This window comes from Enhydrobacter sp. (assembly GCA_025808875.1).
Taxonomy (GTDB): domain Bacteria; phylum Pseudomonadota; class Alphaproteobacteria; order Reyranellales; family Reyranellaceae; genus Reyranella.
This window is the reverse complement of record CP075528.1, coordinates 3,214,364-3,271,181: the sequence shown is the minus strand read 5'-3', so window position 1 is coordinate 3,271,181 and position 56,818 is coordinate 3,214,364. Positions and strand designations below refer to the sequence as shown.

Sequence of the window (56,818 nt, the reverse complement as noted above, 5' to 3'; positions counted from 1 at the left end):
TTCGAGGCGCCGAGCATCGACTTCCTGCCGATCCTGGAGAAGGCGCGCGGCGTCAAGCTGATGAAGACCGGCGACCTCGACAGCACGCATGGCATGATCCGGCTGAACCATCTCCATCCGCCCTTCAACAATCCGAAGGCGCGCCAGGCGATGTACCACCTGATCAACCAGGAGGATTTCCTGCGCGCCGTCGTCGGCAACCCGGCCTACTACCGCGTCTGTCACGGCTTGATCACCTGCGGCTCGCCGCTCGCCAACGACGGCGGCAGTGCGCTGATGAAGGAATACAATCCGAAGAAGGCGCTGCAGCTCATGAAGGAAGCCGGCTACAACGGCGAGCCGATCACCGTGCTGCAGGCGACCGATCACGTTACCATCACGCCGGCCACGCAGGTGCTGATCCAGGCAATGCGCGAGGCCGGCCTCAACGTCGATGCGCAGGCGATGGACTGGGGCACGGTCGTGACGCGCCGCGCCAAGAAGGATCCGCCGGCTCAGGGCGGCTGGAACATCTTCGTCACCACGACCGGCGGCGTCGGTTCGTCGAATCCGGTGCTGCACACCTGGATCGGCGCGGCCTGCGACAAGGGCCTGTTCGGCTGGCCGTGCGACGCCAAGATCGAGGAACTGCGCAACGCCTTCGCTTTCGCCCAGACGGACGAGGAGCGCAAGAAGATAGCGCGCGATCTGCAGACGCTCGCCATGGAGCAGGTCGTCTATATCCCGTTCGGGCAATGGACGGTGCCGCTCGCCTACCGCGCCGACCGCCTCGACGGCATCGTGCCCAATACCGGACTGGCCGTGCTGTGGGGAATCACCAAGAAGTGATGTTTCGCCGCCTCCCCCGCCGCACGGGGGAGGCAAGCGAACCGGCATGACCGCGTATATCGTCCGTCGTCTCTTCGCCACCCTGCCCGTGATGGCAGTGGTCGCGCTGTTCGTGTTCTTCCTGTTGCGCCTCGCGCCCGGCGATCCGGCGGCGATCATCGCGGGTGAAGATGCCACGGCGGAGGCGATCGAGGCGGTGCGCCACAAGCTCGGCCTCGACCGTCCGGTCGTCGAGCAGTTCGTCGTCTGGCTGTGGGGCCTGATGCAGGGCGACCTCGGCGTCTCGATCTTCTCCAATCTCGCGGTCACTCGGCTGATCGCCCAGCGCGTCGAGCCGACGGTGGCGCTGACCCTGTCGACACTGCTGGTCGCCGTTTCGCTCGCCATTCCGATCGGTGTGCTGGCGGCGTGGAAGGCGCGCAAGCTGGTCGATCGTCTGGTCATGGGTTTCGCCGTACTCGGCTTCGCCATGCCGGTCTTCGTGCTGGCCTACGTGCTGATCTACTTCTTCGCCCTGCAGTGGCAACTCCTGCCGGTGCAGGGATACCGGCCGATCGGCGAGGGGTTCTGGCCGTTCGTCGAGAGCCTCGTCCTGCCGTCCTTCGCGCTCGGCGTCACCTACATGGCGCTGATCGCGCGCATCACCCGGGCGTCGATGCTCGAGGTGCTGCAGCAGGACTATATCCGCACCGCCAACGCCAAGGGCCTCGCGACCGACCGCGTGCTGCTGCTGCACGCGCTGAAGAACGCCTCGGTGCCGATCGTCACCGTGATCGGCATCGGCATCGCCCTGCTGATCTCCGGCGTAGTCATCACCGAGACGGTGTTCAACATCCCGGGCCTCGGCCGGCTCACCGTCGATGCGGTGCTCAAGCGGGACTATCCGATCGTGCAGGGGCTGATTCTGGTGTTCGCCGCGGCCAAGGTGCTGGTGAACCTGGCGATCGATATCTCCTACGCCTTTCTCGATCCGCGCATCCGGTACTGATCGATGGCCATTGCCGCAGACGACCTTGCCCTGCCGTCCCGACGCTTTTCGCTCGGCGTCGCGATCCGCCGCAATCCGACCATCGCTTTCGGCGGCGCGCTGCTCCTCGCGCTGATCCTCGTCGCCATCGTCGGGCCGAGCTTCGTCGGTGACCCCTTCAAGATCGCCCCGGTCAACCGCCTGCGCCCGCCGTCGGAGCGCTGGTGGTTCGGCACCGACCAGTTCGGCCGCGATGTCTTCACCCGCACGGTCTACGGCGCGCGCGTGTCGCTGATCGTCGGCCTGTCGGTGGCGGCGGTCTCGAGTGTTCTGGGCCTCGCGCTCGGCCTCGCCTGCGGCTACTTCCGCGCCGTCGACGCCATCGTCATGCGCATCATGGACGGGTTGATGGCGATCCCCTCGATCCTGCTCGCCATCGCGCTGATCACGCTGACGCGGCCCGGCCTCGCCATCGTCATCGTCGCCATCGTCATCCCCGAGGTGCCGCGCATCGTGCGGGTCGTGCGGGCGGTGGTGCTGGCGATCCGTGCCCAACCCTATGTCGAAAGCGCCATCGCCGGCGGCACGAGGAACCTGAAGCTGCTGGTGCGCCACGTCCTGCCCAACACGCTGGCGCCGCTGATCGTGCAATCGACCTATGTCTGCGCCGCGGCCATGCTGGTCGAGGCGAGCCTTTCCTTCCTGGGAGCCGGGGTGCCGCCCGAGGTGCCGAGCTGGGGCAACATCATCGCGCAGGGTCGTACCTTCTTCCAGATCGCGCCCTGGACGATCCTGATTCCCGGCGCCTTTCTCGCGGTCACAGTGCTGGCGGTGAACCTGCTGGGCGACGGACTGCGCGACCGGCTCGATCCGCGGCTGGCGAGACGACTGTGAGTGCCATCCTCGAGGTCAGGGACCTGCGCACGCAATTCCACACGCTCGACGGCGTGGTGCGCGCGGTCGACGGCGTGTCGTTTGACGTCGAACGCGGCGAGACGCTGGGCATTGTCGGCGAATCGGGCTGCGGCAAGTCGGTGACGGCGCTTTCCATCCTGCGTCTCATCCCACCGGAGACCGGCCGCATCGCCTCGGGCTCGATCCGCTTCGAGGGGCGCGAGCTGACGGGCCTGGGTGAGGAGGAGATGAAGGGCCTGCGCGGCCACCGCATCTCGATGATCTTCCAGGAGCCGATGACCAGCCTCAATCCGGTGCTGACGGTTGGCACGCAGATCGCCGAGAACGTTGTGCGGCACCTCAACGTCTCGTGGAAACGGGCGCGCGAGCGCGCCTTCCAGATGCTCGACCTGGTGCGCATCGCCGACGCGCGGCGGCGGCTCGGCGAATATCCGCACCAGCTCTCGGGTGGCATGCGACAGCGCGTGATGATCGCCATGGCGTTGAGCTGCGATCCGCAGGTGCTGATCGCCGACGAGCCGACCACCGCGCTCGACGTCACCATCCAGGCGCAGATTCTCGATCTCATGCTGGAACTCAAGGAGAAGACCGGCACGGCGATCGTGCTGATCACACACGATCTCGGCGTCGTCGCCGAGACGACCCAGCGAGTGGTCGTGATGTATGCCGGGCGCAAGGTCGAGGAGGCGCCGGTCGAGGCGCTGTTCGACAATCCGCTGCACCCCTATACGCGCGGGCTCATGCAGGCGATCCCGCGACTCGACGTCGAGGCCGACGCCGCAGGCAGCCGGCCGCGCCTGCAGGAGATTCCGGGTCTGGTGCCGATTCTCACCAAGCCGATCGTCGGCTGTGCCTTTGCCGCGCGCTGCAGCCTCGCGACGGATCGCTGCCGCCGCGACGCACCGCCCTTCGTCGATGCCGGCGACGGTCACACCGTGGCGTGCTGGGAGGCACGGCCATGAGCGCTGTCCTCGAGGTCAGGGACCTAGTGAAGCATTTCCCGATCCACGGCGGGCTCCTGCAGCGGCGTGTCGGCGCGGTGAAGGCGGTTGACGGCGTGAGCTTTGCCATAGCCAAGGGCGAGACGCTGGGCCTGGTGGGCGAATCCGGGTGCGGAAAGTCGACCATCGGCAAGACGGTGCTGAAGCTCGTCGAGCCGACATCAGGCCGTATCCTGCTGGGCGGCGAGGACGTGACGCAGCTCAAGCCCGGCGCGATGTGGCCGCACCGGCGGCGCATCCAGACCATCTTCCAGGACCCGTACTCGTCGATGAACCCACGCCTGGCGGCCGGCACCATCGTCGGCGAGCCATTGGAGAATTTCGACATCGCGCGCGGCAAGGAGCGCGATGAACGGGTCGCCGCGCTGTTCCGGCGCGTCGGACTGCGACCCGATTCGATGCGCAAGTTCGCCCACGAATTCTCGGGCGGCCAGCGCCAGCGACTGGGCATTGCCAAGGCATTGTCGGTCAATCCCGACCTGATCGTGGCCGACGAGCCGGTGTCGGCGCTCGACGTGTCGGTGCAGGCACAGGTGCTGAACCTGCTGATCGACCTGCAGGAGGAGTACGGCCTCGCCTATCTCTTCATCAGCCACGACCTCGCGGTGATGCGGCACATCAGCCATCGCATCGCCGTGATGTATCTCGGCCGCATCGTCGAACTGACGACCAAGCGCACGCTGTTCACCAATCCGCTGCACCCCTACACCGAGGCTCTGCTGTCGGCCGCCACCGCACCCGACCCCAGGCGGCGGCGCAAGAAGAAGGCGATCGTCCAGGGCGACGTGCCGAGCCCGGCCAAGCCACCGCCCGGCTGCCATTTCCATACCCGTTGTCCACATGTCAGGCCGGAGTGCAGGATCACCGTCCCGGCGTTGCGCGAGGTCGCACCGGGTCATCACGTGGCCTGCCTGCTGCGTTAGCTCTGCGGTGTTTCCGACGGTTGCGTCGCCTGCATCGACGGCCGCCGCGCGATCCCGTCGTACCAGGCGGCCAGCCGTGGGGCGGTCGCCCGCCAGTCCGGCCCGTAGCGCCAATCGTCGTAGCCGCAGGCGATGGCGGCAGTGATCTGGGCCAGGTCGAATGAAGCGGCGAAGCGGGGCAACTCCCCTTCCAGCGCGGCGAAGCAGCGATGCTGCCGGTCGCGCATCTTGGCGATGAAGTCGTGCGAGCGCTCGTTGTCGGGGCGCAAGGTCTCGGCGCGGCGCATGATCTGCGCCTCCAGGATCGCGTTCGCGATCGCGACGACCGGCAGCACCTGCCATCGCGCCTCGCCGTCGCGCGGCAGCAGTCGGAATCCGCCGAACCTGTCGTTCAGGTAGTCGCAGATCGCATGGGAGTCGGTGAGAGTCACGTCATCGGCGACGAGCGTGGGAATGCGCAGGACGGGCGTGGCGGCCGTGAAGTCGGCCGGCATGGCGACCGTCTGCGTCCCCCAGCTGTGCGGCCACCGTGTTTGTACGAACTCGAAGCGGTCCTCGATGCCCAGCTCGAGGATGCACACCCTGACGCGCCGGACCCAGGGCGAGGCCGGCGTGACGTAGAGGCGCATCACGATTGCCGGGCGCCCGGCGCGGTGTCGCGCAGGTAGGTGAGGGCGGCCTGCGCCCCGCCCGTCTCGTGCGGCACCCCGGCGAGCCCGAGCGCCATCTCGACGCCCGAGAGCGTGCCCATCAGCATCAGGTCGTTGAAGTCGCCGAGATGGCCGATGCGGAACACCTTGCCGGCGACCTTGCTGAGGCCCTGGCCGAGCGACAGGTTGAAGTTCTCGAGCGCCACCTTGCGGAAGGCGTCGGCATCGTGGCCCTCGGGCATCAGGATCGCGGTGAGCGAACCCGAATAGGCGCCGGGGTCGCTGCACAGGATCTCCAGTCCCCAGGCCTTGACGGCCGTGCGCGTCGCCTCGGCGTGGCGCGCATGGCGCGCGAACACCGCGTCGAGCCCTTCCTCCAGCAGCATGTCGCAGGCCTCGTTGAGGCCATAGAGGAGGTTGGTGGCGGGCGTGTAGGGGAACCAGCCGTTGGCGTTGGCCGAGATCATCTCTTCCCAGTTCCAGAACGACTTCGGCATCTTCGAGCCCTTCGACGCCGCGACCGCCTTCTCGCTCACGGCATTGAAGGAGAGGCCGGGCGGCAACATCAGGCCCTTCTGCGAGCCGGCCACCGTGACGTCGACGCCCCAGGCGTCGTGGCGGTAGTCGATCGATCCCAAGGACGAGATCGTGTCGACGAGGAGGAGCGCCGGATGCCTGGCGCCGTCGATGGCCTGGCGGATCGCGCTGACGTCGCTGACGACGCCGGTCGAGGTCTCGTTGTGCACGATGCAGACGGCCTTGATGGCGTGATCGGTGTCGTCCTTCAGTCGTTTCTCGATCGCCGCGGGGTCGGCCGGCTTGCGCCAGTCGCCGCCCATGAACTCCGACTTGATGCCCAGCCGGTCGGCCATCTTCTTCCACAGCGAGGCAAAATGGCCGGTCTCCCACATCAGCACCAGGTCGCCGGGCGAGAGGGTGTTGACCAGCGCGGCCTCCCACGCGCCCGTGCCGGAAGCGGGAAAGACGACGACCGGTTGGCGGGTCTGGAAGACTTGGCGCACGCTGCGCAGGATCTTCTTAGCGAGCGTGTTGAACTCGGGGCCGCGGTGATCGATGGTCGGATGATCCATCGCCCGCAGGATGCGGTCGGGCACGTTGGTCGGGCCGGGAATCTGCAGGAAATGCCGTCCGCTGGGATGCGAGTTCAAGCGCATGGGGCTCCCTTCCATCGAGGCTGTTTCCATTTGGTATACAATATGCCAACTTGAGTCCAGATGGACGGCTCGACCCTCGCCATTTCGCGGACCACCTTGCCGGAAGCCGCCGCCGAACGGTTGCGCACGCTGATCATCGAAGGCGTGTTGGCCCCGGGGGCGCGGCTCAACGAGCGTGAGCTCAGCGAACGGCTCGGCGTCTCGCGCACGCCGCTGCGCGAGGCTTTCCGCATGCTGGCGGCCGAAGGCCTGCTGGCGCAGCTGCCCAATCGAGGCGTCCAGGTCGTGGCGCTGTCGCGCGAGGACGTGCGGCATGCGTTCGAGGTCATGGCGTCGCTCGAGGGGCTGGCCGGCGAGCTGGCGGCGGGCCGCGTCACCGACCGCGATATCGTCGACCTGCGTACCCTGCAGGCGGACATGGAAGTCGCTCACGAGCGGCGCGACCTGCCGACATACTACGGCATCAACCGGGCCATCCATGACCGCATCAACGCCATCGCCGGCAATCCGGTGCTGACGCAGAGCTATCGCACGCTCAATGCGCGGCTGCATGCGCTGCGCTTTCGGTCGAATCTCAATTGCCGCAAGTGGGACAAGGCGGTCGCGGAACACCGTTCCATGGTCGCCGCCCTTGCCGCCCGCGATAGCGACAGGCTACGTGACCTGCTGGTGAAGCACCTGCGGGCCAAGCTGGCGGCCGTGATGGAGACGATGGGGCAGCCGTGAGCGCGCTCGAACAAGACCTGCGCCGGACCATCAAGGGCGACGTCCTGTTCGACAGAGCGTCGCGCGGGCGCTATTCGACCGACGCTTCGATCTACCAGGTCGAGCCAGTCGGCATCGTCGTGCCGCGCGACGAGACGGACCTCGCGCTGGCGCTCGACGTGGCGCGCGATGCCGGGGCGGCGATCCTGCCGCGCGGCGCTGGCACCTCGCAGTGCGGCCAGACGGTGGGCGAGGCGCTGGTCGTCGATTTCTCGAAGTACATGCGCGCGGTCGTCGGCTTCGACAAGGATCGCGCCGAGGTCACGGTGCAGCCCGGCGTCGTGCTCGACCAGCTCAACGCCTGGCTGCGGCCGCACGGCCTGTGGTATCCGGTCGACGTCTCGACGTCGGCGCAGTGCACGCTGGGCGGCATGGCCGGCAACAATTCCTGCGGCAGCCGCTCGATCCGCTACGGCAACATGGTGCACAACGTCGCTGCCATCGACGCCGTCCTGGCCGACGGCACGCGCGCGCGCTTCGATTCGCGGCGGCCGGAGGACATGGCGCCCACCGTTCGCGCCATCGCCGACAAGGCGGCGGCGCTTGCCTTCGCCGAGCGCGAGGAGATCGCGCGCATGTACCCCAAAGTGCTGCGCCGCGTCGGCGGCTACAACCTCGACATATTCTTCCCCCAGTCGGAGCGGCCCTACACGACCGACAATTCGCTGAACCTAGCGCACCTGCTGGTGGGCAGCGAGGGCACGCTCGCCGTCACCGAGCGGCTGACCCTGAAGCTCGCACTGCTGCCGAAGCACAAAGCGCTGGGCGTGGTGAACTTCCCCACCTTCTACAAGGCGATGGAGTCGGCCCAGCACATCGTCAAGCTGAAGCCCACCGCCGTCGAGCTGGTCGATCGCACCATGATCGAGCTGGCGCGCGCAAACCCGGCCTTCCGGCCGGTGATCGAACGGGCCTTGATTGGTGCCCCCGAAGCGATCCTGCTGGTCGAGTTCGCCGGCGAGGAGCACGACGACCAGCTGCGCGATCTCGCGCGGCTGGTCGAATTGATGGCCGATCTCGGCCTGCCCGGCAGCGTGGTCGAGATGCCTGAGCCGCGGCCGCAGGCCGAGCTGTGGGAGGTACGCAAGGCGGGCCTCAACATCATGATGTCGATGAGAGGCGACGGCAAACCGGTGTCCTTCATTGAGGACTGCGCCGTGCCGCTGGAGCATCTGGCGGACTACACGGCACGTCTCACGCAGGTCTTCGAGAAGCACGGCACGCGCGGCACCTGGTACGCGCACGCCAGCGTCGGCACCCTGCACGTGCGGCCGATCCTCGACATGCGCCGCGACGGCGCCGACAGGATGCGGGCGATCGCCGAGGAAGCCTCGGCCCTGGTGCGCGAGTACAAGGGCGCCTACTCGGGCGAGCACGGCGACGGGCTGGTGCGCTCGGAGTGGGTGAGCTGGCAGTTCGGCCCGCGTCTCACCAGGGCCTTCGAGGCGATCAAGGACGCGTTCGATCCCGAGGGCCGGCTCAATCCCGGCAAGATCGTGCGACCCAGCCGCATGGATGACCGCACGCTGTTCCGCTTCAAGCCCGGCTATCGCGCCGTCGATTACAAGCCCGCGCTCGACTGGTCGGCGTGGGACGTGCAGAACGATCCCCGAACCGAACACCTCTCCGAGCCCGGCAGCGGCGGCGACCCGACCGGCGGTTTCGCCAAGGCCGCCGAGATGTGCAACAACAACGGTCACTGCCGGAAGTTCGACGCGGGCACGATGTGCCCCTCCTTCCGCGTCACCCGGGACGAGATCCACCTGACGCGCGGCCGCGCCAACACGTTGCGCCTCGCGCTGTCAGGCCAGCTCGGTCCAGATGCGCTGCTGTCCAACGACGTCGCGAGGGCTCTCGATCTTTGCGTGAGCTGCAAGGGATGCAAGCGCGATTGCCCGACCGGTGTCGACATGGCGCGCATGAAGATCGAGGTCAAGTCGGCACGGCGCATGAGCAAGGGGCTCAGCTGGCGCGACAGGATGATCGGCAGCCTGCCCGAGATCGCGCCTTGGGCACGCCGCATGCCGTGGCTGTTCAACCTCGCGTGGGTCGTCCAGTCCTATCTCGGCTTTGCCAGGCAGCGCAAGTTGCCGAACTGGCGCCGCGACACCTTCCTCGCGACGACCGATGTCGATGCCGGGGACGCCACCGTCGCGATCTTCGCCGACACCTTCTCCAACAATTTCGAGCCGGAGATCCTGCACGCCGCGCGGCGCGTGCTGGAGGCGGCCGGCCATCGCGTCGCCGTGGCCTGGCCAACCATCGGTGCGCCGGCGCTGTGCTGCGGGCGCACTTTCCTCGCGACCGGTCAGGTCGACCGCGCGCGCGGCGAGGCGATGCGGGTGCTGGAGGCGCTCTACCCCTTCATCCTGCGCGACGTACCGGTGGTCGGGCTGGAGCCCTCCTGCCTGTTCACCATGCGCGACGAATTCCTGGCGCTCGGCCTCGGCGAGCCGGCGCGGCGCACCGCCGAAGGCGTGATGCTGTTCGAGGAATTCCTGGTGCGCGAAAAGAGAGCGGAGCGGCTCGCGCTCGACCTCGTGCCTCTGCCGCAGAAGAAGGCGTTGCTGCACGGCCATTGCCATCAGAAGGCGTTTGGCGCGATGGGCGCGGTGCAGGAGGCGCTGTCGCTGGTGCCCGGCCTCGAGGTCGCGCCGATCGAGTCGAGCTGCTGCGGCATGGCCGGCAGCTTCGGCTACGAGGCCGAGCACTACGAGGCGTCGATGGCGATGGCCGAGTTGTCGTTGCTGCCGGCCGTTCGCAAGGCGCCGCCGGACGCGATTATCGTCGCCGACGGCACGTCCTGTCGTCATCAGATCGCCGATGGCGCGGACCGTCAGGCGGTACACGTCGCACAAGTACTGGAACGCGCGCTCGCTTAGGGTCAGATTGCCGCCATGTCACAGAGACCGGGAAACCCCTATTCCAGCGCCGAGATCGACCGGGCGAGCCACGAGCGCGAGAACGAAGAACGCATGATCGAGTTGGCGTCGTCCGGCGCCGCGCGTTTCGTGCCGATCGACACCGAGCGAAACCTGGTCAAGAAGGGCGGCACGCCCGAGCCGGTGTTCCTGCAGGGGATGATGGCGCGGGCCGTCGTGTCGTCGGCCGATCATCAGATCTTCCTGGGCTACGTCGACGGCACGCCCTATTTCGCCGTCGACGTCACCGGCAAGGACACGCCGCTCGCCGAGCTCGGCGAGTTCGTCGATCTGCGCCAGGTGGGCGCGCTCTTGTTCGCACGCGAGGGCTCGATCCTCGCCTATGCGCGCGGCATGACCTACTGGCACAAGCGGCACCGCTACTGCGGCGTGTGTGGGGCTACCACGAAAGTAACGCGCGGCGGCCACGTTCGCATCTGCACCAACGAGAACTGCAAGACCGAGCATTTCCCGCGCACCGACCCCGCGGTGATCATGCTGGTGCACCATGGCGACAAGTGCCTGCTCGGCCGCAGCAAGCATTTCCCGCGCGGCATGCATTCGACGCTCGCCGGCTTCGTCGAGCCGGGCGAGAGCTTCGAGGACGCCGTCGCGCGCGAGGTCTACGAGGAGGTGCGCGTGCGCCTGAAGAATGTGACCTATCGCTCCTCGCAGCCTTGGCCGTTCCCGGCATCGGTCATGATCGGCTTTCACGCCGAGGCCGAATCGCTCGACTTCGACGTCAACAAGGACGAACTCGAATCGGCCCGCTGGATGAGCCGCGAGGAGCTTCGGCCGGAAAACCTGCCCAAAGACGGCTCGTTCTTCATGCCGCGCCGCGATTCGATTGCTCGCCGCCTCATCGAGGAGTGGCTCGGCCACGAGGCCGGACCCTCGATCACTGGATAGACCATGACCGCGAAGCTCTTCACGCCAGTCGACCTGGGCGGCGTCACGCTGCCCAACCGGATCGTCGTCTCGCCGATGTGCCAGTATTCGGCGGTGGATGGCAGCGCGCAGCCCTGGCATCAGGTCCACTACGGCTCGCTCGCCATGTCGGGTGCGGGTCTGCTCTGCTTCGAGGCGACGCATGTCGAGCGCGACGGCCGCATCACGCAAGGCTGCCTCGGCCTCTACAGCGACGACAACGAGGCGGCGCTGAAGCCCGTCGTCGAATGGGCGCGCGGCTGGACTCCGCACGTCAAGCTGGGCATCCAGCTCGGCCATGCCGGACGCAAGGCGTCGGCGCAGCGACCGTGGAAGGGCGGGGGCCCGCTTACCCAGGCGGATGCGCCGGATCTCCCGTGGACGACGATGTCGGCTTCGGCGATCCCCTACGACGCGAAGTGGCACACACCGCTCGCGCTCGATGGAACGGGTCTGAAGCGCATCAAGCAGGCCTTCGTCGATGCGACGTCGCGCAGCCTGCGTCTCGGCTTCGACCTCGTCGAGCTGCACGGCGCACACGGCTACCTGCTCAGCCAGTTCCTGTCGCCAATCAGCAACCGGCGCAGCGACGAGTATGGCGGCACGGTCGAGAAGCGCCGGCGCTTCCCTCTCGAGGTGTTCGAGGCCTGCCGTAAGGTGTGGCCGCGCGACAAGGCGTTGGGTGTGCGACTGTCCTGCGTCGAATGGGTCGAAGGTGGCGTGACCATAGACGACACGATCGAGACGGCGCGGCAACTCAAGGCCCTCGGCTGCGACTTCATCGACTGCAGCTCCGGCGGAAACGCCGCGGCCCAGAAGATCCCGGTGGGGCCCGGCTACCACGTGCCCTTCGCGGCGCGCGTGCGCAAGGAGGCCGACATCAAGACCTGGGCGGTCGGCATCATCACCGAGCCCGAGCAGGCCGAGGCGATCGTCGCCAACGGCGAGGCCGACTGCACCGCCCATGCGCGCGCCTTCATGCTCGATCCGCGCTGGGCATGGCACGCCGCGCGCGCGCTCGGCGTCGAGCCGCCGCCGTTGCCGTTGCCCGAGGCGCGGGCCTCGACCATCCTTCCCTTCAAGCCGCAGGCAACACTGCCGAAGGCGGCCGAATAGGGGGAATCATGAACAGCCGCGTGCGCCGCGCCGCCATCGTCGGCGGCACCATCGCCGGCTTGTTCCTGCTCTATGAAGTGACCGACTTCGTCGCCTATACCGACGGCGCCTATGTGCGCTCCGACCTCGTCGCGGTCGCGCCGGAAGTGACGGGTACGGTCGCCAAGGTCCACGTCGTCGACAATCAGAGGGTCAAGGTCGGCGATTTGCTGGTGACGATCGATCCCGAGCCCCATCGGCTTGCGGTCGCGCAGCGCGCCGCGCTGAGTGCGCAGGAATCGGCATTGCTGAGGAATGCCCAGGAAGAGCTCGACGGCGCGACGGCGCCCCGGGACACGGGCAAGGAACGATGAGTAGCGTACCGCCGCCCGGCACCGGCTCGACCGACCGAATCCTGCGCGCCATCGTCGCCATCCTCCTGGCCATGTCGTGCTTCTCGATCTTGAACGCCTTGTCCAAGACCTTGTCGGCGACGTTCCCGGTGATCGAAGTCATCTGGGCGCGTTACGTCTTCGCCTTCGTCTTCATGCTGGCCATTTTCCTGCCGACGGCGGGCCGCGAACTGTTCCGCATCCGCCGCCTCGACACGCAGCTCGTGCGTGGCCTGCTGCTGTTCGTTTCGTCGTACCTCTACTTCCATGGCATCGCCGTGCTGCCGCTGGCGGACGCGGCGTCGATTTCGCTGACCAGCCCGATCATCGTGACGGCGCTGTCGACACGGCTGCTTGGCGAGCATGTCGGGCCGCGCCGTTGGGCGGCCGTGGTCGTCGGCTTCATCGGCGCCCTGATCGTCGTGCGGCCGGGCGCCGACGCCTTCGATTGGCATGCGCTTCTGATCGTCGGCAGCACGATCTGCAGCGCGCTCTATCAGCTTTTCTCGCGCCGTTATGGCCAGAGCGAACGGCCCGACGCATCGGCGACGCTCGCCACCATCGTCGGCACCGTGGCGGCCAGTCCGTTGCTGCCCTTCGAATGGATTGCGCCGTCGTGGGACTGGCAGCTCGCAATGTTCGTCGGCATGGGAATCATGGCCGGTGCCGGCCACTACTTCTTGACCATCGCCTACAGCCAGGCGCCGGCGGCGGTGATCTCGCCCTTCAACTATGCCCAGCTCCTCGGCGCGGCGATCCTCGGCTACCTCATGTTCAACGAGCTTCCCGACTTCTGGACCTGGGTCGGCGCAGCCGTGATCGTCGCGTCGGGCCTCTACATCGGCTATCGCGAGCGCGTGCGATATCGCGAGGCGCTGAAGAAACAGGCCGGCTGACCAAGATTTGAGCGGGCGCGGCGCAGCAACTGCGCTGACGACCACCGATTCTCGCATACATCTCGCATGGCACATCCCTTGCAGCGATCCAGAACAGCGCAGGCCGCTTAGGCGGTTCTCTTCGGTTGGCGTGCCGACGTGAGGTCGTGCGTACCGAACAAACATCGCCAGGAACCCGTCCCAATCCGCTGATCCAGGAGGTCACGTCATGTGTGATCGCATTGGCTGTACACATTTTCCGAAGCTGTCGAAGATGGATTTCTCCGCCGCCTCCCGCCTTGGCGCCTCGCGCCGCAGGTTTCTGCAAGGCGCGGCCGCGGCTACGACCATTGCGATGGGCGTGGGGCCAGCCTTCGGCGCCGCGGGCATCAAATCGACACACGGCTCGGGCTTCTGCAACCTCAACATCTTTCTCGCCCATTCGCGGCAGTATGCGAAAGCTGCCGGCACCGAGCTGATCTTCATCAACACGCCGACCTCGGCCGAGATGGTGACGTTCCTGGGCATGGGCCAAGTGGATATCGGCCTGATGCCGTATACCTCGTTCATGGCACTCTACGACAAGGGTGCCCCGGTCAAGATCGTCGCTGGCGGCGGCGTCGAGGGTTGCGCCATCGTCGCTCGACCGGGCCTCGATTCGCCGCAGAAACTGAAGGGCAAGACCCTCGGCACCTTCCAGATGGATACGCTGGAGGTCATGCCGTACGACTACCTCAAGAAGAACGGCATCTCGTTCAAGGATGTTCGGGTGCGCTACATGGGCAACACGCCCGAGGCCGTCGAGGCCTTCAAGGCCGGCGCCATCGACTGGATTTGCACCATCGAACCCTATGCGTCCGCGCTGGTGAACGACGTCAAGGGCGCGGTCATGCTGACCGACGGCGTCGATCTCTACGGCAAGGGCTACACCGACTGCGTCCTCGCCGCCCGTGCGAGCCTGATCAAGGACAATCCGGCCGGACTGAAGGCGATCATCAAGAGCATGATGCAGGCCCAGCTCGACGCCGAGACACAGACCGACGCGGTGCTCAAGGAGTTGGTCGGCAAGTACTACAAGACCTCGATGGAGAACGCGAAAATCGCGCAGGGCAAGCAGCCGGCGGTGGTCGATGCGCGCAGTCAGACCGACTTCATCCTGCAGCGAACCGACAGCGTCGTGGAGATGGGCTACATCAAGAAGAAGCCCGGCCGCGATGCCATCGACTGGGCCATGCTCGAGGCGGTGATCAAGGAGAACCCCGAGCTCTACGGCAAGCTCAAGTACAAGTCCGCCTGAGATGGCGGTCGTCGAACGCGACCGCAAAGCGGGCACCGCCGCCGGGGTCTCATCCCGCCCGGCGGCGGTAACGCGCCTCTTCGCCTCGATGGCCGGCGCCGACTGGTTGGCGAAGGTCTGGTGGACTTGCCTGTCGGTCGGCCTTTTCGCGGGCATCTGGGAGGTGTGCTGGGCGATGGGCTGGGCCGATCCGAAGCTGCTACCGCCACCGCACATCTTCCTGAGCAACTTCGCCGAACAGGGCAGGTATTTCAACACCGCCACGCGCTGGCAGGTCGGAAATTCGATGGGCGAGGGGCCGTCGGCCTTCGAATCGGTGATGATCACGGTTGCCGCCACGACTATGCGCGTCTTCGTCGGCCTGGTCGTCGCTTCCGTGCTGGCGATCGCGGTGGGGGTGCTGATCCGCTACTACCAGTTCTTCGACAAGCTCGTACTGCCGACCGTCACCCTTCTCTCACCGGTATCGCCCATCGCCTGGCTGCCGGTGGCGATCTTCCTGTTCGGCATCGGCAACGCGCCGGCAATCTTCATGGTGGTGGTGGCACTGTTCTTCCACATGGTGCTGGCGACCATCGCCCAGATCGACGGCGTCAACGCCAACCTGATCAACGTGGCGCGCACCATGGGCGCCTCCAAGCCGCAGATCTACGGCAGGGTCATCGTGCCGGCGATCCTGCCTGGCATGCTGCAGGTGTTGCGCCTCAACCTGTTCGGCGCCTGGATGGTGGTTCTGGTGGCCGAGTCGACCGGCGTGGGCTACGGCATGGGCCAGGTCATCATGCTGGCGCGCAACACCTTCAATCCGTCTCTGGTGTTCTTCACCATCGCCGTCATTGGCGTGCTGGGCTTCTGCTTCGACTGGCTGCTGCGTCTGGCCCAGCGGCGCATCCTGTACTGGCTGCCCGACACCAGGGAGAAGTTGCGTGGCCTTTGACGCCGCCCCGACCTATTCGTCCAAGGATGCCGTCGTTTGCCGTGGCGTCGGCAAGACCTGGGCGGCTGGAACCAGGCGTGCCCACGAGGCGCTGACCGGGGTCGACCTCGACGTGAAACCCGGCGAGTTCGTGGTGTTCCTCGGCCCGTCGGGCTGCGGCAAGAGCACGTTGCTCTATCTCATCGCCGGCCTCGAGGATGCCACGACCGGCAACGTCTGGTCGTTCGGCGAACCCGTCGGCGCACCGTCGCCCGAGCGCAGCCTGATCTTCCAGGAAACCTCGCTCTTCCCCTGGCTGACGGTGTGGGAGAACGTGAGCTTCGGCCTGTCCATCCGCGGTGCCTCACGGCAGGAACGCCGCGCGGTCGCCGCCGAGGCCTTGCAGCGGGTTGGCCTGACGGCGGCCATGGAGAAGCGGCCTGACGAGCTGTCGGGCGGCATGCGCCAGCGCGTCGCCGTCGCCCGCGCGCTGGCGATGCGGCCCAAGGTTCTGCTGATGGATGAGCCCTTCGCCGCGCTCGACGTGCAGACGCGCGCGCGCATGCAGGACTTCCTGCTCGACGTCTGGAAGCAGAGCGGCGCCTCGGTGCTGTTCGTCACCCATCACATCGACGAGGCGGTGGCGTTGGCTGACCGCGTGGTCGTGTTCACCGCCCGACCCGGGCGCATCAAGACGATCGTGCCCATCGCCTTGCCGCGGCCGCGCAACCTGTTCTCGCGCGAGGCCGAGGCACTGCGCATCCAGCTCACCGACCTGCTGCGCGACGAGGTCGACCGCGCCTTTGCCGAGCAGGAAGCCCTGTCCGCCGTCGCCTGACTCGAAGGAGAAGCCCGCAATGGCCACCAGCCTGATCCGCAGCCGCGCCACCATCGCCGGCGTAAAGGACCGATTCACCTGGAACGAGATCAAAAACGGCGCCGTCCTGCAGGAGGACGGCGTCATCGTGGCCGTCGGGACCTACGACGACCTGAGCGCCAAGCATCCGACGGTTCCGGTCATTGGGACGGGCAAGGAAGTACTGTTGCCCGGCTTCGTCAACGGCCACCACCATGTCGGCCTGACACCGGTCCAGCTCGGTTCCCCCGACATGCCGCTCGAACTGTGGTTCATCACGCGCATGGTGATCCGCAATCTCGATCTCTACCTCGACACGCTCTACTCGGCGTTCGAGATGATCGGCTCGGGCATCACGACCGTCCAGCATATCCACGGCTGGATGCCGGGCACCTTGGCCGAGGTCGAAAAGCGGGCGGGCGACGTCATCCGCGCCTACGAGGATGTCGGCATGCGCGTCAGCTACTGCTACGCAGTGCGTGACCAGAACCGGCTCGTCTATCAGGCCGACGAGGAGTTCGTGAGGGGTCTGCCTGCGGAGCTCCGGGGGCCGATGCAGCGCTGGTTCGACCGCTTCAAGATGGGCCTCGACGACGCGATGGACATGTTCAAGTCGTTCCATGCCCAGCATCACAACAAACGGCGCGTGAAGATCCAGCTCGCCCCGGCGAACCTGCACTGGTGCTCCGACAAGGCGCTGACCACCTTGTCGGAGGCATCGGCGAAGTACGATGCGCCGATGCACATGCACCTGGTCGAGACCGCCTACCAGAAGGAATATGCCTGGAGGCGCGGCAACTGCACGGCGCTGGAGTACATCGACCGCTTCGGCATGGTGAACCATCGCCTGACCCTCGGGCATGGCGTGTGGCTCTCGGAGAAGGACATCGACCGGCTGGCCGATGCCAAGGGCTGCGTTTGCCACAACTGCTCCTCGAACTTCCGACTGCGCTCGGGCGTGGCGGCGTTGAATGTCTTCGAGAAGAAGGGCGTCAACACCGCGATCGGACTCGACGAGGCCGGCATCAACGACGACCGCGACATGCTGCAGGAGCTGAAGCTCGTGCTGCGCGCCCATCGCGTGCCCGGCATGGCCGAGGCCGACGTGCCCACCATGGCCCAGGTGCTGCGTATGGCCACCGTCGGGGGCGCGCACACGACACCCTATGGCGAGAGCCTCGGCACGCTCGAGGTCGGCAAGGCCGCAGACATGGTGCTGCTCGACTGGGACAGCATCGCCTATCCCTACCTCGACGAAATGACGCCGACGCTCGACGCCGTCGTGCAGCGCGCCAAGCAGCAGTCGGTGACCATGACGATGTGCGACGGCGAGGTCATCTACCAGAACGGCAGGTTCACCAAGATCGACCGCACCGCGGCGCTGAAGGCGCTGCACGACGACCTCAGCAAGGCGCTGGCCGACGACGAAGTCGAGCGGCGCAAGCTGTCGGTTGCGCTGCTGCCACATGTGCGCAAGTTCTACGAGAACTACATCGACACCTCGAAGCACCAGCCTTTCTACCGGCCGAGCTCGATGGTGTGAGGTGCGAGTCAGGCGTGAGCGTGGCGCAGGCGGGCGATGAAGAACCCGTCGAGGCCGCCGCGTTCGGCCCACATCGAGGGTAGAGTCCGCACGTCGCCTGCGGGCGTGATCGCATCGGCGAGGCCCGGCAACTCCACGGGCTGCACGGGCGTGCGCACGAGGCGGGGGTGGCGCGCCAGCAGTGCCTGCAGCCGCGCCGGCCCTTCATCCTCCTGCAGCGAGCACACGGCATAGATCAGCGTACCGCCGGGCTTCAGCAGGTCGATGGCGCGCAGCAGCAATCGGTCCTGCGTCAGCGTCAGCCGGCCGACGTCCTCCTCGTCCTTCAGCCAGGCAATGTCGGGATGGCGGCGCAAGGTGCCGGTGCCGGTGCAGGGTGCGTCGAGCAGCACCGCGTCGAACTTCCCCGGGGGGGACCACTTGCCGGCATCGGCCGTCACCAGCCGGGCTTCGAGTCCGGCGCGCGCCAGGTTTTCGCCGAGCCGCGCCATGCGGCGGGCCGAGATATCGACGGCGGTCACTTCGGCGCCTGCCGCGCAGAGTTGCATCGTCTTGCCCCCGGGCGCGGCACAGAGATCGGCGACGGTCTTGCCGGCTATGTCGCCCAACAGACGGGCGGGCAAAGCGGCCGCGGCGTCCTGCACCCACCAGGCGCCCTCGGCATAACCCGGCAACTCGGCGATCGGCCCGCCCGAAGCACGGCGGATCGTGCCCGTCGGCAGCAGTTCGCCGTCGAGGCGGCCGGCCCAGAACGCCGCGTTCGATCGCGGCGTCAAGTCGAGCGGCGCCTCGACCAGGTGCGCGGCGGCGATGGCGCGCGTCGTTGCCTCTCCGTAGGTCTCGATCCAGCCCCGCCACAGCCACGCCGGCGTGTTGAGCCGCGCCGGATCGCGGTCGCCCAGCAGCGCCACGCCCTCGCGGCCGACCCGGCGCAGGACGGCATTGGCCAGGCCCTTGAGATGCGGCAGCCCGACCTGTTCGACCAGCCGCACCGAGGTGTCGACGGCGGCGTGCGCGGGCGTGCCGAGGAAGAGGAGCTGCGCGGCGCCGAGCCGCAGCACCTCGAGGCCCGTTTCATTGGCGCCTTCCAGGGGACGCTCGATCATCGCACCGAGTACCTCGTCGATCTCGCCCAGCCGCTGCAGGATGGTCGCGAGCAACAGGCGCACGAAGGCACGGTCGCGGGGATCGAGCTCGACGAAGCCGGCGTGGCGGCCCAGGGCATCGTCGAGGGGTTGGCCCTTGGCGAGACAGGCGACCAGCACGTCGAGGGCGACGCGCCGGGCCGCTAGGGGTGAAACATCCATCGGCCGGCGGCTATAGACCCCGCGGCCGCTCTTGTCATGGGTCGATATCGGCTAGGGTGCGCGCCGAAAGGACATTCGCATGAAGAGAGTCGGTTCGTTCATCGGTGATTGGTGGCGGCTGGTCAGCCCCTATTTCCGCTCGGAGGAGTGGCCGGTCGCCGCCACCCTGCTGATCGGCGCCGTCGCGCTGACCTTCGGCGCGGTCGGACTGGAGGTGCTCTTCAACAACTGGAACCGGCGCTTCTACGACGCCCTGCAGAACAAGCAAGAAGAGGTCTTCTGGCGCGAGATCATCACCTTTTCCTGGCTGGCCTGCCTGTTCATCGTCGTCGGCATCTCGCGCGCGATCGTCAGTCCCTACCTGCGCCTGCGCTGGCGGCGCTGGCTGACGCGCCGCTATCTCGCGCACTGGCTCGACGGGCGGGGCTACTACCGCATCGAGCTGCAACGCTCGGTCGACAACGCCGACCAGCGCATCGCCGAGGATCTGCGGCTGCTCGGCGAGTACACGATGGTGCTTTTCCTCGGCCTGCTGAGCGCGGTGGCGACGCTCGTTTCATTCATCGTCATCCTGTGGAACCTCTCCGGTCCGCTGTCGCTGGCGCCGATCGGCATCGACATCGTGATACCGGGCTACATGGCCTGGGCGTGCCTGCTGTACGCCGTCGTCGGCACGTTCCTCGCCAACCTGGTCGGGCGGCGGCTGATCCCGCTCAATTTCCAGAGGCAGCGCTTCGAGGCCAACTTCCGGTTTTCGCTCGTTCGCGTGCGCGAGAATGCCGAGGGGATCGCGCTCTATCGTGGCGAGGAGCGCGAGGCGGAAATGCTGAATGCACGCTTCGCCGACATCTTCACCAACGGCTGGCGCGTGCTGTTTACCCAGGCGCAGCTTGCCTTCTACCAGGTGAGCTACGCCCAGCTCGCCATCATCTTCCCGTTCCTGGTGACGGCGCCGCGCTATTTCGCGGGTGCCATCACGCTCGGCGTGATGATGCAAACGGCATCGGCGTTCGGCCAGGTCCAGAACGCGCTGTCGTTCTTCGTCGACAACTACACCTCGCTCGCCGAGCTGCGTGCCGTCATGGATCGCCTGCTCGGCCTGCAGCGGGCGGCCGACAACAAGCCGGCGACGGCGATCGAGGTCGCGCCCGAGACGGACCGCACCGATGTCGGCACCGACGGGCTGACGCTTGCCCTGCCCAACGGCCAGAAGCTTCTGGAGGCGGCGACGATCGCGCTGCCGTGCGGCCGCTCGACGCTCGTCACGGGTGCCAGCGGCTCGGGCAAGAGCACGCTGTTCCGCGCCCTCTCCGGCATCTGGCCATTCGGCCAGGGGCAGGTGAGGGTGCCGGCGGGGGCGCGCGTCCTCTTCCTGCCGCAAAAGCCCTACATCCCGATCGGCACGCTGCGCGACGCGGTGAAGTATCCCGACGAGGAATCGACCGCGAGCGACCAGGAGATCGTCGAGGCGTTGCGCGCCGCCCGGCTGGGTCAGCTGGTCGAGCGGCTGGACGAGGAGGCGCACTGGAGCAATGTGCTGTCGGGCGGCGAACAGCAGCGTCTGGCGATTGCCCGCGCCCTGGTCTTCAAGCCCGACTGGCTCTTCATGGACGAGGCGACGGCGTCGCTCGACGAGGCCAACGAGGCGGCGGTCTATGGCGAGCTGAAGAAGCGCCTGCCGGGGACGACGTTGGTCTCGATCGGCCATCGTCCGTCGCTTCGTCAGTGGCACGACCGTCAGCTCGAGCTCCAGCGCGCACCGGGCGAAACGGGACGGCTGGTCGAGGTCGCGGCGTGATGCTCTACTGCCGCGTCGACACGCACCGAGGACCCCGCCGATGAGCGCGACCGCCAGCCACCATGCCCCCGAGTTCAGGCATCCCGACGAGATGGAGTGGGAGATGGGGCGCTTCAGGAACGTCACCAAGTTCCTGTTCCATCCGACGCCAGAGCGGCCCAACACACCCAATGTCGGCTTCCTGCGCTACGAGCCCGGCGCCGGTTTCCCCCTGCACAAGCATGACTTCGCGCAGGTCTGGTACATCATCGACGGCGAATTCCGGATGGGCGAGCGGCGCTACGGGCCGGGGACCCTCGTCTACATGGAGGACCCGCACTTCGAGAACGAGATGCGGACCGAAACAGGTGGCACGGTTCTGTTCGTGCAGTATCCGGGGCCGACGACCGGGGCCCGCCCGATCTACGACGGCCGCATGAACCTGAAGGTCGCACCGCCGCCCGGGGAACTCGATCTCGAGCGCTGACCGGGTCACGCATCGTGGCCGGTCACGCGCTCGATCCGAAGACCGGGCACGCGGCGGATCGCCGCCGCGGCGTCGGCGATCGTGCGCGAGCCATGAACGTCGCGTACCGTCCATGAGCCCGCTTCGATGCCGGCGAAGCCCGAGCCTCGCGCGGGTTTGATGTCGAGCACCTGAACCGTCGCACTGCGCCGGGTGCCGAGCCGGATGGTGTCGCGACCGTGCGACAGGTACCAGCCTCCCCCGGGGTCGCTCCACAGCGCAAAGGCGCGCGTGCCCAGCCGCTTGGCGGCGTCGGCCGGCGTTTCGAACAGCTCCGGCGTGTTGAGCACGCGCGCCTGCCGACTGGGTGTCGGGTAGTCGGGATCGAAGATCGGATAGCGGACGGTGAAGATCGACGGCGTCGCCGTTGCGGAGGCCTGCGCGATCGCCTCGTTCTCGATCGACCAAGGCGCGAGGAATGGCGCGGCGGCGGCATCCAGATCGCTCCACGAGAGGTAGAGCTTGCCGATGCCGTCGCCGAACTCGGACGGGCGCGGCGCGCCGTAGAGCGACACCGAAACGTCGTGTCCGGGGCGCTTCCACACGGCATGGAGCGCGACGACGTTGGAGGCGTGCGGCCCCGGCCCGACCTCCTCGCGCGAGATCTTGTCGGGCTGGCCCAGGCCGATCACCAATCGCGCGAAGGCTTCCTTGGGGGCGAGCACGTCGGCGATCTCGTAGGCGGCGACGGTCACCGGCCGGTTCGGCCGTGGCGCGGTGAGCTCGACGTAGGTCGTTCGAAATCCGAAGGCCTCGCCACACGCCAGCTCGCGGCTGGCATAGCCGTCGCCGGCATGATCGGGTACGAGAGCGTCGAACCGCGTGCCCCAGGGATGGAGTGTCCCGCCGAAGCGGAAGCCCTGCGCGCCGTCGTCCATGGCGCCGCGCGTCGGCCGCCTAGCGCAGGCCGGCGTTGATCCGGTCGAGCGTCGCCGAGCCGGGGCAGAGATCCGCCGTCTTCAACCGGTTGAGCGGGACGTCGACCGTGTTCAGGTTCGAGTGCAGATCCTTGGGCGCGGCATCGAGATAGAGCAGGCCGGTCACGACCTCGCCGGCCGCCAGACCCTCCTGCACGCGCTGCATGGCGGCGATCTTGTCGGACGGATCGTACTCCTCGCCGAGCTTGCGCAGGCGCAGCAGCGAACCGTCGTGCTGCTGCACCGTCGTCACCGTGCCCGGCTCGTAGGAGGCCGTGATTTCCTCGCGGCCCTCGATGAAGTCGATGCGGTTCAGCGCCTCGTTGTGCTCTCGCACGTAGTCGTAGCTCTTGGTCGAGCCGGCATGGTTGTTGAAGGCGACGCAGGGGCTGATGACGTCGAGGAAAGCGGCGCCCTTGTGCGCCATCGCCGCCTTGATGAGCGGCACGAGCTGGTGCTTGTCGCCCGAGAACGACCGGCCGACGAAGGTCGCGCCCATCAGGATGGCGAGAGACACCATGTCGATCGACTCGTCGGAGTTGGCGACGCCCTTCTTGCTGATCGAGCCCTTGTCGGCGGTGGCCGAGAACTGACCCTTGGTGAGGCCGTAGACGCCGTTGTTCATGACGATGTAGGTCATGTTCACGCCGCGGCGCATGACGTGGGCGAACTGGCCGAGCCCGATCGACGCCGAGTCGCCGTCGCCCGACACGCCCATGTAGATCAGGTCCTTGTTGGCGAGATTGGCGCCGGTCATCACCGACGGCATGCGGCCGTGCACGGTGTTGAAGCCGTGGCTGGCGCCGACGAAGTAGGTCGGTGCCTTCGATGAGCAGCCGATGCCCGACAGCTTGGCCACCTGGTGCGGCAGGATATCGAGCTCGTAGCAGGCCTGGATGATGGCGGCGCTGATCGAATCGTGGCCGCAGCCGGCGCACAGGGTCGACACGGCGCCTTCGTAGTCGCGGCGAGTGTAGCCGGCCTTGTTCTTGACCAGAGACGGATGGTGGAGCTTGGGCTTGGCGATGTAGGTCATGACGCGGCCTTCTCGAACGGAACGACCTTGAGCTGGGCGAGTTTCTTGGCGATATCGGCGGCGATGAAGCGCGCGGTGATAGGCGTGCCGTCGTAGTGCAGCACGGGGATCAGCTTGCGGGCGTCGAGCGTGAACTCGCTCAGGATCATGGTGCGCAGCTGGGCATCGCGATTCTGCTCGACGATGAACACCTTGTCGTGCTCGTGGATGAAATCCTCGACCGACTGGGCGAAGGGAAAGGCACGCACCCGCAGGGCGTTGACGTGGTTGCCGCCTTCCTCGAGGTGGTCGAGTGCCTCCGCCATCGCCGGGCTGGTCGAGCCGAAGTAGATCACGCCGTGGCGCGTCGCCTTGGGCGACGAATAGCGCACGGGCTGCGGCGCGATCCTGGCGGCGGTCATGAATTTCTTCTGCAGCCGCTCCATGTTGCGCACATAGACGGCGCCTTCCTCCGAGTAGCGCGCGTATTCGTCCTTGGTCGTGCCGCGGGTGAAATACGAGCCCTTTGTCGGATGGGTGCCGGGGTAGGTGCGATAGGGAATGCCGTCGCCGTCGACATCGAGGTAGCGGCCGAAGTTCTTGCCGGCCTGCAACTCCTCGGCGGTCATCACCTTGCCGCGATCGAGGTCTCGCTTGTCGTCCCATTCGAACGGATGGCAAAGCCGGTGGTTCATGCCGATGTCGAGGTCGGTCATCACGAACACCGGGGTTTGCAGCCGGTCGGCGAGGTCGAGCGCCTCGGCGGTGAAGTCGAAGCACTCCTTGGGATCCTCGGGGAACAGCAGGACGTGCTTGGTGTCGCCGTTGGAGGCGTAGGCGCAACTCAGCAGATCCGACTGTTGCGTTCGGGTCGGCATGCCCGTCGAGGGACCGCCGCGCTGCACGTTGACGATGACGGCCGGCACCTCGGCGAAGGACGCCAGCCCGATGAACTCGGTCATCAGCGATATGCCGGGGCCCGACGTGCTCGTGAACGCGCGCGCGCCGTTCCAGGCCGCGCCGATCACCATGCCGATCGATGCGAGCTCGTCCTCGGCCTGGACGATGGCGTACTTGGCCTTGCCCGTCGCCTTGTCGTGGCGCAGGCGCTTGCAGTGCGCCATGAAGGCCTCGGCGAGCGAGGAAGAGGGTGTGATCGGATACCAGGCGCACACCGTGGCGCCGCCGTAGACGGCGCCGAGCGCCGCGGCGTTGTTGCCCTCGACGAAGATGCGCTTGCCGACATTGTCGGCGCGGCGGACCTTCAGCTTCACCGCGCCGACGTCGAGGTGTTGCGTCGCCCAATCGCGGCCGAGGTTCAGCGCCTTGACATTGGAGTCGAGCAGTTTCTCCTTGCCCTTGAACTGCTCGCCGAACAGCCGCTTGATCTCCTCGGGGTCGATGTCGAGCAGAACCGACAGTGCGCCGACATAGATGATGTTCTTGAACAGCTGACGCTGTCGTGCATCGCTGTAGGTGGCGTTGGTGACCGCCGTCAGCGGCACGCCGATCACATTGATGTCTTCGCGGAACATAGAGGACGGCATCGGCTTGGTTGAATCGTAGAACAGGTAGCCGCCGGGCTCGATCTCCCTGACGTCCTCGCCCCAGGTCTGCGGATTCATCGCGACCATCATGTCGACGCCGCCGCGCCGGCCGAGATAGCCCTTCTCGGTGACCCGCACCTCGTACCAGGTCGGCAGGCCCTGAATGTTGGAGGGGAAGATGTTGCGCGGGCTGACGGGAACGCCCATGCGCAGGATGGAGCGCGCGAACAGCTCGTTGGCGCTCGCCGAGCCGGAACCGTTGACGTTGGCGAACTTGACGACGAAGTCGTTAACGGCGGCTATTGCTTGCGGCATGCGTGCTCCGCGTGAGTCATTTCCATGTAGTACTTGCGCATGTCCCACGCGCCCGTCGGGCAGCGCTCTGCGCACAGCCCGCAGTGAAGGCAGACGTCCTCGTCCTTGATCATGACGCGGCCGGTCTTGAGGTCGTTGCCGATGTAGAGGTCCTGCGTCGGATTGATCGCCGGCGCGCTGAGCCGTGCGCGCAGTTCCTTCTCCTCACCGTTCTCAGTGAAGGTGATGCAGTCCATCGGGCAGATGTCGACGCAGGCATCGCATTCGATGCAGAGATTGCCCGTGAACACCGTCTGGACGTCGCAGTTCAGGCAGCGCTGTGCTTCCTTGTAGGCGAGCTGTGGATCGAAGCCGAGCTCGACCTCCGCCATGATGTCCTTCAGCGCCTCCTGCTTGGCGCGATGCGGGACCTTGAAGCGATGGTCGATGGTGGGCGCGTTGTCGTAGCTCCACTCGTGGATGCCCATCTTCTGGCTGACGATGTTGACGCCCGGCGCCGGCCGCTCCTCCGGGTTCTCGCCGGTCAGCATCTTGTGAATCGAGATCGCCGCGTCGTGCCCATGCGCCGCCGCCCAGATGATGTTCTTGGGGCCGAACGCCGCATCGCCGCCGAAGAACACCTTCTTGTTGGTGCTTTGCAGCGTCTTCTCGTCGAGCTGCGGAAGACCCCACCTGTCGAACTCGATGCCGGCGTCCTTCTCGATCCACGGGAAGGCGTTCTCCTGGCCGATCGCCACCAGGACGTCGTCGCACTCGTGGAACTCGTCGGGCTCGCCCGACGGCACCAGGGAGCGGCGGCCCTTGTCGTCGTACTTGGCGACAACTTTCTCGAACAGCACGCCTTTGATCCTGCCGTTGTCGTGCTTCACTTCCTTCGGCACGAGCATGTTGAGGATCGGGATGTCCTCGCCCATCGCGTCTTCCTTCTCCCAGGGAGACGCCTTCATCTCGTCGAAGCCCGACCGCACGATGACTTTGACGTCCTCGCCGCCGAGGCGGCGGGCCGTGCGGCAGCAATCCATCGCCGTGTTGCCGCCGCCCAGCACGATCACCTTCCTGCCGACCTTGGTGGTATGGCCGAACGACACGGAGGAGAGCCAGTCGATGCCGATATGGATGTTGGCGGCCGCTTCCGCGCGACCCGGCACGTCGAGCTCGCGCCCACGCGGCGCGCCGCAGCCGACGAACACGGCGTCGTGGTTTTCGGCCAATACCTGCTTGAGCGAGTCGATCTTCTGCTGGCGGAACTCGATGTTGCCGATGCCGGTGATGTAGCCGACTTCCTCGTCGATCACCGACTCGGGCAGGCGGAAATGCGGGATCTGCGTGCGGATGAAGCCGCCGAGCTTGGGATCTTGGTCGTAGATGACGATCTCGTAGCCGAGCACCGCAAGGTCGCGCGCGACGGTGAGCGAGGCGGGGCCACCGCCGATGCAGGCCACCCGCTTGCCGTTCTTCTTCGGCGCCTTGGGCATGCGAGCCTGGATGTCGTCGTCCTTGTAGTCGGCGGCGACGCGCTTGAGGCGGCAGATGGCAACGGGCTCCTTCTTGCCCTTGACCAGCGTCTCGTCCTCGACGCGGGAGCGTCGGCAGGCCGGCTCGCACGGGCGATCGCAGGTGCGGCCGAGGATCCCCGGGAAGACGTTGGACTTCCAGTTGATCATGTAGGCGTCGGAGTAGCGTCCGTGTGCGATCAACCGGATGTATTCGGGCACCGGGGTGTGGGCGGGGCACGCCCACTGGCAATCGACGACTTTGTGGAAGTAATCCGGATTGACGATGTCGGTCGGCTTCAAAACAAACTCCGAGGGCTGCCTCCGCAGCGGCCGATCTGGTGTAAACGACGGTTCAGACTACCGCAAATGGCGTGGGAATTGGGGAGATTAACACCCGTTACGTCAAGGTTTCTGTGCGCTAACCGGTTGCAGAATATGGATAAATCCACAAATCCTGCATGGATTTGTCAGTGCAAGTGCGAACGCGGCTGGTGATGGCGTGGCGAGGTGCCTGACGCCCGCCGGAACATGGCGCTGAAGGCGCTGACGCTCTCGTAACCCAGATCGAATGCTACTTGGGTAACGGCATCGCCGGCTGCAAGGCGTCCCATCGCTTCCAGCACACGTACCTGCTGGCGCCAGGCACCGAAGCTCATCCCGGTTTCGTTCTGAAACCGTCGGGCAAGGGTGCGCGAACTGGTGTTGATGGTGCGCGCCCATGCCGCGAGGGGGCGGACATCGCCCGGCGCATCGAGCAGCGCCCGGCAGAGCCCGCGCAGGCGAGGGTCGCGCGGCATCGGCAGGTGCAGCGCCAGCGATTGCGCGCGCTCGAGCTCGGAAACGATGAGCGCGACGACGTGCCCGGCCGGTCCGCTTTCGTCGTAGTGCATCGGCAGCTCGGTGGCGCGCACGATCAGCTCGCGCAGGAAGGCCGAGATGGGCAGCACGCGGCAGGTCCGGGGCATGCCCGCAGCGGCGTCCGCCCGCAGATAGAGCGTGCGCATCGTGACATCACCCGGCATGAAAATGCTGTGCTCGACGCCGGTCGGCATCCATAGCGCACGTTGCGGCGGCACCAGCCAGACGCTGTCATCGGTCGAAATGCGCATCGTTCCGGCAGTCGCATAGATCAGCTGCGCGCGCCGGTGTCGGTGCGGCGCGATCGCATGGCCCGCCGCGAAGTCCTTGGGCATGGCCGCCACCGCCCGCGGCACCTTCTGATAGTCGGCGGGGTTGGTGGAGCGATCCGAGGTTTGGCGCTTTCGCCACATTCTTTGGCATTCTAGCGCAAGACAGCCAAGGCCGTCCCGCCTATCCTTCAGGGGCGAGGAAACGCGTCATGAAGCTCAGCAGTCCGACCTCCCTCCTGCTCAATCTCGGCCACGCGATGGACCATTGGGTCCTCGTGATCTTCCTCTACACCGTCAGCGTGATCGCCGGCGTGTGGGGTGCCGATTGGAAGGAGCTGACGCCCTACGCCTTCGGTGCGTCGTTCATGTTCGGCGCCGGCTCGATCGTGTCGGGCAAGCTCGGCGACCAGTGGGGGCGCCGCGTCATGATGATCCTGTTCTTCGCCGGCATGGGCGCCTCGTGCCTGCTGATCGCGCTCTGCCAGAACGCCTGGCAGATCGGCCTTGCCCTCACGCTGATGGGCGCGTTCGCCTCGATCTACCATCCCGTCGGCATCCCGATGCTGGTGCAGAAGGCCGACAAGCCGGGCTTCGTGATCGGAGTCAACGGCCTGGTCGGCAATCTCGGCATCGCCATCGGCGCCAGCGTCTCGGTGGTGCTGGCGACGCGCTACGGCTGGCAGATGGCCTATGTCGTCCCGGGCATCGTTTGCATCGCCGCCGCCGTTCTGTTCGCGCTGTTCGTGCCGCGCGAGGAAGAGGCGCCGTCCAAGCGCAAGCCCAAGATGCTCGACATGCCGCCGGCCTTGATGGCGCGCGTCTTCTTCATCATGACCTGCGCGGCGATTTCCGGGTCGATCGTGTTCAATTTCACCACCAACGGCAACGGCGAGATGCTGAAGGCGCGCATTGCCGAGCTGGCGGCCGATCCCTGGCTGCTGAGCGTGGTGCTGTTCTTCGTGTTCACCATCGCCTCGCTCGCCCAGCTCGTGGTCGGCGCGCTGATCGACCGATATCCGCTCAAGACCATCTACCTGCCGATCCTGCTCGCCCAGGTGCCGCTGTTCGTGCTGGCCGCCGTCGTCGACGGCTGGGCGCTGGTCGCCGTGACGACGCTCTTCATGGTGTTCGTGTTCGGCGCCATCCCGTTCACCGACGCCATGATCGTGCGCTACATCGACGATCGCATGCGCAGCCGCGTCACCGGCATGCGGCTCGCCATCGGCTTCGGCGTGAGCTCCCTGGTCGTCGCCGCCATCGGACCGTCCGTGAAGGCGGCGGGCTTTCCGACGCTGCTCGCCTTGCTCGCCTTCGTGGCGATGTGCACCGTCCTCGCGATCTCCTTCCTGCCCAGCGAGCGTCAGGTCGCCATGTCGGGACTGAAGCCGGCGGAATAGGCCTTCGAACGATATCAGCCGAACTCGATCACGGGCTCGCCGGCGCCGACGAAAGCGCGGATGCTGGTGGCAAGGGCGCGAATGCGCGGGCCAATCTCCGCCTCGAGCTGGCCCGGCTGCAGGCGAAAGGCTGGGATGCCGCAATTGATGGCGAAGGCCTGCTTGAGATCTTGCGCCAGGAAGAGGGGCGAGGCGACGGCGTGGATGGCAGGCATGTATTCGCCAAGGCAGGTGCAGAAACCGCGTTCGGCCGATTGCCGCACACCGTTGCGATAGAGGTCGCGATAGGTGGACCACATGTCGCCATCGTCCTCGGCGATGCGCTGCTCGAGCTGCGATCGCTCGACGGCCGGCAGCAGTGCGGCGGCGGCGCGCCCCATCGCCGTCCTCACGACGGTGATCGGCAGTCCTATGTCGGGGACGTGGGGGCCGACGTCGCCCGAACGCGCCGTTTCGACGTAGATCGCCGAAGTCCCGTCGAGCAGACCGATCGACACCGTGCCGCGGACACTCTCCGCGAGGTCTTGCATCAGCGGACGCGCGGCCTGGCGGAAAGGCATGCCGGCGAGCAGGGGCCGCACCAGCCTCAGCGGTCGCGCGCCGAGGCGGTATTTGGCGACGTTCATGTCGTAGCGGAGATAGCCGAGCTCGGCGAGCGTGTGGGTCAGCCGCGCAACGGTCGGCCGGGGGATTCCGGTCCGGGCTGAAAGCTCCATGTTGCCGAGCATGATCGTGCCGGCGTCGAACGCCTCCAGCACCACCAGCCCTTTCGCGAGCGTCGTGGCGAATGCCGCGTCGCCGCTGCTTCCCGCGAGCACGTCTTCAGCGGAGGGCGAGGGGAGGAAAGTCGGCTTGGGCCGCGTGGCGGGTACCATTTCGCAAAAACTACGCTTTCGCTGGACTCGTGTCCATTTATTAGTCGTAATTGAAATAGACCGTCTGATTATTGGACATAAAGAAGGAGGGAAGGATGCTCAAGCGTCGTGGCGTGCTGGCGGGCGTGGCCGGGTGGACAATCATCGGGCCGGCGGCGGTGCGGGGCCAGGCTTGGCCGAGTCAGCCGGTGAAGATCGTGGTGCCGTATGCGCCGGGTGGGTCGGCCGATGCGCTCGCCCGCACTGTGGCGGAGAAGATGACCGTCCTGCTCGGCCAGCAGGTGATCGTGGAGAACAAGGCGGGCGGCAACACCATCATCGCCATGGACTTCGTCGCCAAGGCCAAGCCCGACGGCCACACTTTGCTGCTCGGCGCCACGACGATGGCCACCAACGTCGCGCTCGGCTTCAAACAGCCGTTCGAACCGCTGAGGGATCTGCAGATGATCTCGACGCTGGCCGACATCCATGACCTGCTTGCCGTGAACAAGGACCTTCCCATCAAGGACTTTGCTTCGTTCGCGGCCTGGGTGAACACTCAACCTGCGCGGGTGCGCTTCGCTTGCTCGGGTATCGGCAACCAGCCGCACTTGTGGGGCGAACTCTTCCGCACCCGCACCAAACTCAAGATGGACGTGGTGGGCTACAAGGGTTCGGCGGACGCCGTCCGTGACGTGCTGGCCGGCCACGTGCCGATCCTGGTCGACGTCGTGTTGCCGACCGGCAACCACGTGAATCAGGGCCGGCTCACCGGCATCTGCCTCGCGGCCCGCGAGCGCTCGCCCATCTGCCCGATGGTGCCGACCGTGGTCGAACTCGGCATGCCCGATCTCGTGAGCGCGGCGTTCTTTGGCCTGGTTGCGCCGGCTGGCGCGCCTGTCATCGTCGTCGAACGGCTCAACAGCCTTTGCCTCGAGATCCTCAAAAATGTGGGGGTGAGGGACAAGCTTGCCGGTCTCGGCCTGGTCCCGACCGGCAGCACGCCCGCCGCCTTCGCTGAGCGCGTGAAGGCGGAGACCGAGCTATGGTCCAGGGTGGTGAAGGAGAACGGCATCAAGGTGGAGGGCTGAGGCCGGGCGCCTCATTCGCCTCGTGCCGGGCCGACATGCCGACGCCGGGACGATTTCAATCTATGATGCGACGCGGACGTTGATGCCGGGCAAGACCCGCGCCTTCATCGATCACGTCGTCGATCGTTTCAGGCGGGAGGAGCTTGCCGAGAAGTTCGCCGGCAGCTTGGCCTGAAAAGAGAGAGATGACATGACTTCGAGTTCCGCGGTTCCGGTTCCCGCCTCGCACCTGGAGGCGGCGCGCGACGCCGAGCCCGCGACGCGGGCGGCCAATGCGGCGATGGCGGCGAAGCTGCAGTTCTCCGACACGCGCGATTTCGAGGCGGCGCAGCGCGGGCTTGTCGCGCCGGTGCCGGAAGGCGTCGTCCGAACGCCGGGCGGCACGGTGCTCTGGAACCTCGGCGAGTACGCCTTCATCGACGGTGAACTCGCCCCCGCGACTGTGAACCCGAGCCTGTGGCGGCTGGCGCGGCTCAACCTCGCCAATGGCCTTTTCAAGGTGACGGAGCGCCTCTATCAGCTCCGCGGCTTCGACATCGCCAACCTGACGGTGATCGAGGGCGAGTCGGGGCTAATCCTGGTCGATCCGCTCACCACCGCCGAGGTGGCCCGCGCCGCGCTCGACCTCTACTACGCCCACCGGCCGCGCAAGCCCGTCGTCGCCGTCATCTACACCCACAGCCACGTCGACCACTACGGTGGCGTGCGTGGCGTGGTCGACGAGGAGGACGTCAAGGCGGGCAAGGTCGCGGTGATCGCGCCCGACGGCTTCATGGAGGCGATTTCGGGAGAGAACGTGCTGGCCGGTCCGCCGATGATCCGGCGTGCGCAGTTCCAGTTCGGCGCCCTGCTGCCGCGCGGTGCGCGTGGCCAGGTCGACGCCGGGCTCGGCAAGGGCGTTGCCCGCGGCACGGCGGGGTTGATCGCGCCGACGCGGCTGATCGTCGATGCGGTCGAGGAGCACACGATCGACGGCGTGAGGATCGTCTTCCAGCTCGCGCCGGAGACCGAGGCGCCGGCCGAGATGCACATGTTCTATCCCGGCCTCGGCGTCCTCAACATGGCGGAGAATGCCTGCCCGCTGCTGCACAACTTCATACCGTTGCGCGGCGCGGTGGCGCGCGATCCGTGCGTTTGGGCGCGCTACATCTCCGACGCCATCGCGCTTTACGGCCCGCGTACCGAGATCCTGATCGGCCAGCATCATTGGCCGACCTGGGGACGCGAGGCGGTGCTTGATCATCTTGAGTCGCAGCGCGACCTCTATAAGCACATTCACGACCAGACCCTGCGCTACATGAACAAGGGCTGGCGCCCGGCCGAGATCGCCGAGGCGATCGACCTGCCGCCCGGGCTGGCCGAGCGCTGGTCGGCGCGCGGCTACTACGGCACGGTCAGCCACAACGTGAAGGCGGTCTACCAGCGCTACCTCTCCTGGTACGATGGCAATCCGTGCAACCTCCATCCGCTGCCGCCGGCGCCGGCGGCACGCAAGTTCGTCGCGTACATGGGTGGTGCCGACGCCGTCGTCGCCCGCGCGCGCGACGACTTCGCCCGGGGAGAATTCCGCTGGGTGGCGCAGGTCCTGAAGGAGGTTCTGTTCGCCGAGCCAGGCCACGCCGCGGCGCGCGCGCTCTGCGCCGATGCGCTTGAGCAGATGGGGTACCAGGCCGAGTCGGCGACCTGGCGCAACGCCTTTCTCTATGGCGCGCAGGAACTGCGGCACGGCGTGTTCAAGATGCCGGCGCGCCTGCCTCTGAGCGCCGACACCCTGGCCGGCCTGAGTACCGACGTGCTGTTCGACGCGCTGGCCATCCGGCTCGATGCGGCCAGGGCCGCAGGACACTCGCTCGTCGTCAATTGGCGCTTCACCGACCGAGGTGAAACGCTGGCCTGGACGCTCACGCACTCTACTCTGACACATCGAATGAAGGAGCTGGCGCCGGACGCGGTCGCGACCGTGACCACGACACGCGCCACGCTCGACGCCGTCCTGCTCGGCAAGACGACGCCGGCCGAGGCGATGGGCACGCGTGCGTTGTCGATCGAGGGCGACGCGGCCCGCCTCGTGTTCCTGCTCTCGCTGCTCGAACCGCCGGCCGGAATGATGTTCGACATTCTGACGCCCGGCGAGGGCCGCTGACCGCGGGACGCTTGACATCGCACGGGCGCGCTCGTGTGATGCATGGAACAAGGCACCAGCCAGCGCGATTCTGGGAGGAACTAGATGACATTGCGCATGATCGCCCGCCTGTTCGGCGGGCTCGCGGCCACGATCGCCGCGTTCGCCACGGCGGCAACCGCCCAGGCCCAGGAAAAGAAGATCAAGATCGGCGTTATCTACGACCTGACCGGCCCGCTCGCCGGCGGTGGCTCCGAACTCCACCACCTCGGCGCCAAGATCATGATCGACCATTTCATCAAGCAAGGTGGCGTCGACGGCTACAAGATCGAGGCGGTCTATGCCGATGCCCAGAGCAAGCCCGACGTGGCGATCAATGAGGCGGTGCGGCTGATCGAGCAGGAAAAGGTCGACATGGTGCTCGGCTTCTTCTCGTCGGCGCAATGCGTGCCGGTCGCGGCGCGCGTCGAGCAGCTCAAGAAGTTCATGTGGATCACGACCTGCATCTCCTCGGCAGTGCTCGAGAACCGCAATCTCAAGTACGTGTTCCGCACCCAGCCGTCGGGCGCGCAGTTCGGCGAGCTGTCGATGGACTTCATCGCCCAGAACGCCAAGGCCAAGCTCGGCAAGGACGCCAAGGACGTGCGCGTGGCGATCATCCACGAGGACGGCGCCTATGGCGTCGACGTCGCCAAGGGCAACGAGGCGGGCGCCAAGAAGGCGGGCTTCAACATCGCACTCAAGGAAGGCTACGCCGCAACGGCGCCGGACCTCTCCGCGCTGATCACCAAGCTGAAGCGCGCGCGGCCGGACGTGATCTTCCACACCGGCTACAATCCGGATATCACGCTGTTCCATCGTCAGGCGCGCGAGGGCGGCCTGAAGTTCAGCGCCCTGATTGGCCACGGCGCGGGCTACGGCGTCTATTCCAAGCTCAAAGAAGGCCTCGGCAAGGACGTCAACTACTTCTACAACGTAGATCCGATCTCGATCTGGGACACCAAGCAGGACGCGCTCGACAAGGCGCTCCCGCCGCTCATCAAAATGGTCGGCGAGGAGTACGACAAGGCCAAGCCCGGCACGACCATCCGCTCGGCCCATGTCGGCATGGCGGCGTCGAACACCTACGTGTTCTTCAAGGAAGTGTTGCCGCGCGCCATCAAGAAGTATGGCGGCATCGACGCCGACGCTTTGCGCAAGGCGGCACTCGAGGTCGACCTGCCGGAGGGCGGCACGATGCTCGGCTTCGGCGTCAAGTACGCTGGCGAAGGCTCGCCGATCGCCGGCCAGAACGAGCGCGCCTCGCCGGTCGTCGTCCAGTATGTCGACGACAAGTCCTACGTGGTGTGGCCCAAGAGCCAGCAGCAACGCGATCCGGTGCTGCCGTTCCCGGCCGGCACGGTCTATTCGTCGAAGTAGGCACCATCAGCGGGGGATGAACGGCCGGTGCTCGTCGTCGAGGGTCTGGTAAAGCGTTTCGGCGGGTTCACGGCCGTCAACAACGTGTCGTTCAAGGTCGATCAGGGCGAGATTCTCGGCCTGATCGGCCCCAACGGGTCGGGCAAGAGCACGATCTTCAACATGCTCTCCGGCACCTTTGCGCCGACCGCGGGATCGATCCTGTTCGAAGGACACGAACTGGCGGGCCTGTCGCCCCACCGCACCATCCATCGCGGCATCGGCCGCACGTTCCAGATCCCGCGACCGTTTCGCCGCCTGTCGATCTTCGAGAACGTCGAACTGGCTGGCTTCTACGGCCAGACCGGCCAGGTCCTGCACAGCCGGGCCAAGGCGGAGGAAGCGGCCGAGCGCGCGCTCGCCATGGTCGGCCTGCCGACCGACCGACGCGCGCCCGTCGACGGGCTGGGGGCGGCGGGCCTGAAGAAGCTCGAACTCGCCAAGGCGCTGGCCACCGGCCCCAAGCTGCTGCTCGCCGACGAGAGCCTGGGCGGGCTGGACGAAAAGGAGATGAACCAGGCCGCCGAGATGCTACGCAACATCCGCAACGAGCTCGGCATCACCATCATTTGGGTCGAGCACATCATGGGCGTGCTCATGCGCGTGGTCGACCGCGTCATGGTGCTTGACCACGGCGAGAAGATCGCCGAGGGCCTGCCGGGCCAAGTGTCGAGTGATCCGCGTGTCATCGAGGTCTATCTCGGCACGGATGCCCACGCTACTCAGGCCGCCGCGGCCGAGGGGCGACGCTGATGCTCGAGCTCAGGCAGATCGACGCGGGCTACGGCAGCTTCCAGGCGCTGTTCGGCATCGACCTCGAGGTCAGGGCGGGCGAGGCCGTCGGCGTGATCGGCCCCAATGGTGCCGGCAAGACGACGTTGATGCGCGTCGTCTCCGGCCTGATCCGCCCGACCCGCGGCTCGATCGCAATGGAGGGCGCCGACGTGGTGAAGACGCCGGCGCATCGCATCGTCAATCTCGGCATCGCCCATGTGCCGGAGAATCGCCGGCTGTTCCCGCGCCTCACCGTCGAGGACAACCTGAAGATGGGCGCGTTCATCCCCGAGGCGCGCAAGAAGTTCGCGCAGCGTCTCGATTTCGTGTTCGACCTGTTCCCGCGCCTGAAGGAGCGGCGCCACCAGATGGCGGGTACCATGTCGGGCGGCGAGCAGCAGATGTGCGCCATCGGCCGTGCGCTGATGAGCGACCCCAAACTCCTGTTGCTCGACGAGCCGTCCGCCGGCCTTGCGCCGGTCGTGGTCCAGCAGGTGTTCGAACTGGTCAAGCGCATCCGCGCCTCCGGTCTTACGGTGCTGATCGTCGAGCAGAACGTGCAGCAGGTGTTGCAGGTCGTCGACCGCGCCTACCTGCTCGAGGCCGGCACGATCCGCAGCTCCGGCACGTCGGCTGAACTGCTGGCCAGCGACACCATCAAGCAGGCCTATCTGGGCGTGTAGCGGGGGAGTCCATGGAGATCTTCGACATCTACCTGCTCGAGGCGATCATCAGCGGCATCCTGCTGGGCGGTGTCCTGGCCCTGCTGGCCCTCGGGCTGAACCTGATCTTCGGCGTCATCGACGTGGTGTGGATCTGCTACGCCGAGCTGATCATGATCGGCATGTACGGCCTCTACTATTTCTACTCGGTCTACGGCGTGCCGATGTGGCTGGCGGCGCCGGCCGCGATCGTGCTGGTTGGCATCCTGGGCCTGGTGCTGCACTACGTGGTAATCTCGCCACTGCTCGACTCCGCGCCAATCAACCAGCTTCTGGCGACCGGCGGCGTGCTGTTCTTCCTGCAGAGCTTCGCCACCGTCGCCTTCGGCATCGACTTCCGCAACCTCGGCATCCGCCTTCCGGTGCTGGCGATCGGCGAGATGCACTTCAGCTACGCCCGCCTGCTCGCCTTCCTCGCCGCGCTCGCCGGCATGGTCGTGGTCTACCTCTTCATGACCCGCACCTATATCGGCACGGCGATCCGGGCCATCTCGCAAGACCGCCAGATCATGACCCTGATGGGCGTCGACACGCGCAAGCTCTACCTCGTCACGTCGGCGATCGGCGGCTCGCTGGCGGGGCTCGCCGCCTGCCTGCTCGTGCTGCAGTACGACGTGCATCCCTTCGTCGGCCTCTCCTTCGGACCGATCACCTTCCTGATCTGCGTGCTGGGCGGGCTGGGCAACTTCGTCGGCGGCTTCGTCGCCGCCTTCCTGTTCGCCCAGATCATCTCGCTGGGCGGCCTCTACTCCGACCTCGAATGGGGATACGTGCTGGCCTTCGCCTTCTTCATCGTGATGATGTTCATCCGCCCGCAGGGCCTGCTGGCGAGGCGCTCGTGAACCCGCGCAATCCCGCGCTCTGGATTGGCGCCGCCATCCTGCTGGCGCTGCCGCTGGTCTATAAGCAGCCCTATCACCTGCACGTGCTCGTGCTGATCCTGATCTGGTCGTTCGCCTACACGTCGTGGTCGATCATGGGCCGCTTCGGCCTGGTGTCGCTCGGTCACGGCGGCTTCATGGGAGTCGGGGCCTACGTCACGGCGCTGCTGTGGAACCATTTCGGCCTGTCGCCGTGGATCGGCATCCCGCTGGCCCTGGTCGCGGCGGGCTTGCTCGCCTTGATCGTGGCCTGGCCGTGCTTCCGCTTCCGCATCACCGGCCACTACTTCGCGCTGGTGACCCTGGCGCTCTCCGGCATCGTGCTGCAGGTCATCACCGCCACGCGCGACCAGACCGGCGGCTCGCTCGGCTATACGCCGGAGCGGACCAAGGGCAGCGCCATCGCCGCCCTGCAGTTCGTCGACAAGGAGACCTGGTACTACATCGCGCTCGGCGCGTGGGCCGTCGGTCTCGTCATCTGGTACCTGATCGACCGCTCGATGATGCGCGGCGCGCTCGAGGCGATCTCGGAGGACGAGGACGCGGCGGCGGCGGCGGGCGTCAACGTCACGGTCGAGAAACTGAAGATCACGGTGCTGAGCGCGGTCATGACCGCTTTCGCCGGCGCACTCTACTGCCAGTACCAGATGTTCATCTCGCCCGACACGGTGAGCGGCATCGCGGTGTCGCTGCAGATGGTGTTCGCCGTCGTGGTCGGCGGCATCTACGTCGCCTTCGGGCCCACGGTCGGCGCCGTCATCACCATCCTGATGGCCGAGACGCTGCGCATCTCGTTCGGCACCAAGGCGGTCGGCTGGGACAACCTCGTCTACGGCGTGCTGCTGGTGCTGTTCATCATCTTCCTGCCCAAGGGCATCCTCGGCAGCCTGCTCGACCGCGTCACGAGGCGCAAACCCGCGCCGGCCTAGGCCCTCAGCGCCGCGATGCCGAGCGGCGCGACCCGGCCACGGACGGCGAGCGTCGGCAGGTCGATGGCACGCAGGCCCGGCGGCAGTTGCGCGCGCTCCAGCAGATCGGCGGAAACCAGAACATCCTCGCCGAGCTGCTTGGCGGCCTCGAGCAGTCGTGCAGCGACGTTCAGCGTGTCGCCGACATAGGCGATCTCGCGGCGCATGTCGCCGATCTCGCCGGCGACGATCTCGCCGTAGTGCAGGGCGGCGCGGAACTCCGGCACGACGCTGTAGCGGTGTTCATAGTGGCTGCGGTGGCGTTCGATCAGATCTCGCACCACGAAGGGGCAGCGCAGGCAATCGTCGGTCGCCTCGCGCCAGGTGAGGATCGCCTCGTCGCCGACGTACTTGTGGATTTCTCCCTCGCATTCGAGCGCGGCGTCGGCGACGTTGCGAAAGAAGTCGTTCAGCAACTCGTGGAAGCGGATCGGGCCGAGCCGCTCGGCGATCGTCGTCGAACCCTTCATGTCGATCAGCAGAAATGCGCGATGCTCCCGCCGGGGCTGGACATAGCGGCCGGTCAGCAGGTTCCGCAAAGTGCCATAGCCCAGCAGTCCGCCCATTTCGAACACCAGATTGGCGACGACCGACATGACGATGGCGAAGACGATCGAGGTTTCGAAAGCGCTGTCGAAGGCGAAGGCCCGTTCCACGGGAGCGAACAGCAGGCGTCCGACGGTCAATCCACAGAGGATGACGACGAGATAGGCCAGCACCTTGAGGCCGAAGAACGCGGCGAGGGGCAGCCTCCTCAGGCGTCGCAACAGGGACGAGCGGCGGCCTCTGAGCTCGAGCAGGCTGATCGGCGTGGCGATCATCACGGAGGTGGCAACGCTGGTGAGGATGACGTCCGGCGCGGGAACCGCCTCGGGGCGGATCGCCATGCCGAAAAAGACGCTGACCACGGCACTGGTCAGACCGATCCACGCGATGATCCGCCAGTCGCGGCGGTCGCGGCGCGACAGCTTCACGTCTTCGGCCGTTGGCCGAGTGCGCGGATGAAAGTCTCGTGGTCGACATTGCCGCCGGAGCAGACCACGGCGACGGCCCGGTTCTCGACCGGTAGCTTGCCCGTCAACGCCGCCGCCAGGGCCACCGCGCCGCCCGGCTCGACCACGAGCTTGAACTCGCGGAATGCCGTCTCCATGGCGTCGAGCACCTCGTCGTCGGTCACGACGAGACCGGGCGACAACAGCTTTTGCGCCAGCGGAAAGGTGACGTCGCCGGGCGTCGGTGCGAGGAGCGCATCGCAGATCGAGCCGGAGAGCTTGTCGTTCTTCTCCTTCTGGCCGCTCGCCAGCGAGCGCGCCAGATCGTCGAAGCCCGCCGGCTCCCCGGCATGCACCTTGGTCGCCGGGCTCAGCCCCTTGACCGCGAGGGCGATGCCGGTCGAGAGCCCGCCGCCCGAACAGGGGGCCGCGACCGCATCCAGCGTGACGCCCGCCGATGTCGCCTGCTCGACGATCTCGAGCCCGGCCGTCCCCTGACCGGTGAGAATCCACGGATGATCGTAGGGCGGCACGACCGTGGCGCCAGTCTTGCGGGCGATGTCGAGCCCGATCTCCTCGCGGCTGTCCCTGACGCGGTCGTACAACACGACCTCGGCGCCGGAGGCGCGTGTGTTGGCGACCTTGAGGGCGGGTGCGTCGGCCGGCATGACGATGATGGCCTTCACGCCCAGCAGCCGCGCCGCCTCGGCGAGTCCCTGCGCGTGATTGCCCGACGACCAGCCGACCACGCCCCGGCGCCGATCGTCGGCGCTCATTGCGGCGAGGAAGTTGTAGGCGCCGCGCAGTTTGAACGAGCCGGTACGCTGCAGGCACTCGGCCTTGAGAAACAAGCGCCCGCCCAGCTTGTCGTTGACGCGCGGATTCTCCAGGAGCGGTGTGCGCAACGCCACGCCCGCCAGACGGCGTGCGGCGGCCTGAACGTCGGCAAACCCCGGCAGCGAACTCATCAGGCGACACCGAGCAGAGCGGGAAGTTGCGACAGGTCCTTCAGCGCGGTCGCAATCCGGCCTGGCAGATTGTCGTCGGGCAGGCCGGCGCGATTGATCCACACGGTGTTGAAGCCGAAATGCGCCGCGCCATGGGCGTCCCAGCAGTTCGACGACAGGAAGCACACCCCGCCGGGTTTCACGCCGCAGCTCTGCTCGACCAGGCGATAGACCCTGGGGTCGGGCTTGAAGATTCCGGCGGGATGCACGCTCAGGATCGCCTCGAACTTTCCCGCCAGCGTCGAGGCCGCCACCATCGGCTCCAGCATCTCGGGATTGCCATTCGACAGGATGGCGAGCCGCACGCCGGCACTCTTCAGCCTGTCGATCATTGCCGGCACCTCGGGGAAGGGATCGAGTGCGAGGTAGGCGCCGAGCAGCTTGGTCTTGATCGCCGGGTCGGTCAGGCCGTGCGCGTCCAGGCAGTGGTCGAGTGCCTCACCGGTGACCTGCCAGAACGGCGCATAGCTGCCCATGCTGTTGCGCAGCCAGGTGTAGGAGATCTGCTTGGTCCGCCACATCTCCGACAGGGCGTCGGCCTTGGGTCCGAGGGCCGCGCGATGGCGCGCCACCGCGGAGTTGAAATCGTACAGCGTGCCGTAAGCGTCGAACACGCACATCTCGATGCCGGTCAGCGCCGCTCCCATGATTTGCTCCCGATGCTCGATACCCGTAGGCTACCAAGCATGTTCATCGCCATCGTTCAAATCCCCATGACCAAACGGCCTCGCGAGACCGCGGTCGAGGCCGCACGCAAGTCGGCACCGACCTATGCCGCGCTTGGACCCAAGGGCTTGGTCAGGAAGTACTATCTCAACGGCGAGGCCGGTGGCGGCGGCGTGTACCTGTGGGAATCCGAGGTGGCGGCGCGCGCCTGGTACACGCCGGAATGGGAGAAGCGCATGGAGGCCGCGTTCGGCGCCAAGCCGACCGTGACCTACTACGACAACCATGTCGTGGTCGACAACGCGGCGGGCGCGGTACGGATCGAGGGCGAGGGCTGAATGCAGAAGCGCAGGTTGGGGCGCACCGGACTCGAGGTCTCGGTGCTGGGATACGGTGCCGGTGCGGTCGGTGGATTGTTCACCAAGGGCGATGGGCGCGACCAGGAACGCGCGGCGGCGCGCGCCATCGAGGCAGGCATCAACTATTTCGACACCGCCGCGCTCTACGGCAACGGCGAATCGGAAAAGAACCTCGGTCGGGCGCTGAAGGCGTTGAAGGCCGACGTCGTGGTCGGTACCAAGTTCCGCCTCAAGGCTGCGGACCGCGCCAATGTCGGTGCATCTGTTGCGCGCTCGCTCGAGGAAAGCCTGAAGCGCATGGATCGCGACAGCGTCGACCTCTTCCAGTTGCACAATCCCCTGGTCGCCAAGGACGCCGATGATAGGATGGCGATCGACATCGCGCTCGACGAGGTCGCGCCGGCGCTCGAGAAGCTGCGCAAGGCCGGCAAGATCCGCTTCATCGGCTTCAGCGGCGTGGGCGAAACGCCGGCGCTGCAGCGCGCCGTCGACTCGAAGTTCTTCGACACGGTGCAGGTGGTCTACAACGCCCTCAATCCCAGTGCCGGCGGGCCGATGCCAAAGGGCACACCGGGCCAGGACTACGGTCGACTGCTCGACAGCACGCAGGCCGCCGGCATGGGCACGATCATCATCCGCGCGCTGGCGGGCGGCGCGCTGGCCGGCACGGCCGAGCGGCACCCACTCGCCATGCAGGTGGTCGATCCGATCGGCTCGGCACCGGATTTCGCCGGCGACGTGGCACGCGCCAGGAAGCTCGAGCCGCTGGTCGAGGAAGCCGGCGCGGCAAACCTGGCCGAGCTCGCCCAGCGGTTCGTGATTTCCCATCCCGGCGTCCACACCATGCTGATCGGCTACTCGACGCTCGACCAGCTCGATGCCGCTATTGCCGCCGTGAACAAGGGGCCACTGCCGGACGGAGTGTCGAAGCGGATCGGCCAGGGCAAAGCGCACGCTGCTTGAATCATCTCTTCCCCGGCGAAGCCTGGTTTCGTTCGGGACGGGCGTGGAAGGGGCCGTTCTGGCGACCGCGGCCGATGGCTCCCATGGCGCGCTGCGTGCAGTTGCGCGAGACACAAATCGTAATCAAACGTGAACGTGGCCTTCCGTCGAACATTGTAAGAGGGGCAACAACAAGACTGCTTCGAGGTTGAAAAGTCGTATGCCAAGCACGCTAGCGCCCGAACCTCTGTTCGCCGGAAAACGCGGCCTGATCATGGGCGTTGCCAACGAGCGCTCGCTCGCGTGGGGCGTCGCGCGGATGGCGCTGGCGCACGGCGCGACATTGGCGCTGACCTATCCGAACGAGGCCATCGGCAGGCGTGTGAAGGCGCTGGTGGGCGGCCGCGACGTGCCTCTCTTGCCGTGCGACGTCGGCTCCGACGACGACATCGACCGGCTGGTTACCGCGCTGGGCGAGGTCTGGCCGGGCGAACCCGTCGACTTCGTGGTTCATGCGATCTCCTACTCCGACAAGAACGAGCTGGTGGGGCCTTACATACGCACCACCCGGCGCAACTTCGCGACGGCTCTGGATATCTCCTGCTATAGCTTCACCGCGGTCGCCCAGCGACTTTCGCCGCTGATGACGCGCGGCGGTTGCCTGCTCACGCTCACGTACTTGGGCGCCGAGCGGGTCATCCCGCACTACAACGTGATGGGCGTGGCCAAGGCGGCGCTCGAGGCGAGCGTTCGCTACCTTGCGGTCGATCTCGGCAAGCAGGACATCCGTGTCAACGCGATCTCGGCCGGACCGGTGAAGACCCTCGCGGCCAGCGGCATCTCCGGCATGCGCCATCTCATCAAATGGGCGGAACTGCATGCTCCGCTCAAACGCAATACGACGATCGACGACGTGGGTGCGGCCTCACTCAGCCTGCTGAGCGACCTCGGCCGCGGCATCACCGGCGAGATCCTGCACGTCGACAACGGCTACAACGTCGTCGGCATGGTGGCGATCGACGAAGCGCAAAAGAGCGCCGAGGTGCTGGCCGAGTTGGGCCAGCAGTACGAGCGGCAGGTGGAGAAGGAGTAGGCGTCGGCCGTCGCAGGCTCGGGTTTCAGGACTATCCAAGCGCCGACGGCCCGTGCCGAAGGGCGCACCCGACCGAGGTCCCGATGCGGACGACGTAGAGCCCAGGGCGCCCATCGAAGGACGAGTCGATGCGGTTTCACCGCGGATGAAACTGCCCTAGATTCTTCCGATGGAGGGTTGGGACAATTTTTTCCTTGGGCAGGTCGGCGCCTCGGCGGCGCTCGCGGGCCTGCTGTTCGTCGCCGTGTCGCTCAACGCGAGCCGCATCCTGGCGCTCCCGATGCTGCCGGATCGCGCGTTGGCGGCGCTGAGCCTGCTGCTGGCGATCCTCGTCGTTTCGTCGCTGATGCTGATTCCCGGCCAACCCTGGAACATTGTCGGGGCGGGAATGCTGGCGGTCGGCGTCGGTCTTTCGGCTTTGGGAATCGCGCTCGCCCTTCGTTCGAGAGGAGACATCGGCAGTGCAGGCCGTGCCAAGACAACGACCAATTTCGTGTTGTTCGCCGCCGCCGTTCTTCCCTATGCGGCCGGCGGCCTCGCCATGTTGGCCGGCGCGGAGGGTGCCGGCGTCTATTTCGTGGCGACCGCCATCGTGCTTTCGTTCATCAAGGCGGTGCTCGACGCCTGGGTGCTGCTGATCGAGATCAATCGTTGACCCGCAGCGTGCGGTCGAGCCAAGGGTAGACCCGTTCGTCGAAGATCTCGCGGCCCATTCCTTCGCAATGACCACCCGCACCCTCCGCCGCGGTGAAGTGCAGGAACTCGACCGTGCAGCCGATCATGGCATCGGCCAGCTTGCGGCCCTGGCCGGTGGAGACGACGTCGATCTCGTTGTCGCAAATCAGGCTAGGGCAGGTGATGCGCGCCGCCGCGTCGCGATTGTGGAAGTCGCGGAGGTGCCGGCAGTAGGCCTGCACCGTGGCGACGCCGTGCGCCGCCATCCGGGGGTGAAACAGCAGCGCGCCGTCAGGCGTCGCGCCGAGAACCTCGAAGGCGCGCACGGCGTCCTCGTCATCGTCGTCGAGACGGGCGAGCAGTGCGGGCGGCAGCCGCTCGAGCAGCGCAGCGCCGATGTCGTACTGGCCGGGATCGGCCACCAGGGCCGCCAGCCGTCGCTCGACGGCGGCCGCGCGCGGCACGAGAAAGCCGCCGAAGCTGCAGCCGAGGGCGGCGATGCGTCCGGCATCCACCTCGGTGCGTCCGACGAGGTAGTCGAGCGCGGCGCCCATCGCCGTCTCGTAGTCGGGTCGCATGAAGGCGCGCGTCGTGGGATCGTAGAGCGTCTTGCCCTGGCCCGGCCCATCGAGAGCCAACACGGCATAGCCGCGCGCCAGGGCCGGCAGGCCGTTCATCAGAGCGCTCTCCTCGACCGAGCCGTCGTAGCCACTCGGCACGATCAGCGTCGGCCAGGGTCCCGCGTCGCGTTCCGGCGCCATGAAGCAGGCGTGCAACGCGCGACCCTCGAACGGCACGCGCACCGCTTCGCAGGGGTAGGGCGACAGCGCCATCGCCTCCTGGAAGCAGCGCGCGCTTGCAGGCCACGAGGTCTGCAGTTCCGCACAGTCGAGATCGACGCGATGAAAGAAGCCAGCCTGACGGAAGGATTCGGCAGCGCGCAGGAAAAGGTGGAATGCCGATTGACGATGGCCTGCCGCGCGTTCGCGCTCGGCCCTAGCCGCCAGGTCGTCGGCCAGTGCGCGCCATCCGGCATGCCAGCTCGTGAGATTGCCGTCCTCGATGCGCGCCGCCACCGCCATGACCTCGCCGACCGTCGCGGCGCCGAGATAGACCTTGGCCAACGAGCGCTGGATCTGCGAATTGAAGTCGCGCGTCGCGAACGGCTCAATCGCCATGGCGGTTCTCCCCTTCGGTTGATTGCGGGTCGACCGAGATCATCCTGGGCTAGGAGCCCCCCATCGCGGGCTGCAGTGTCCGGAACGGCCCGTTCAGGCGGTCGCGATAGACGCCGACTCCCTCCATGACGCGCTGCACGTAGTTGCGCGTCTCGCCGAACGGGATCATCTCGATCCAGTCGACCATGTCGATCTTGCCGCTGCGCGGATCGCCCATCGTCTCGAGCCAGCGCGCCACGCGGTTGGGCCCCGCATTGTAGGCGGCGAGCGCGACCTCGTACGAGCCGCCGAAGCGCTGCAGCATCTCGGCGAGATACTGGCTGCCCAGCTGGACGTTGTAGGCCGGGTCGCGCGTCAGCTTTTCCCGGATGAAAGGCATGCCGAGCCGGCCCGCCACGTCGCGTGCCGTGCCCGGCAGGAGCTGCATCAGGCCGAGCGCTCCGGACGACGAGACGGCTGCCGCGTCGAACTGGCTTTCCTGCCGCGTCAGCGCGAGCGCCAAGGCGCGCTCGATGGAACCCGTGGCGCCGATGTCGACGACCGGGAACGAGGCGTCGAACAGGGTGACGCCGTTCTCCACGCCGCGCCGGGCGATGCCGACCGATATATCGGGCCGACGCAGCTCGGCGGCGAGCTGGGCGAGCAGCAGCGTCTGCCCCGGCCCTTCGACCATGCGTGCGAGTCGCAACAGGAAGGGCCGCGTGCGCTCATAGTCGCCGGCTTGGCCGAGATACCGGGCGACGACCACGAGTTCGCGTGTGCTCAGCGCCCGGCGGTCCCCGTCGGACGCCAGCGGATCGGACGGCAGGCGCGCCGCGCCTCCCGGCAGCTTGCGCGCGGCGAGTTGGCCGTAGAAGGTCTGGCCGAATCCGGCGGCGCGCGTGTACCAGTCCTTGGCTTCCTTGCTCCGACCGGCGGATTCGTGCGTGCGCCCGAGCCAATAGGCGGCGCGGCTCCTGGAGATGTCGGTCGACACGCCGTCGTACAGCGTCTGGAAGTGCTTCAGGCCCTCGGCCGGCTTCTTGAGATGTCGCAGCGCGATCCAGCCGGCGAGGAACTCGGCCTCGGCGAAAGCCAGCCCGCGCGTGTAGCCATGCGGAGCGACGACGGCGTAGGCATCGGCCGCACGGCCCGCGGCTAGCAGCTCGCGCGCCACCTGTTGGCGCTCCGTCCACCACTGGCCCGACGGATTGGGCGTGGGCGCGACGAGGATCGACTTGGCCTCCTCGAGGTTGCCGGTACGGCGCAGCCAGGCGACGCGCTCCAGGCGCATCGCCGGCTCGTTCAGCCTGGCCGCCGGAACGCCGCGCAGAATGGTCACCGTGTCGGCTGCACGCGTCGCCATCGCCAGTCGCGCGCGAGCGACCGGCTGGTAGTCGGGAGGCAGTCGCGAGAGCAGGGCGCTCGCGACCTGGGTGCGACCTTGACGCAGGATACGGTCGAATCGGCCGATATCGTCTTCGCCCGTGAGGTGATGGCCGTAGCGATTGAGGAAGTCCGTCTCGTCCGAGTCACGGAAGGTACCGTTGCGCCAGCTCTCGCGGGCGAGCCGCGGCACGTCCTTGGGGCTCGCGGCCTGCGCGGCATCCATGCGGCGGATGAGTCCGGAGCTGGTGAGTGGCGGGAAGGCGGTGAAGTAGCGAAATGCCTCGTTGGCCGGCGTGTCGGCGCCGATGCGGTCCTCGGCTTGGCGCCGCAGCACCTCTGGCTCGGGCCAATCGGGATTCTCGCGCAGGAAGCGCCAGATGGAGGCGAAATCGGCCTCGGTCCGAGGGGCCGCGCGCAGGATGTTCCACTCGACGATCCGTACCAGAAGCGGTTGACCGAAATTGGCGACCGAGGTACGGGCGTCCGCCCAACGGTTCTCGTCGACCGCCTTGAGCGCGGCGCCGAGAGCGGCCGCCTCGGCGTCGCTCAAGGGCTTCGCGTCGGTCAGCGCCTGCGCAACGTCGCCGGGTTGGGCAGGCACGATGCCCTGGCCGGTGGCGATCGGCTGCGCCGCGCCGCGCGCGGGGCCGGAAGGCCGCGCCGCGGGCTCCGGCGTACCCGGCGAAACGCGGCGCACGCCGGTGTCGGGTGCTCCCGAATTGCTCTCGCCGCGCAAAATCGTGACACTGCCCTGCTGGGCCTGCGGCGCGGACGCGAAGGCGGCAGAGATCAGGACGAGGGGGATGGCTGCTCTTTTCACGGCAGGGAATCGTAGGCAGGAGCTTGCGGCATCACAATGGCAAGTTGGAGCGCGCGAGGAGAACGGACGTGATTTCGATCGCAGCTTATGTCGGCGCCGCAGCCGCCGAGATCGCGGGATGCTTCGCCTTCTGGGGATGGCTGCGGCTGGGCAAGCCCGCGTGGTGGCTGGCGCCCGGCCTGATGAGCCTCGCGCTGTTCGCCTATCTGTTGACGCTCGTCGAGTCCTCGGCGGCCGGCCGAGCCTACGCCGCCTATGGCGGCGTCTATATCGCCGCCTCGATTGTCTGGTTGTGGATCGTCGAGGGCGCAAGGCCGGATCGCTGGGATCAGATCGGTGGCACTGTCTGCTTGGTCGGTGCGGCGATCATCCTGTTCGGTCCGCGGACAGCGACGGGCTGACCCAAGTCCGCCATACCCTGTCGACCCGCGGTCCCGGGCCTCGGCGGACGGTTGCTCGCCTTGCTCCGGCAGGGAGCGGAGCCTATGCTGTTCGGCCACCAGAAAAGGTCGGAGGAAGCCATGTTTTCCGGATCGCTCGTCGCGTTGATTACTCCGTTCAAGAACGGGTCGGTCGACGAAAAGGGCTTCGAGAAGTTCGTGGCCTGGCAGATCAAGGAGGGCACCGACGGCCTCGTGCCGTGCGGCACCACCGGCGAGTCGCCGACGCTCTCCTACGACGAGCACAAGCGCGTCATCGACATCTGCATCCAGGCCGCCAAGGGGTCCGGCGTCCCGGTGATCGCCGGCACCGGCTCCAACTCGACCGAGGAGGCGATCGACCTCACACGCCATGCCAAGAAGGCCGGCGCCGACGCCGCCATGCTGGTCGTGCCCTATTACAACAAGCCGACCCAGGAAGGCCTGTTCCAGCACTTCAAGACGGTGGCCGAGGCCGTCGACATCCCGATCATCCTCTACAACGTGCCGCCCCGCACCGGCGGCGACATGCAGGTCGACACGGTCATTCGCCTCTCGCAGGTGCCGGGCATCGTCGGCATCAAGGACGCGAGCTACGACATGGCACGGCCGACTCTCACCAAGCTCAAGGCCAAGAAAGGCTTCATCCAGCTTTCGGGCGAGGACGCGAGCGCCATGGGCTTCATGGCGCAGGGCGGCGACGGCTGCATCTCGGTGACGGCCAACGTTGCGCCGCGCCTCTGTGCGGACATGCACGACGCCTGGAAGGCACGCGATCTCGACAAGGTGTTCGAGATCCAGGATCGGCTGATGCCGCTGCACAAGGCGCTGTTCGTCGAGACCAGCCCCGCCCCGGTCAAGTACGCGTGTGAGCTGGTCGGGCAATCCTCGGCCAAGCTCCGGCTGCCGCTGGTCGAATGTACCGACGCCACCAAGAAGCAGGTGCGCGATGCCATGGTGCATGCCGGCCTGATCAACTAGGCGAGACCTCCTTGGCGAAGAAACCGGACCTGGGCCGCACCGTGGTGGCCCAGAACCGCAAGGCGCGGCACAATTACTTCATCGAGGAGACCATGGAAGCCGGACTCGCGCTCACCGGCACCGAGGTCAAGTCGCTGCGCGGTGGCCGAAGCTCCATCGCGGAATCCTACGTCACGGAAGACGGCGGCGAGGCGTGGCTGGTCAATGCCGACATCCCGGAGTACGCCGGCGGCAACCGCTTCAACCACGAGCGCAAGCGGCCGCGCAAGCTTCTGCTGCATAAGAAGGAGATCAACCGGCTGATCGGCGCCATCCAGCGCGAGGGCCGCACCGTCGTGCCGCTTCAGGTCTATTTCAATCCGCGTGGCCGCGCCAAGATCGAGATCGCCCTCGTCACCGGCAAACAGGCGCACGACAAGCGCCAGGCCATCAAGGACCGCGACTGGCAGCGCCAGCGTGCACGGCTGCTGGCGAGGCGGTAGGCATGATCCTCAGCGAAGAACAGATACTCATCCGCGATACCGCCCGCGCCTTCGCGCAGGACAAGGTGCTGCCGAACGTGCGGGCCTGGGAGGCGGCGGGAGAGATCCCGCGGTCGCTTCTGGCCGAGATGGGGCAACTCGGCTTCCTCGGCATGTGTGTTCCGACGGAGTGGGGAGGCGCCGGCGCCGACATGGTCTCCTATGTGCTGGCGCTGGAGGAGATCGCGGCGGCCGATGGCGGCCTTTCCACGGTGATGAGCGTAAACAACTCGCCCGATTGTGCGGCGTTGCTGGCCTACGGCTCGTCGGAGCAGAAGGAGCGGTGGCTGAAGCCCATGGCGCAGGGCGAGGTACTGGGCGCCTTCTGCCTCACCGAGCCGCACGCCGGCTCCGACGCCTCGAACCTCAAGACGCGCGCCGAGCGGCGCGGCAACGGCTGGCTCCTGAACGGAGTGAAACAGTTCATCACCTCGGGCCGCAGCGCCGACGTTGCGCTGGTCTTCGCCGTCACCGACCCGACGTCGCCCAAGCGCGGCATCTCGTGCTTCATCGTGCCGACCCGGACGCCGGGATACCGCGTCGCCGCGGTCGAAAAGAAGCTCGGCCAGAAGTCGTCCGACACCTGCCAGATCGCCTTCGAGGATTGTGCCGTCGGCGCCGATACAATGCTCGGCGCGGAGGGCGAGGGCTATCGCATCGCGCTCGCCAATCTCGAGGCCGGCCGTATCGGCATCGCTGCCCAGGCTGTCGGCATGGCGCGGGCGTCATTCGAGCTGGCGCGGGCCTATGCCTCGGAACGACAGGCGTTCGGCACGGCGATCATCAACCATCAGGCAGTCCAGTTCCGCCTGGCCGACATGGCCACGAAAATCACGGTCGCCCGCCAGATGGTGCTGCATGCGGCAACGTTGCGCGATGCCGGTCGGCCATGCCTCACCGAAGCCGCAATGGCCAAGCTATATGCTTCGGAAATGGCCGAGGAGGTGTGCTCGGCTGCGATTCAGACCCATGGCGGTTACGGCTACGTCGCCGACTACCTGGCCGAGAAGATCTGGCGTGATGTTCGGGTATGCCAGATCTACGAAGGCACCAGCGACGTCCAGCGCATCCTGATCGGCAGGGGAATGGCGGCGCTCTGAGCGCCATCGGTCGCTTGTTCCCGGGTTCATGGCATGCGAAACTCATTCGGTGTGAACAAGGCCGCACAATCGGCCGGAAACAAGACTTGGGGAGACCGGACGGCGGCCCGATGACCGTACGCCGTAACGTGGGGAGGGTTGGGGCCTTCGCCGCTTTCTTGGTGGCTTGGGCGGGTGTTGCCGTGGCCGGCGACCCTGCGACGGGCAACCGTGTCATCAAGATGCAGACCGCGTTTAATCCCAGCCTGCCGGGTGCAGGCGAGGGGGTGCGCGCCTTCACCAAGACTGTGAAGCATGTGTCCGGCGGCGGCCTCGTCATCAAGATCGTCGAGCCCGGCCACATCGCTCCGACGCCCGAAATGCTCACGGCTGTGGTCGAGGGCCGCCTCGAAGCCGCTTTCACCTGGTCAGGCTATGCCGCGGCGGAGACGCCGGTCTTCGGCCTCTTCGCCACCGTCCCGTTCGGACCGGGGCCGCACGAAATGACCTCCTGGCTGATCGAAGGGGATGGCGGCCGCATTCACCGTGACGCCTACGAAAAGCTGGGCGTCGTCGGCATTCCCTGTGGCGTGCAGGGGCCCAAGGGTGGTGGCTGGTTCCGCGGCGATGTCAGCACGGTTGCGAACCTGAAGGGCTTGCGGCTGCGCTACGGCAAGAACTCGGCGGACGTGCTGACGCGGCTGGGGGCGACGGTCGTGCCGTTGGGCGCGGGCGAGTTCTTCCATGAACTGCAGCAGGGCAAGGTTGACGGCGGCGAGATGTCGACACCGGCGATCGACGCGGCATTGGGCTTCGACAAGCTCGGGCTGCCCTATTATTTCCCGGGCTGGCAGCAGCCCTCGGCTGTACTCGACTTTCTGATGCGCAAGGACAAGTGGGATCAGCTTGCGCCCGCGCAGCGTTCCCAGATCGAGACCGCCTGCCGCGCCAACATGGTGTGGATGCTCAGCCGGTCGCCGCAATTGCAGGGGCTCGCTCTCGACAAGCTGCGCGCTGCCGGCGTCGTCTTCAAGCAATGGTCCCCGGCCGTGCTCGACGCGTTTCGCAAGAGCAGCGAGGCCGTACTGAAGGAGCGTGCCGAGCGCGACGCGGCCTTTGCCACCGGCCTCGCCAACCAGCGGGCCTTCACCGCGCAGAGCTCGGCCTGGCGTAACCTCTCGCGCCTACCCTGATCGATCCGGATGCGTTCCGCCCCACGGTCTTGCACGGGCTCGCGGGTCCGGGCAGTTTGACCCGGTCATGACCGTTCTTTCCTCGCAGATCGACACCCGTTCCGATGGTTTCAGGCGCAACGCGGAGGCCATGCGGGCGTTGGTCGCCGACCTGCGCCAGCGTACCGACAAGGTGCGGCTGGGTGGCGGCGAGGAATCGCGCAAACGCCATGTCGCGCGCGGCAAGCTGCTGCCGCGCGAGCGGGTGCGCGCGCTGCTCGATCCCGGTTCGCCCTTTCTCGAACTGTCGCCGCTCGCGGCGATGGACATGTACGACAATGAGGCGCCTGGCTCGGGTGTCATCACCGGCATCGGCCGCGTCAGCGGAGTGGAGTGCGTGATCGTGTGCAACGATGCCACCGTGAAAGGCGGCACGTACTACCCGATGACGGTGAAGAAGCATTTGCGGGCGCAGGAGGTGGCGATGGAGAATCGCCTGCCCTGCGTCTACATGGTCGATTCGGGCGGCGCGAACCTGCCGCAATGGCCCGAGGTTTTCCCCGACAAGACCCATTTCGGCCGCATCTTCTACAACCAGGCCAACATGTCGGCGCAAGGCATCCCGCAGATCGCCGTGGTGATGGGTTCGTGCACGGCGGGCGGTGCCTACGTGCCGGCAATGAGCGATGAGACGATCATCGTGCGCAAGCAGGGCACGATCTTCCTGGCCGGCCCGCCGTTGGTGAAGGCGGCTATCGGCGAGGTCGTGAGCGCCGAGGATCTCGGCGGCGCCGACGTACATGCTCGCACGTCGGGGGTTGCCGACCACTACGCCATGAACGACAGCCATGCGCTCGGCATGGCGCGCCGAATCGTCGCCAACTTGAACTGGAGGAAGAGCCCGTCCGTCTCGCTTCTCGACCCGGTGGAGCCGAGATACGCGGGCGAGGAGCTCTACGGCGTCGTGCCGGCCGATTCGAAGACGCCCTTCGACATGCGCGAGGTGATAGCCCGCTTGGTCGACGACAGCGAACTCGACGAATTCAAGCAGCTCTACGGCACGACCATCGTCACCGGCTTCGCGCGCATTTGGGGGCATCCGGTCGGCATCGTCGCCAACAACGGCATCCTGTTCAACGAATCGGCACTCAAGGCGGCACACTTCATCGAACTGTGCGGCCAGCGCGGCGTTCCACTCGTCTTCCTGCAGAACATCACGGGCTTCATGGTGGGCCGCAAGTACGAGGCCGGCGGAATCGCCCGCGACGGAGCCAAGATGGTGACCGCCGTGTCGACCGTCGCGGTGCCCAAGTTCACCGTGATCGTCGGCGGCAGCTACGGCGCCGGCAACTACGGCATGTGCGGCCGCGCCTACAGCCCGCGCTTCCTGTGGATGTGGCCGTCGGCGCGCATCTCGGTGATGGGCGGCGAGCAGGCCGCCAGCGTGCTCGCCACGGTGCGGCGCGACAACATCGAGGCCAAGGGCGGCACGTGGTCGAGAGAAGAAGAAGAGAAATTCAAGCAGCCGGTGCGCGAGGCCTACGACCGCGAGGGCCATCCCTACTACGCGACGGCGCGGCTGTGGGACGACGGCATCCTCGATCCGGTCGACACGCGCATGGCGCTGGCGCTCGGTCTGTCCGCGGCGATGAACCAGCCGATCGGGACCACGAAGTTCGGCGTCTTCCGCATGTGATCGTGGACATGGCTCCGATCCTTACCTCCGTCATGTCCGGCGTGGCGACCCTGCGTCTCAATCGACCGGCCGATATGAACTCGCTCGATGCCGCGGCCGCGCGAGCCGTTGTCGACGCCCTCGACGCCTTTGCCGCCGACGAGACTGTTCGTGTGCTCGTTGTGGGCGGCGAGGGCGCCGTCTTCTCGGCCGGCGGCGACTTCAACTGGGTGCTGAGCTGGCCCGGGCTCGATGCCATCACGCGGCGCGTCGGCGCCGACGTCATGATGGGGGCGGTGCAGGCCATTTACGACTTCCCCAAGCCCTCGATCGCCCGCGTGCATGGCGCGGCGGTCGGCGGTGGCGTCGGCCTGATGCTGGCCTGCGACTTCGCGGTGGCGGCGTCGACGGCGCGCTTCGGCATGACGTCGGTGCGCAACGGGCTGCTCGCCGGCATCGCCATCCCGGCCCTGATCGAGGCGGTCGGCCCGAGGATGGCGCGCCAGCTTCTGATGCACGGCGGCCTCTTCGACGCGGCGACCGCGCTGCGCATCGGCCTGGTCGACCAGGTGGTCGACGCGGAGGAACTCGATACCACCGTCGCCACGCTGGCTGCCGAGCTGAAGCTCGGCGCGCCTTCGGTGCAGAAGCTGATCAAGACGCTGGTTCCGGAAGTCGACAGTCGCCCCCACGACGGCGCGACCGCCGACTTTCTGGGCGAGCACGTCGCCAATCAATGCGTGACCGAGGAGGCGCTCGAAGGCATGAAGGCGTTCCTCGACAAGCGCAAACCAAGGTGGGCCGTCTGATGCACAAACTCCTCCCGATTGCCGCAATTCTCGTGGCCCTGGCGCCGTCCCTGGCGGCCGCCCAGACGGATCCCCGTGTCGGCAGGGCCAGCCGGTTGGGCGAGATCGTGGTGTCGACAGCGGCTCAGGCGCGCATCGCCACTCAGCTGTGCAAGGTCGGGAGGGCCGACGACATCGATCGCATCATCATGGCGATGGACAAGCGGTATCGGTACTGCGCCTCGAAGGACCCCGCCTGGACGGCTCTGCTCGGCAAGTTCGCCGCCGACGAGCAGAGGGCGAAGGCAGCCGACGACGGCCGATCGCTCGGCTCGTTTCACTACGACGCCCTGCTGAAGGAGCGCACGCCCGATGCGGAGGCGGCCGGTGCGCACAAGTACTGCACCGACCTGCCGTGGAAGATGATGCTCGAGCCGGCGGCGGCGACCGATTCGGCGAAGGCCGAGTACAAGCGCTCCCATCCGGAAGCCAAGCTGGAGGACGGACTCGCATTCCTGCACTGGCTGATCGGACTCGGGCGCGACCAGACCTGGACCGAGGCACCCTGCGACACGGCGTTCTGGCCGGAGTATCCGGGGCCGAAGAAATAGCGATGTTCGCCAAGATCCTGATCGCCAACCGCGGCGAGATCGCCTGCCGGGTCGTCAAGACGGCACGGCGGCTCGGCATCAAGACGGTGGCGGTCTATTCCGACGCCGACCGCAACGCGCGGCACGTGGCGATGGCGGACGAGGCGGTTCATATCGGCGCATCGCCGGCACGCGAGAGCTATCTCGTGGCCGACAAGCTGATCGAGGCGGCGAAGCGCACGGGCGCGCAGGCGATCCATCCGGGCTACGGGTTCCTGTCGGAGAATGCCGGCTTCGCCGAGGCCTGCGCCAAGGCAGGGATCGTCTTCATCGGACCGCCGCCACAGGCGATCCGCGCGATGGGGTCCAAGAGCGAAGCCAAGAAGATCATGGAGAAGGCCAGGGTGCCGTTGGTGCCGGGCTATCATGGCGACGACCAGGCGCTCGACCTGCTAGCGGGGGAGGCCGAGCGCATCGGCTTCCCGGTGCTGATCAAGGCGTCGGCGGGCGGCGGCGGCAAGGGCATGCGCATCGTCGAGGAGGCGGGCAAGTTCGCTGACGCCCTGGCCGGCGCCAAGCGCGAGGCCAAGGCCTCCTTCGCCGACGACCATGTGCTGATCGAGAAGTATCTGACGCGGCCGCGCCACATCGAGATCCAGGTCTTCGCCGACGGCCATGGCGACTGCGTCTATCTGTTCGAGCGCGACTGCTCGATCCAGCGTCGGCATCAGAAGGTGATCGAAGAGGCGCCCGCACCCGGCATGGAACCGGCGCGGCGCAAGGCGATGGGCGAGGCGGCGGTCGCCGCCGCCAAGGCGATCGGCTATGTCGGCGCCGGCACGGTCGAGTTCATCGCCGACCAGGACGGCACGTTCTACTTCATGGAAATGAACACCCGGCTCCAGGTCGAGCATCCGGTCACCGAGGCGATTACCGGGCAGGATCTCGTCGAATGGCAGCTTCTCGTCGCGGCGGATGGTCGTCTGCCGTTGCGGCAGGACGAGCTTCGCATCGACGGCCACGCCGTCGAGGTCCGACTCTATGCCGAGGACCCGGCGCGCAATTTCCTGCCGTCGACGGGCACGCTGATGCACGTGCGGCTGCCCGAGGAGGGAGCGCACGTGCGCGTCGATACAGGCGTGCGCGAGGGCGACACGGTGACGCCGTTCTACGATCCGATGATCGCCAAGGTAATCGTGCACGACCGCGACCGGACCTCGGCGCTGCGGCGCATGGCGGCGCTGATGGGTGAGACCGAAGTGGTCGGCGTGACGACCAACGCCGCCCTGCTGAAGGCGCTGTGCGTCCATCCCGCATTCGTCGGCGGCGAAGTCGACACGGGCTTCATCGAGCGTCATCGGGAGGCGCTGTTCGCCAAGCTGGCGCCGGCCGACGATCGCGCGCTCGCCATCGCCACCTTGGCGCGGCTGGCAGAGTTCGAGCGTCCCGACGGCACGCGTGATCCATGGGACCAGACCAACGGGTTTCGCTTGCTCGACGAGGGCCATGACGAGGTGCGGTGGAGGGACGGCGAGCGCGAGGTTGCCGTGATCGCCCGTCGACCGCGTTCGGGCGGACTGCTCCTCGAACTGCCGGGTGGGTCGTCGGAGGCGTGGGTGCAGCGCGCCGACGGCGGCCGGCTGGCGATTCGGCTGGCCGGCGACACCTTCGTCGCCACGGTCGTGCGCCGCCGCGCCAACGACGGCGCCATCGAATACAGCCTGTTCGCCCATGGCGCGAACCGGCGGCTGGTGTTGGTCGATCCGCTCGACGTCACCCGCTACGAGGCGGCGGGCGCGGGCGAGGCCTCGGTACGCTCGCCGCTGCCGGGCAAGATCATCGACCTCAAGGTCAAGGCCGGGGACAGCGTCAGCAAGGGCCAGCCGCTCCTCGTACTCGAGGCGATGAAGATGGAGCACACGCTCGCGGCTCCCGCCGACGGCACGGTCAAGAGCGTGCGCTACGCCGTCGGCGAGCAGGTTGCCGAGGGTGCCGAACTGGTCGAGTTCGAAGCCGGCTGAGGGTCAGGCCGGCGCGACCACCCTGCGATAAAGGTGCCAGGTGGCGTGGCCCAGCACTGGCAGGACGATGGCGAGGCCGACCAGCAGCGGCAGTGCTCCCAGCACCAGACCCGCCGCGACAATCAGGCC

Annotated in this window: 53 protein-coding genes (2 of these 53 cut by a window edge); 38 read left to right on the top strand and 15 right to left on the bottom strand. The window is 67.0% G+C overall.

Features of this window, described 5'->3' with window-relative positions; translation table 11 throughout:
* The 5 genes in view from KIT25_16190 to KIT25_16170 are tightly spaced (at most 46 nt apart) and all read left to right on the top strand, a layout consistent with a single transcriptional unit that may run on beyond the window.
* On the top strand, nt 1-828 hold the 3' portion of the coding sequence (locus KIT25_16190) for an ABC transporter substrate-binding protein (GenBank protein UYN93588.1). It extends 750 nt beyond the left edge of the window; only the last 828 of its 1,578 coding nucleotides appear in the window; its start codon lies beyond the left edge, outside the window; its stop codon occupies nt 826-828.
* A 46-nt stretch (nt 829-874) separates the two neighbouring features.
* Entirely contained in the window at nt 875-1,816 is a 942-nt protein-coding gene (locus tag KIT25_16185; protein UYN93587.1) for an ABC transporter permease, read from the top strand.
* 3 nt (nt 1,817-1,819) lie between these two features.
* The gene (locus tag KIT25_16180; GenBank protein UYN93586.1) at nt 1,820-2,689 is read left to right on the top strand and encodes an ABC transporter permease; all 870 of its coding nucleotides are present in this window, start codon (nt 1,820-1,822) and stop codon (nt 2,687-2,689) included.
* A complete protein-coding gene (locus KIT25_16175; protein UYN93585.1) occupies nt 2,686-3,672 on the top strand; it encodes an ABC transporter ATP-binding protein in 987 nt (328 codons plus the stop codon). Before KIT25_16180 ends, KIT25_16175 begins: the two co-directional genes overlap by 4 nt.
* Complete coding sequence (locus KIT25_16170) at nt 3,669-4,634, top strand: ATP-binding cassette domain-containing protein (protein UYN93584.1); 966 nt, start codon at nt 3,669-3,671, stop codon at nt 4,632-4,634. Before KIT25_16175 ends, KIT25_16170 begins: the two co-directional genes overlap by 4 nt.
* Here KIT25_16170 and KIT25_16165 read toward each other — a convergent pair.
* On the bottom strand, nt 4,631-5,263 hold the full coding sequence (locus tag KIT25_16165) for a glutathione S-transferase family protein (protein UYN93583.1): 633 nt from the start codon (nt 5,261-5,263) through the stop codon (nt 4,631-4,633). The two genes, KIT25_16170 and KIT25_16165, sit on opposite strands and share 4 nt — an antisense overlap.
* A complete protein-coding gene (locus tag KIT25_16160) occupies nt 5,263-6,474 on the bottom strand; it encodes an aminotransferase class V-fold PLP-dependent enzyme (GenBank protein ID UYN93582.1) in 1,212 nt (403 codons plus the stop codon). The genes KIT25_16165 and KIT25_16160 overlap by 1 nt, the downstream gene beginning before the upstream one ends.
* A gap of 45 nt (nt 6,475-6,519) precedes the next feature.
* Here KIT25_16160 and KIT25_16155 point away from each other — a divergent pair, with 45 nt between their 5' ends.
* The 10 genes from KIT25_16155 to KIT25_16110 all read left to right on the top strand — a co-directional run bounded on the left by KIT25_16155 (nt 6,520) and on the right by KIT25_16110 (nt 18,046).
* Nucleotides 6,520-7,185 carry a GntR family transcriptional regulator gene (locus tag KIT25_16155; GenBank protein ID UYN93581.1) on the top strand — a complete coding sequence of 222 codons (666 nt, stop codon included), beginning with the start codon at nt 6,520-6,522 and terminating at the stop codon, nt 7,183-7,185.
* Complete coding sequence (locus tag KIT25_16150) at nt 7,182-10,106, top strand: FAD-binding protein (GenBank protein ID UYN93580.1); 2,925 nt, start codon at nt 7,182-7,184, stop codon at nt 10,104-10,106. Before KIT25_16155 ends, KIT25_16150 begins: the two co-directional genes overlap by 4 nt.
* A gap of 15 nt (nt 10,107-10,121) precedes the next feature.
* The gene (gene nudC, locus KIT25_16145; protein ID UYN93579.1) at nt 10,122-11,054 is read left to right on the top strand and encodes an NAD(+) diphosphatase; all 933 of its coding nucleotides are present in this window, start codon (nt 10,122-10,124) and stop codon (nt 11,052-11,054) included.
* Between the two features lie 3 nt (nt 11,055-11,057).
* Nucleotides 11,058-12,188, top strand: coding sequence for an NADH:flavin oxidoreductase/NADH oxidase (locus tag KIT25_16140; GenBank protein ID UYN93578.1), 1,131 nt, complete (start codon nt 11,058-11,060; stop codon nt 12,186-12,188).
* Between the two features lie 8 nt (nt 12,189-12,196).
* Nucleotides 12,197-12,541 carry a biotin/lipoyl-binding protein gene (locus KIT25_16135; GenBank protein UYN93577.1) on the top strand — a complete coding sequence of 115 codons (345 nt, stop codon included), beginning with the start codon at nt 12,197-12,199 and terminating at the stop codon, nt 12,539-12,541.
* Complete coding sequence (locus KIT25_16130; GenBank protein ID UYN93576.1) at nt 12,538-13,455, top strand: DMT family transporter; 918 nt, start codon at nt 12,538-12,540, stop codon at nt 13,453-13,455. The genes KIT25_16135 and KIT25_16130 overlap by 4 nt, the downstream gene beginning before the upstream one ends.
* Nucleotides 13,456-13,789: 334 nt before the next feature.
* Nucleotides 13,790-14,731, top strand: a complete 942-nt coding sequence (locus KIT25_16125; GenBank protein UYN93575.1) for an ABC transporter substrate-binding protein — start codon at nt 13,790-13,792, stop codon at nt 14,729-14,731.
* Between the two features lies 1 nt (nt 14,732).
* Nucleotides 14,733-15,668 carry an ABC transporter permease gene (locus tag KIT25_16120; protein ID UYN93574.1) on the top strand — a complete coding sequence of 312 codons (936 nt, stop codon included), beginning with the start codon at nt 14,733-14,735 and terminating at the stop codon, nt 15,666-15,668.
* Nucleotides 15,658-16,485: an ABC transporter ATP-binding protein gene (locus KIT25_16115; GenBank protein ID UYN93573.1), complete on the top strand. Its 828-nt coding sequence runs from the start codon at nt 15,658-15,660 to the stop codon at nt 16,483-16,485. Before KIT25_16120 ends, KIT25_16115 begins: the two co-directional genes overlap by 11 nt.
* A 19-nt stretch (nt 16,486-16,504) precedes the next feature.
* Complete coding sequence (locus KIT25_16110; protein UYN93572.1) at nt 16,505-18,046, top strand: amidohydrolase family protein; 1,542 nt, start codon at nt 16,505-16,507, stop codon at nt 18,044-18,046.
* 8 nt (nt 18,047-18,054) lie between these two features.
* Here the strand turns inward: KIT25_16110 and KIT25_16105 are convergent, their stop codons facing one another.
* The gene (locus KIT25_16105) at nt 18,055-19,353 is read right to left on the bottom strand and encodes a methyltransferase domain-containing protein (GenBank protein UYN93571.1); all 1,299 of its coding nucleotides are present in this window, start codon (nt 19,351-19,353) and stop codon (nt 18,055-18,057) included.
* Nucleotides 19,354-19,432: 79 nt separating this feature from the next.
* Between KIT25_16105 and KIT25_16100 the strand changes: the two genes are divergently transcribed.
* Together KIT25_16100 and KIT25_16095 are read left to right on the top strand one after the other, a co-directional pair.
* Nucleotides 19,433-21,151: an ABC transporter ATP-binding protein/permease gene (locus KIT25_16100; protein UYN93570.1), complete on the top strand. Its 1,719-nt coding sequence runs from the start codon at nt 19,433-19,435 to the stop codon at nt 21,149-21,151.
* A gap of 40 nt (nt 21,152-21,191) precedes the next feature.
* Entirely contained in the window at nt 21,192-21,617 is a 426-nt protein-coding gene (locus KIT25_16095) for a cupin domain-containing protein (GenBank protein UYN93569.1), read from the top strand.
* A 5-nt stretch (nt 21,618-21,622) separates the two neighbouring features.
* Here KIT25_16095 and KIT25_16090 read toward each other — a convergent pair whose 3' ends face one another.
* From KIT25_16090 to KIT25_16070, 5 genes are all read right to left on the bottom strand, one after another.
* Entirely contained in the window at nt 21,623-22,534 is a 912-nt protein-coding gene (locus KIT25_16090) for a hypothetical protein (GenBank protein ID UYN93568.1), read from the bottom strand.
* Between the two features lie 19 nt (nt 22,535-22,553).
* Nucleotides 22,554-23,609, bottom strand: a complete 1,056-nt coding sequence (locus KIT25_16085; protein ID UYN93567.1) for a 2-oxoacid:ferredoxin oxidoreductase subunit beta — start codon at nt 23,607-23,609, stop codon at nt 22,554-22,556.
* Nucleotides 23,606-25,450, bottom strand: a complete 1,845-nt coding sequence (locus tag KIT25_16080; protein UYN93566.1) for a 2-oxoacid:acceptor oxidoreductase subunit alpha — start codon at nt 25,448-25,450, stop codon at nt 23,606-23,608. The genes KIT25_16085 and KIT25_16080 overlap by 4 nt, the downstream gene beginning before the upstream one ends.
* On the bottom strand, nt 25,435-27,246 hold the full coding sequence (locus KIT25_16075) for an FAD-dependent oxidoreductase (GenBank protein ID UYN93565.1): 1,812 nt from the start codon (nt 27,244-27,246) through the stop codon (nt 25,435-25,437). Before KIT25_16075 ends, KIT25_16080 begins: the two co-directional genes overlap by 16 nt.
* Before the next feature lie 167 nt (nt 27,247-27,413).
* Entirely contained in the window at nt 27,414-28,217 is an 804-nt protein-coding gene (locus KIT25_16070; GenBank protein UYN93564.1) for a helix-turn-helix transcriptional regulator, read from the bottom strand.
* A gap of 68 nt (nt 28,218-28,285) precedes the next feature.
* Here KIT25_16070 and KIT25_16065 point away from each other — a divergent pair, with 68 nt between their 5' ends.
* Complete coding sequence (locus KIT25_16065) at nt 28,286-29,473, top strand: MFS transporter (GenBank protein ID UYN93563.1); 1,188 nt, start codon at nt 28,286-28,288, stop codon at nt 29,471-29,473.
* Between the two features lie 14 nt (nt 29,474-29,487).
* On the opposite strand, the gene KIT25_16060 is transcribed toward KIT25_16065, so the two are convergent.
* Complete coding sequence (locus KIT25_16060; GenBank protein UYN93562.1) at nt 29,488-30,348, bottom strand: IclR family transcriptional regulator; 861 nt, start codon at nt 30,346-30,348, stop codon at nt 29,488-29,490.
* Between the two features lie 95 nt (nt 30,349-30,443).
* Between KIT25_16060 and KIT25_16055 the strand changes: the two genes are divergently transcribed.
* The 7 genes from KIT25_16055 to KIT25_16025 all read left to right on the top strand — a co-directional run bounded on the left by KIT25_16055 (nt 30,444) and on the right by KIT25_16025 (nt 38,304).
* Entirely contained in the window at nt 30,444-31,418 is a 975-nt protein-coding gene (locus KIT25_16055) for a tripartite tricarboxylate transporter substrate binding protein (protein UYN93561.1), read from the top strand.
* Nucleotides 31,419-31,608: 190 nt separating this feature from the next.
* On the top strand, nt 31,609-33,561 hold the full coding sequence (locus KIT25_16050; protein UYN93560.1) for an MBL fold metallo-hydrolase: 1,953 nt from the start codon (nt 31,609-31,611) through the stop codon (nt 33,559-33,561).
* An 84-nt stretch (nt 33,562-33,645) separates the two neighbouring features.
* Nucleotides 33,646-34,959, top strand: a complete 1,314-nt coding sequence (locus KIT25_16045) for an ABC transporter substrate-binding protein (GenBank protein UYN93559.1) — start codon at nt 33,646-33,648, stop codon at nt 34,957-34,959.
* 27 nt (nt 34,960-34,986) lie between these two features.
* Complete coding sequence (locus KIT25_16040; protein UYN93558.1) at nt 34,987-35,751, top strand: ABC transporter ATP-binding protein; 765 nt, start codon at nt 34,987-34,989, stop codon at nt 35,749-35,751.
* A complete protein-coding gene (locus KIT25_16035; protein UYN93557.1) occupies nt 35,751-36,455 on the top strand; it encodes an ABC transporter ATP-binding protein in 705 nt (234 codons plus the stop codon). The genes KIT25_16040 and KIT25_16035 overlap by 1 nt, the downstream gene beginning before the upstream one ends.
* Before the next feature lie 11 nt (nt 36,456-36,466).
* Complete coding sequence (locus tag KIT25_16030; protein ID UYN93556.1) at nt 36,467-37,336, top strand: branched-chain amino acid ABC transporter permease; 870 nt, start codon at nt 36,467-36,469, stop codon at nt 37,334-37,336.
* Nucleotides 37,255-38,304, top strand: a complete 1,050-nt coding sequence (locus KIT25_16025) for a branched-chain amino acid ABC transporter permease (protein ID UYN93555.1) — start codon at nt 37,255-37,257, stop codon at nt 38,302-38,304. Before KIT25_16030 ends, KIT25_16025 begins: the two co-directional genes overlap by 82 nt.
* Here KIT25_16025 and KIT25_16020 read toward each other — a convergent pair.
* From KIT25_16020 to KIT25_16010, 3 genes are read right to left on the bottom strand one after another with little or no spacing between them, the layout of a single operon-like run.
* On the bottom strand, nt 38,301-39,317 hold the full coding sequence (locus KIT25_16020; protein ID UYN93554.1) for an adenylate/guanylate cyclase domain-containing protein: 1,017 nt from the start codon (nt 39,315-39,317) through the stop codon (nt 38,301-38,303). The genes KIT25_16025 and KIT25_16020 overlap by 4 nt on opposite strands.
* Nucleotides 39,314-40,303: a threonine/serine dehydratase gene (locus tag KIT25_16015; protein UYN93553.1), complete on the bottom strand. Its 990-nt coding sequence runs from the start codon at nt 40,301-40,303 to the stop codon at nt 39,314-39,316. The genes KIT25_16020 and KIT25_16015 overlap by 4 nt, the downstream gene beginning before the upstream one ends.
* Nucleotides 40,303-40,989 (bottom strand): haloacid dehalogenase type II, encoded by a 687-nt coding sequence (locus KIT25_16010; GenBank protein UYN93552.1) that lies wholly within the window; start codon nt 40,987-40,989, stop codon nt 40,303-40,305. Before KIT25_16010 ends, KIT25_16015 begins: the two co-directional genes overlap by 1 nt.
* 66 nt (nt 40,990-41,055) lie before the next feature.
* Here KIT25_16010 and KIT25_16005 point away from each other — a divergent pair, with 66 nt between their 5' ends.
* The 4 genes from KIT25_16005 (at nt 41,056) to KIT25_15990 (ending at nt 44,057) form a co-directional block, all read left to right on the top strand.
* A complete protein-coding gene (locus KIT25_16005; GenBank protein UYN93551.1) occupies nt 41,056-41,346 on the top strand; it encodes a hypothetical protein in 291 nt (96 codons plus the stop codon).
* Nucleotides 41,347-42,330: an aldo/keto reductase gene (locus tag KIT25_16000; protein ID UYN93550.1), complete on the top strand. Its 984-nt coding sequence runs from the start codon at nt 41,347-41,349 to the stop codon at nt 42,328-42,330. It abuts the gene before it with no gap.
* A 199-nt stretch (nt 42,331-42,529) separates the two neighbouring features.
* A complete protein-coding gene (locus KIT25_15995) occupies nt 42,530-43,402 on the top strand; it encodes an enoyl-ACP reductase (GenBank protein UYN93549.1) in 873 nt (290 codons plus the stop codon).
* Between the two features lie 169 nt (nt 43,403-43,571).
* Complete coding sequence (locus KIT25_15990; protein ID UYN93548.1) at nt 43,572-44,057, top strand: hypothetical protein; 486 nt, start codon at nt 43,572-43,574, stop codon at nt 44,055-44,057.
* On the opposite strand, the gene KIT25_15985 is transcribed toward KIT25_15990, so the two are convergent.
* Together KIT25_15985 and KIT25_15980 are read right to left on the bottom strand one after the other, a co-directional pair.
* Nucleotides 44,047-45,255 carry an alpha/beta fold hydrolase gene (locus KIT25_15985; protein ID UYN93547.1) on the bottom strand — a complete coding sequence of 403 codons (1,209 nt, stop codon included), beginning with the start codon at nt 45,253-45,255 and terminating at the stop codon, nt 44,047-44,049. The genes KIT25_15990 and KIT25_15985 overlap by 11 nt on opposite strands.
* A 49-nt stretch (nt 45,256-45,304) precedes the next feature.
* The gene (locus tag KIT25_15980; protein ID UYN93546.1) at nt 45,305-47,443 is read right to left on the bottom strand and encodes a lytic transglycosylase domain-containing protein; all 2,139 of its coding nucleotides are present in this window, start codon (nt 47,441-47,443) and stop codon (nt 45,305-45,307) included.
* Between the two features lie 68 nt (nt 47,444-47,511).
* Here KIT25_15980 and KIT25_15975 point away from each other — a divergent pair, with 68 nt between their 5' ends.
* The 9 genes from KIT25_15975 to KIT25_15935 all read left to right on the top strand — a co-directional run bounded on the left by KIT25_15975 (nt 47,512) and on the right by KIT25_15935 (nt 56,689).
* The gene (locus KIT25_15975; GenBank protein UYN93545.1) at nt 47,512-47,844 is read left to right on the top strand and encodes a YnfA family protein; all 333 of its coding nucleotides are present in this window, start codon (nt 47,512-47,514) and stop codon (nt 47,842-47,844) included.
* Nucleotides 47,845-47,964: 120 nt separating this feature from the next.
* Nucleotides 47,965-48,843 carry a 4-hydroxy-tetrahydrodipicolinate synthase gene (gene dapA, locus KIT25_15970; protein UYN93544.1) on the top strand — a complete coding sequence of 293 codons (879 nt, stop codon included), beginning with the start codon at nt 47,965-47,967 and terminating at the stop codon, nt 48,841-48,843.
* Nucleotides 48,780-49,325: an SsrA-binding protein SmpB gene (smpB, locus tag KIT25_15965; protein ID UYN93543.1), complete on the top strand. Its 546-nt coding sequence runs from the start codon at nt 48,780-48,782 to the stop codon at nt 49,323-49,325. Before dapA ends, smpB begins: the two co-directional genes overlap by 64 nt.
* 2 nt (nt 49,326-49,327) lie before the next feature.
* A complete protein-coding gene (locus tag KIT25_15960) occupies nt 49,328-50,464 on the top strand; it encodes an acyl-CoA dehydrogenase family protein (protein UYN93542.1) in 1,137 nt (378 codons plus the stop codon).
* A gap of 221 nt (nt 50,465-50,685) precedes the next feature.
* On the top strand, nt 50,686-51,636 hold the full coding sequence (locus tag KIT25_15955; GenBank protein UYN93541.1) for a hypothetical protein: 951 nt from the start codon (nt 50,686-50,688) through the stop codon (nt 51,634-51,636).
* Nucleotides 51,637-51,703: 67 nt separating this feature from the next.
* Nucleotides 51,704-53,311 carry a methylcrotonoyl-CoA carboxylase gene (locus KIT25_15950; GenBank protein ID UYN93540.1) on the top strand — a complete coding sequence of 536 codons (1,608 nt, stop codon included), beginning with the start codon at nt 51,704-51,706 and terminating at the stop codon, nt 53,309-53,311.
* Between the two features lie 8 nt (nt 53,312-53,319).
* Complete coding sequence (locus tag KIT25_15945) at nt 53,320-54,099, top strand: enoyl-CoA hydratase/isomerase family protein (protein ID UYN93539.1); 780 nt, start codon at nt 53,320-53,322, stop codon at nt 54,097-54,099.
* Nucleotides 54,099-54,689 carry a hypothetical protein gene (locus KIT25_15940; protein ID UYN93538.1) on the top strand — a complete coding sequence of 197 codons (591 nt, stop codon included), beginning with the start codon at nt 54,099-54,101 and terminating at the stop codon, nt 54,687-54,689. The genes KIT25_15945 and KIT25_15940 overlap by 1 nt, the downstream gene beginning before the upstream one ends.
* Nucleotides 54,686-56,689, top strand: a complete 2,004-nt coding sequence (locus tag KIT25_15935; protein UYN97960.1) for an acetyl/propionyl/methylcrotonyl-CoA carboxylase subunit alpha — start codon at nt 54,686-54,688, stop codon at nt 56,687-56,689. Before KIT25_15940 ends, KIT25_15935 begins: the two co-directional genes overlap by 4 nt.
* Nucleotides 56,690-56,692: 3 nt before the next feature.
* Here KIT25_15935 and KIT25_15930 read toward each other — a convergent pair whose 3' ends face one another.
* Nucleotides 56,693-56,818, bottom strand: partial view of a DUF2189 domain-containing protein gene (locus KIT25_15930; GenBank protein UYN97959.1) — the final stretch only. It continues 747 nt past the right edge of the window; only the last 126 of its 873 coding nucleotides appear in the window; the start codon falls outside the window, past its right edge; it ends in the stop codon at nt 56,693-56,695.

Coding starts and splice junctions, on each gene's coding strand:
- KIT25_16165 (UYN93583.1), bottom strand. CDS start 5,263: ATGCGCCTCTACGTCACGCCGGCCTCGCCCTGGGTCCGGCGCGTCAGG.
- KIT25_15950 (UYN93540.1), top strand. CDS start 51,704: ATGACCGTTCTTTCCTCGCAGATCGACACCCGTTCCGATGGTTTCAGG.
- smpB (UYN93543.1), top strand. CDS start 48,780: ATGTACCGACGCCACCAAGAAGCAGGTGCGCGATGCCATGGTGCATGC.
- KIT25_16125 (UYN93575.1), top strand. CDS start 13,790: ATGGGCGTGGGGCCAGCCTTCGGCGCCGCGGGCATCAAATCGACACAC.
- KIT25_15990 (UYN93548.1), top strand. CDS start 43,572: ATGGAGGGTTGGGACAATTTTTTCCTTGGGCAGGTCGGCGCCTCGGCG.
- KIT25_16155 (UYN93581.1), top strand. CDS start 6,520: ATGGACGGCTCGACCCTCGCCATTTCGCGGACCACCTTGCCGGAAGCC.
- KIT25_16135 (UYN93577.1), top strand. CDS start 12,197: ATGAACAGCCGCGTGCGCCGCGCCGCCATCGTCGGCGGCACCATCGCC.
- KIT25_16035 (UYN93557.1), top strand. CDS start 35,751: ATGCTCGAGCTCAGGCAGATCGACGCGGGCTACGGCAGCTTCCAGGCG.
- KIT25_16120 (UYN93574.1), top strand. CDS start 14,733: ATGGCGGTCGTCGAACGCGACCGCAAAGCGGGCACCGCCGCCGGGGTC.
- KIT25_16080 (UYN93566.1), bottom strand. CDS start 25,450: ATGCCGCAAGCAATAGCCGCCGTTAACGACTTCGTCGTCAAGTTCGCC.
- KIT25_16095 (UYN93569.1), top strand. CDS start 21,192: ATGAGCGCGACCGCCAGCCACCATGCCCCCGAGTTCAGGCATCCCGAC.
- KIT25_16130 (UYN93576.1), top strand. CDS start 12,538: ATGAGTAGCGTACCGCCGCCCGGCACCGGCTCGACCGACCGAATCCTG.
- KIT25_15955 (UYN93541.1), top strand. CDS start 50,686: ATGCAGACCGCGTTTAATCCCAGCCTGCCGGGTGCAGGCGAGGGGGTG.
- KIT25_16050 (UYN93560.1), top strand. CDS start 31,609: ATGACTTCGAGTTCCGCGGTTCCGGTTCCCGCCTCGCACCTGGAGGCG.
- KIT25_15995 (UYN93549.1), top strand. CDS start 42,530: ATGCCAAGCACGCTAGCGCCCGAACCTCTGTTCGCCGGAAAACGCGGC.
- KIT25_16055 (UYN93561.1), top strand. CDS start 30,444: ATGCTCAAGCGTCGTGGCGTGCTGGCGGGCGTGGCCGGGTGGACAATC.
- nudC (UYN93579.1), top strand. CDS start 10,122: ATGTCACAGAGACCGGGAAACCCCTATTCCAGCGCCGAGATCGACCGG.
- KIT25_16065 (UYN93563.1), top strand. CDS start 28,286: ATGAAGCTCAGCAGTCCGACCTCCCTCCTGCTCAATCTCGGCCACGCG.
- KIT25_16185 (UYN93587.1), top strand. CDS start 875: ATGACCGCGTATATCGTCCGTCGTCTCTTCGCCACCCTGCCCGTGATG.
- KIT25_16100 (UYN93570.1), top strand. CDS start 19,433: ATGAAGAGAGTCGGTTCGTTCATCGGTGATTGGTGGCGGCTGGTCAGC.
- KIT25_16070 (UYN93564.1), bottom strand. CDS start 28,217: ATGTGGCGAAAGCGCCAAACCTCGGATCGCTCCACCAACCCCGCCGAC.
- KIT25_16110 (UYN93572.1), top strand. CDS start 16,505: ATGGCCACCAGCCTGATCCGCAGCCGCGCCACCATCGCCGGCGTAAAG.
- KIT25_16010 (UYN93552.1), bottom strand. CDS start 40,989: ATGGGAGCGGCGCTGACCGGCATCGAGATGTGCGTGTTCGACGCTTAC.
- KIT25_16085 (UYN93567.1), bottom strand. CDS start 23,609: ATGACCTACATCGCCAAGCCCAAGCTCCACCATCCGTCTCTGGTCAAG.
- KIT25_16005 (UYN93551.1), top strand. CDS start 41,056: ATGACCAAACGGCCTCGCGAGACCGCGGTCGAGGCCGCACGCAAGTCG.
- KIT25_16000 (UYN93550.1), top strand. CDS start 41,347: ATGCAGAAGCGCAGGTTGGGGCGCACCGGACTCGAGGTCTCGGTGCTG.
- KIT25_16160 (UYN93582.1), bottom strand. CDS start 6,474: ATGGAAGGGAGCCCCATGCGCTTGAACTCGCATCCCAGCGGACGGCAT.
- KIT25_15960 (UYN93542.1), top strand. CDS start 49,328: ATGATCCTCAGCGAAGAACAGATACTCATCCGCGATACCGCCCGCGCC.
- KIT25_16140 (UYN93578.1), top strand. CDS start 11,058: ATGACCGCGAAGCTCTTCACGCCAGTCGACCTGGGCGGCGTCACGCTG.
- KIT25_16180 (UYN93586.1), top strand. CDS start 1,820: ATGGCCATTGCCGCAGACGACCTTGCCCTGCCGTCCCGACGCTTTTCG.
- KIT25_16015 (UYN93553.1), bottom strand. CDS start 40,303: ATGAGTTCGCTGCCGGGGTTTGCCGACGTTCAGGCCGCCGCACGCCGT.
- KIT25_16090 (UYN93568.1), bottom strand. CDS start 22,534: ATGGACGACGGCGCGCAGGGCTTCCGCTTCGGCGGGACACTCCATCCC.
- KIT25_16045 (UYN93559.1), top strand. CDS start 33,646: ATGACATTGCGCATGATCGCCCGCCTGTTCGGCGGGCTCGCGGCCACG.
- KIT25_15985 (UYN93547.1), bottom strand. CDS start 45,255: ATGGCGATTGAGCCGTTCGCGACGCGCGACTTCAATTCGCAGATCCAG.
- KIT25_16025 (UYN93555.1), top strand. CDS start 37,255: ATGGGGATACGTGCTGGCCTTCGCCTTCTTCATCGTGATGATGTTCAT.
- KIT25_16030 (UYN93556.1), top strand. CDS start 36,467: ATGGAGATCTTCGACATCTACCTGCTCGAGGCGATCATCAGCGGCATC.
- KIT25_16105 (UYN93571.1), bottom strand. CDS start 19,353: ATGGATGTTTCACCCCTAGCGGCCCGGCGCGTCGCCCTCGACGTGCTG.
- KIT25_15945 (UYN93539.1), top strand. CDS start 53,320: ATGGCTCCGATCCTTACCTCCGTCATGTCCGGCGTGGCGACCCTGCGT.
- KIT25_16060 (UYN93562.1), bottom strand. CDS start 30,348: ATGGTACCCGCCACGCGGCCCAAGCCGACTTTCCTCCCCTCGCCCTCC.
- dapA (UYN93544.1), top strand. CDS start 47,965: ATGTTTTCCGGATCGCTCGTCGCGTTGATTACTCCGTTCAAGAACGGG.
- KIT25_15940 (UYN93538.1), top strand. CDS start 54,099: ATGCACAAACTCCTCCCGATTGCCGCAATTCTCGTGGCCCTGGCGCCG.
- KIT25_16170 (UYN93584.1), top strand. CDS start 3,669: ATGAGCGCTGTCCTCGAGGTCAGGGACCTAGTGAAGCATTTCCCGATC.